This window comes from Rhodococcus sp. NPDC003322, from assembly GCF_053589555.1.
Window position 1 is genome coordinate 170,425 of sequence record NZ_JBSFSC010000007.1, and the last position, 50,972, is coordinate 221,396.

At 70.9% G+C, this 50,972-nt stretch carries 37 protein-coding genes and 3 pseudogenes (1 of these 40 running past the window's edge); 24 read left to right on the forward strand and 16 right to left on the reverse strand.

The window, feature by feature from the left end; all coding sequences use genetic code 11:
- Nucleotides 1-419 carry the 3' end of an alkane 1-monooxygenase gene (locus tag ACWDUM_RS25685; RefSeq protein ID WP_450136167.1) on the forward strand. It extends 724 nt beyond the left edge of the window, so 419 of the gene's 1,143 nt are visible here — the last part of the coding sequence; its start codon lies beyond the left edge, outside the window; it ends in the stop codon at nucleotides 417-419.
- 102 nt (nucleotides 420-521) lie between these two features.
- Here ACWDUM_RS25685 and ACWDUM_RS25690 read toward each other — a convergent pair whose 3' ends face one another.
- Together ACWDUM_RS25690 and ACWDUM_RS25695 are read right to left on the reverse strand one after the other, a co-directional pair.
- Nucleotides 522-1,472, reverse strand: coding sequence for a hypothetical protein (locus ACWDUM_RS25690; RefSeq protein ID WP_450136168.1), 951 nt, complete (start codon nucleotides 1,470-1,472; stop codon nucleotides 522-524).
- Between the two features lie 867 nt (nucleotides 1,473-2,339).
- Nucleotides 2,340-5,489 (reverse strand): (Fe-S)-binding protein, encoded by a 3,150-nt coding sequence (locus ACWDUM_RS25695; RefSeq protein WP_450136169.1) that lies wholly within the window; start codon nucleotides 5,487-5,489, stop codon nucleotides 2,340-2,342.
- A 361-nt stretch (nucleotides 5,490-5,850) separates the two neighbouring features.
- On the opposite strand from ACWDUM_RS25695, the gene ACWDUM_RS25700 reads away from it, so the two are divergent.
- Complete coding sequence (locus ACWDUM_RS25700) at nucleotides 5,851-6,510, forward strand: ammonium transporter (RefSeq protein WP_450136170.1); 660 nt, start codon at nucleotides 5,851-5,853, stop codon at nucleotides 6,508-6,510.
- A 135-nt stretch (nucleotides 6,511-6,645) separates the two neighbouring features.
- Here the strand turns inward: ACWDUM_RS25700 and ACWDUM_RS25705 are convergent, their stop codons facing one another.
- From ACWDUM_RS25705 to ACWDUM_RS25720, 4 genes are all read right to left on the reverse strand, one after another.
- Complete coding sequence (locus tag ACWDUM_RS25705) at nucleotides 6,646-6,786, reverse strand: hypothetical protein (protein WP_450136171.1); 141 nt, start codon at nucleotides 6,784-6,786, stop codon at nucleotides 6,646-6,648.
- A gap of 239 nt (nucleotides 6,787-7,025) precedes the next feature.
- Complete coding sequence (locus ACWDUM_RS25710; protein WP_450136172.1) at nucleotides 7,026-8,309, reverse strand: S1 family peptidase; 1,284 nt, start codon at nucleotides 8,307-8,309, stop codon at nucleotides 7,026-7,028.
- A 247-nt stretch (nucleotides 8,310-8,556) separates the two neighbouring features.
- Nucleotides 8,557-9,894, reverse strand: coding sequence for a S1 family peptidase (locus ACWDUM_RS25715; RefSeq protein ID WP_450117023.1), 1,338 nt, complete (start codon nucleotides 9,892-9,894; stop codon nucleotides 8,557-8,559).
- A gap of 97 nt (nucleotides 9,895-9,991) precedes the next feature.
- On the reverse strand, nucleotides 9,992-11,734 hold the full coding sequence (locus ACWDUM_RS25720) for an Hsp70 family protein (protein WP_450136173.1): 1,743 nt from the start codon (nucleotides 11,732-11,734) through the stop codon (nucleotides 9,992-9,994).
- 130 nt (nucleotides 11,735-11,864) lie between these two features.
- Here ACWDUM_RS25720 and ACWDUM_RS25725 point away from each other — a divergent pair.
- From ACWDUM_RS25725 to ACWDUM_RS25745, 5 genes and pseudogenes are all read left to right on the forward strand, one after another.
- Nucleotides 11,865-12,101, forward strand: a pseudogene (locus ACWDUM_RS25725) (nitroreductase/quinone reductase family protein); the annotation flags it as partial.
- Nucleotides 12,102-12,126: 25 nt separating this feature from the next.
- Nucleotides 12,127-12,348, forward strand: a pseudogene (locus ACWDUM_RS25730) (nitroreductase/quinone reductase family protein); the annotation flags it as partial.
- 153 nt (nucleotides 12,349-12,501) lie between these two features.
- A complete protein-coding gene (locus ACWDUM_RS25735; protein WP_450136174.1) occupies nucleotides 12,502-13,524 on the forward strand; it encodes a Dyp-type peroxidase in 1,023 nt (340 codons plus the stop codon).
- Complete coding sequence (locus tag ACWDUM_RS25740) at nucleotides 13,521-14,324, forward strand: family 1 encapsulin nanocompartment shell protein (protein WP_450117019.1); 804 nt, start codon at nucleotides 13,521-13,523, stop codon at nucleotides 14,322-14,324. The genes ACWDUM_RS25735 and ACWDUM_RS25740 overlap by 4 nt, the downstream gene beginning before the upstream one ends.
- Before the next feature lie 73 nt (nucleotides 14,325-14,397).
- Complete coding sequence (locus tag ACWDUM_RS25745; protein WP_450117018.1) at nucleotides 14,398-14,922, forward strand: nitroreductase/quinone reductase family protein; 525 nt, start codon at nucleotides 14,398-14,400, stop codon at nucleotides 14,920-14,922.
- On the opposite strand, the gene ACWDUM_RS25750 is transcribed toward ACWDUM_RS25745, so the two are convergent.
- From ACWDUM_RS25750 to ACWDUM_RS25760, 3 genes are all read right to left on the reverse strand, one after another.
- Nucleotides 14,909-15,475 carry an NADPH-dependent FMN reductase gene (locus ACWDUM_RS25750; protein ID WP_450136175.1) on the reverse strand — a complete coding sequence of 189 codons (567 nt, stop codon included), beginning with the start codon at nucleotides 15,473-15,475 and terminating at the stop codon, nucleotides 14,909-14,911. The genes ACWDUM_RS25745 and ACWDUM_RS25750 overlap by 14 nt on opposite strands.
- Nucleotides 15,476-15,539: 64 nt before the next feature.
- Nucleotides 15,540-18,002: a LuxR C-terminal-related transcriptional regulator gene (locus ACWDUM_RS25755; protein ID WP_450136176.1), complete on the reverse strand. Its 2,463-nt coding sequence runs from the start codon at nucleotides 18,000-18,002 to the stop codon at nucleotides 15,540-15,542.
- Nucleotides 18,003-18,041: 39 nt separating this feature from the next.
- On the reverse strand, nucleotides 18,042-19,862 hold the full coding sequence (locus ACWDUM_RS25760; protein ID WP_450136177.1) for an Hsp70 family protein: 1,821 nt from the start codon (nucleotides 19,860-19,862) through the stop codon (nucleotides 18,042-18,044).
- Nucleotides 19,863-20,185: 323 nt separating this feature from the next.
- Here ACWDUM_RS25760 and ACWDUM_RS25765 point away from each other — a divergent pair, with 323 nt between their 5' ends.
- The 4 genes from ACWDUM_RS25765 (at nucleotide 20,186) to ACWDUM_RS25780 (ending at nucleotide 27,236) form a co-directional block, all read left to right on the forward strand.
- Entirely contained in the window at nucleotides 20,186-23,140 is a 2,955-nt protein-coding gene (locus ACWDUM_RS25765) for an IniB N-terminal domain-containing protein (protein ID WP_450136178.1), read from the forward strand.
- A gap of 120 nt (nucleotides 23,141-23,260) precedes the next feature.
- Complete coding sequence (locus ACWDUM_RS25770) at nucleotides 23,261-25,072, forward strand: dynamin family protein (RefSeq protein WP_450136195.1); 1,812 nt, start codon at nucleotides 23,261-23,263, stop codon at nucleotides 25,070-25,072.
- Nucleotides 25,069-26,529: a dynamin family protein gene (locus ACWDUM_RS25775; protein WP_450117013.1), complete on the forward strand. Its 1,461-nt coding sequence runs from the start codon at nucleotides 25,069-25,071 to the stop codon at nucleotides 26,527-26,529. Before ACWDUM_RS25770 ends, ACWDUM_RS25775 begins: the two co-directional genes overlap by 4 nt.
- 257 nt (nucleotides 26,530-26,786) lie before the next feature.
- Nucleotides 26,787-27,236, forward strand: coding sequence for an MHYT domain-containing protein (locus tag ACWDUM_RS25780; RefSeq protein ID WP_450136179.1), 450 nt, complete (start codon nucleotides 26,787-26,789; stop codon nucleotides 27,234-27,236).
- Nucleotides 27,237-27,328: 92 nt separating this feature from the next.
- Here the strand turns inward: ACWDUM_RS25780 and ACWDUM_RS25785 are convergent, their stop codons facing one another.
- On the reverse strand, nucleotides 27,329-27,877 hold the full coding sequence (locus ACWDUM_RS25785; protein ID WP_450136180.1) for a TetR/AcrR family transcriptional regulator: 549 nt from the start codon (nucleotides 27,875-27,877) through the stop codon (nucleotides 27,329-27,331).
- Between the two features lie 225 nt (nucleotides 27,878-28,102).
- Between ACWDUM_RS25785 and ACWDUM_RS25790 the strand changes: the two genes are divergently transcribed.
- Nucleotides 28,103-29,314 (forward strand): cytochrome P450, encoded by a 1,212-nt coding sequence (locus ACWDUM_RS25790; RefSeq protein ID WP_450136181.1) that lies wholly within the window; start codon nucleotides 28,103-28,105, stop codon nucleotides 29,312-29,314.
- A 3-nt stretch (nucleotides 29,315-29,317) separates the two neighbouring features.
- Here ACWDUM_RS25790 and ACWDUM_RS25795 read toward each other — a convergent pair whose 3' ends face one another.
- The gene (locus ACWDUM_RS25795) at nucleotides 29,318-29,899 is read right to left on the reverse strand and encodes a hypothetical protein (protein WP_450136182.1); all 582 of its coding nucleotides are present in this window, start codon (nucleotides 29,897-29,899) and stop codon (nucleotides 29,318-29,320) included.
- Between the two features lie 335 nt (nucleotides 29,900-30,234).
- Here ACWDUM_RS25795 and dnaK point away from each other — a divergent pair, with 335 nt between their 5' ends.
- Genes dnaK through ACWDUM_RS25815 form a run of 4 tightly spaced genes read left to right on the forward strand, consistent with a single transcriptional unit; the run spans nucleotide 30,235 to nucleotide 34,310 of the window.
- Nucleotides 30,235-32,079, forward strand: coding sequence for a molecular chaperone DnaK (dnaK, locus tag ACWDUM_RS25800; protein WP_450117008.1), 1,845 nt, complete (start codon nucleotides 30,235-30,237; stop codon nucleotides 32,077-32,079).
- Nucleotides 32,076-32,639, forward strand: a complete 564-nt coding sequence (grpE, locus tag ACWDUM_RS25805; protein WP_450136183.1) for a nucleotide exchange factor GrpE — start codon at nucleotides 32,076-32,078, stop codon at nucleotides 32,637-32,639. Before dnaK ends, grpE begins: the two co-directional genes overlap by 4 nt.
- Nucleotides 32,640-32,673: 34 nt before the next feature.
- Nucleotides 32,674-33,858: a molecular chaperone DnaJ gene (gene dnaJ, locus ACWDUM_RS25810; protein WP_450136184.1), complete on the forward strand. Its 1,185-nt coding sequence runs from the start codon at nucleotides 32,674-32,676 to the stop codon at nucleotides 33,856-33,858.
- Nucleotides 33,859-33,908: 50 nt separating this feature from the next.
- Nucleotides 33,909-34,310, forward strand: coding sequence for a heat shock protein transcriptional repressor HspR (locus tag ACWDUM_RS25815; protein ID WP_450117129.1), 402 nt, complete (start codon nucleotides 33,909-33,911; stop codon nucleotides 34,308-34,310).
- Nucleotides 34,311-34,401: 91 nt separating this feature from the next.
- On the opposite strand, the gene ACWDUM_RS25820 is transcribed toward ACWDUM_RS25815, so the two are convergent.
- Both ACWDUM_RS25820 and ACWDUM_RS25825 read right to left on the reverse strand, forming a co-directional pair.
- Nucleotides 34,402-34,893 (reverse strand): hypothetical protein, encoded by a 492-nt coding sequence (locus tag ACWDUM_RS25820; protein WP_450136185.1) that lies wholly within the window; start codon nucleotides 34,891-34,893, stop codon nucleotides 34,402-34,404.
- A gap of 109 nt (nucleotides 34,894-35,002) precedes the next feature.
- The gene (locus tag ACWDUM_RS25825) at nucleotides 35,003-35,455 is read right to left on the reverse strand and encodes a hypothetical protein (RefSeq protein WP_450117131.1); all 453 of its coding nucleotides are present in this window, start codon (nucleotides 35,453-35,455) and stop codon (nucleotides 35,003-35,005) included.
- Between the two features lie 202 nt (nucleotides 35,456-35,657).
- On the opposite strand from ACWDUM_RS25825, the gene ACWDUM_RS25830 reads away from it, so the two are divergent.
- Complete coding sequence (locus tag ACWDUM_RS25830) at nucleotides 35,658-36,323, forward strand: response regulator (RefSeq protein WP_450136186.1); 666 nt, start codon at nucleotides 35,658-35,660, stop codon at nucleotides 36,321-36,323.
- Nucleotides 36,320-37,510: a sensor histidine kinase gene (locus ACWDUM_RS25835; protein WP_450136187.1), complete on the forward strand. Its 1,191-nt coding sequence runs from the start codon at nucleotides 36,320-36,322 to the stop codon at nucleotides 37,508-37,510. Before ACWDUM_RS25830 ends, ACWDUM_RS25835 begins: the two co-directional genes overlap by 4 nt.
- Nucleotides 37,511-37,544: 34 nt before the next feature.
- Here the strand turns inward: ACWDUM_RS25835 and ACWDUM_RS25840 are convergent, their stop codons facing one another.
- Nucleotides 37,545-38,684: a nitric oxide synthase oxygenase gene (locus tag ACWDUM_RS25840; protein ID WP_450136196.1), complete on the reverse strand. Its 1,140-nt coding sequence runs from the start codon at nucleotides 38,682-38,684 to the stop codon at nucleotides 37,545-37,547.
- 235 nt (nucleotides 38,685-38,919) lie between these two features.
- Between ACWDUM_RS25840 and ACWDUM_RS25845 the strand changes: the two genes are divergently transcribed.
- Complete coding sequence (locus ACWDUM_RS25845) at nucleotides 38,920-40,083, forward strand: FAD-binding oxidoreductase (RefSeq protein WP_450117134.1); 1,164 nt, start codon at nucleotides 38,920-38,922, stop codon at nucleotides 40,081-40,083.
- Between the two features lie 45 nt (nucleotides 40,084-40,128).
- Here the strand turns inward: ACWDUM_RS25845 and ACWDUM_RS25850 are convergent, their stop codons facing one another.
- Nucleotides 40,129-40,887: an FAD-binding oxidoreductase gene (locus ACWDUM_RS25850; protein ID WP_450136188.1), complete on the reverse strand. Its 759-nt coding sequence runs from the start codon at nucleotides 40,885-40,887 to the stop codon at nucleotides 40,129-40,131.
- Nucleotides 40,888-41,016: 129 nt separating this feature from the next.
- Between ACWDUM_RS25850 and ACWDUM_RS25855 the strand changes: the two genes are divergently transcribed.
- The 3 genes from ACWDUM_RS25855 to ACWDUM_RS25865 all read left to right on the forward strand — a co-directional run bounded on the left by ACWDUM_RS25855 (nucleotide 41,017) and on the right by ACWDUM_RS25865 (nucleotide 45,303).
- Nucleotides 41,017-42,600: an AMP-binding protein gene (locus tag ACWDUM_RS25855; protein ID WP_450136189.1), complete on the forward strand. Its 1,584-nt coding sequence runs from the start codon at nucleotides 41,017-41,019 to the stop codon at nucleotides 42,598-42,600.
- Nucleotides 42,601-42,682: 82 nt separating this feature from the next.
- The gene (locus ACWDUM_RS25860; RefSeq protein ID WP_450136190.1) at nucleotides 42,683-43,399 is read left to right on the forward strand and encodes an alpha/beta hydrolase; all 717 of its coding nucleotides are present in this window, start codon (nucleotides 42,683-42,685) and stop codon (nucleotides 43,397-43,399) included.
- Between the two features lie 23 nt (nucleotides 43,400-43,422).
- Nucleotides 43,423-45,303 carry a hypothetical protein gene (locus ACWDUM_RS25865; protein WP_450136191.1) on the forward strand — a complete coding sequence of 627 codons (1,881 nt, stop codon included), beginning with the start codon at nucleotides 43,423-43,425 and terminating at the stop codon, nucleotides 45,301-45,303.
- 170 nt (nucleotides 45,304-45,473) lie between these two features.
- Here ACWDUM_RS25865 and ACWDUM_RS25870 read toward each other — a convergent pair whose 3' ends face one another.
- On the reverse strand, nucleotides 45,474-47,711 hold the full coding sequence (locus tag ACWDUM_RS25870; protein WP_450136192.1) for an NADP-dependent isocitrate dehydrogenase: 2,238 nt from the start codon (nucleotides 47,709-47,711) through the stop codon (nucleotides 45,474-45,476).
- Between the two features lie 255 nt (nucleotides 47,712-47,966).
- On the opposite strand from ACWDUM_RS25870, the pseudogene ACWDUM_RS25875 reads away from it, so the two are divergent.
- Both ACWDUM_RS25875 and clpB read left to right on the forward strand, forming a co-directional pair.
- Nucleotides 47,967-48,048, forward strand: a pseudogene (locus tag ACWDUM_RS25875) (peptide-methionine (S)-S-oxide reductase MsrA); the annotation flags it as partial.
- A 270-nt stretch (nucleotides 48,049-48,318) separates the two neighbouring features.
- On the forward strand, nucleotides 48,319-50,871 hold the full coding sequence (gene clpB, locus ACWDUM_RS25880; protein ID WP_450117258.1) for an ATP-dependent chaperone ClpB: 2,553 nt from the start codon (nucleotides 48,319-48,321) through the stop codon (nucleotides 50,869-50,871).
- Nucleotides 50,872-50,972: the final 101 nt, after the last annotated feature.

Below are 50,972 nucleotides of genomic sequence, written 5' to 3' on the forward strand. Positions count from 1 at the left end.
TGATCGCCGCATTCGGGTGGAGCGTCGCACCGTGGCTCGTCGTGCAGGCCGTCCTCGGGGTGACGTTCCTCGAAGCCGCGAACTACCTCGAGCACTACGGTCTGCTGCGTCGCAAGCGGCCCGACGGGCGCTACGAGCGCGTCGCGCCGGAACACAGCTGGAACAGCGACCACGTGTGCAGCAACCTCTTCCTGTACCACCTGCAGAGGCACAGCGATCATCACGCAAACCCGTTGCGCCGCTACCAGACCCTGCGATCGATGCCCAACGCGCCACAGCTGCCCGCGGGGTACGCGGTACTGATCCTGCTGGCGTTCGTGCCACCGCTGTGGCGGCGGGTGATGGACCCACTGCTCCTCGAGCACTACGACGGCGACCTGTCGCGCATCAACGTCCACCCCTCGCTGGTCGCGAAGTAGCTGCTCCCCGGTCTGGGAAAAAGGCGGTGCACAGGGGTTTTCGAGGGTGCACACGTGCGTTGGGCGCGCAGTAGGGGTGTGGACGCGGGAACGGGTGTGTGCTCACCCGATCCGCGGCATCCGGACCACGTGACCGAGTGGCGGTTCGGATCTGCGGGCACGGGCGACGGCGCGCATGACCCGGTCAACGATCACCGCGGGTGTCGCGAGCTCGTCCCAGGTCCAGCGCACCACCTGCCAGCCGGCGTCGCGGATCGCGTCCTCCCGTTTCTTCTCCGCCCACAGCACTTCCTCGGAGAGTTCGCCGGCAGGGACGAGTCGGCCGTACTTGATGCGACCGTCGAACTCGCCGACGACGCCGTCGAGCAGAAAGTCGACGCGGCCGAGCCGGACACCCCTCTCGGAGTGCAACGTCGCCTGGAGGTCCGGCAGCGGCAACTGTTCACGGATGAACAGCGCACGGCTGCGGGACTCGCCGACGCTCTCGGCGCGGCCGTCCACAAGATCGAGCACCCGGCGTACCCGGCCCGCGTGTTTTCGGTCGGACGCCAGCGCGGCCGCGATCCCGGCGAGGCTGACGGACCTGCTGTGCACCGCGTGGTCCGCAGCGACGAGGGCCTGCTCGAAACCCAGCGTCGCCGCCAGGTCGACGACGGTGCGCGCCGGCGTCGTCACGCGCAGGTCGTCGATGGTGGTGGCATCCTCCGGTGGCAGCGGGAGTGAATGCACGTGACGCCGCGCTGTGCAGCTGCCGCCGGAGGTTCGGTTCCGCGTCAGGTGCACCCGCGACAGCGTGGTATTCCACAGGTCGAAACCGTGCACCACGGCGGCCGACTGGTGGCTGAGCACCGCCTCCTGCGACGCCACGTCGAGCACCGCTTCGACGAGGAGACGGTGCCGGGCCGCGGCGTCCAGGTCCAGGAAGGCCGATGCGTGGGTGAACCGGCCGGGGTGCAGCCGCTTCCACACGCCCGTCCGGCACTGTCGCTGAAGCTCGCGGTCCGTCGCGCCGCGTCGCAATGCCTCGGTACGTCGAATGATGTGTTCCCCCATGACCGCATCGTGCCCGACGCCCGCGCTCGGCCGAGCCGACGATTCCGCGCCCTGTGGATGAGGGGCGGTGCTGTGGACAACCGATTTCGCTCCGCACCTCGGGCACACGCCGTGCCGATTCACCCGGTCGGCAGATGTGGTGTGCACAGGGGTTTTCGGCGGTGCGCACGGGTGTTGGGCGTGTAGTTCGTGTGTGCATGCGGGAAGGGGTGTGTGCACACGGGTTTTGCGCTCGCGGGGGCGTCGACTGGCTGGCGCGTGGGGTGTGCACAAAGGTTCTCGGGGGTGCACACGGGTGTTCGGCGTGTAGCAGGGGTGTGGGCGCTGCATCGGGGGTGTGCACAGGGGTGTTGGAGGTGCGGCAGTGCAGGGGCGTCGGTTGCAAGGTCGAGACTGTGCAGCCGCCGTGTGCACTGGGGTTTCGCGACAGTGCGCGGGTGGGCCGGCGGGTGCGGGGGTGACCGGCGGGGAGTGCGCGATGCGGGGCGCGGCGGCGTCGGCCACTTGGCGGGCCAGGGGTGTGCACAGAGGTTTTCGGGGGTGCACACGGGTGTTGGGCGTGTAGTTCGTGTGTGGGTGCGGGAAGAGGGGTGTGCACAGGGGTTTTGCGAGGGGGCGCGTGGGTTGGCAGCGCCGGTGTGGGGTGACCGGCGGGGAGTGAGGGGTGCGGGGCGCGGCGGTGTCGGCCTCGCGTCTGGCGGTGGGTGCACAAGGGTTTTCGGGGGTGCACAGGGGTATTCGGCGTGTAGTTCGTGTGTGGGTGGGGGAAGGGGTGTGTGCACAGGGGTTTTGCGCGGCGGGGGAGGGGACCGGAAGACGGAACGCGCCCCCACCGGATTCGGTGGGGGCGCGTTCGGTACTGCGCTGCTACTTGCGGCCGGGGGCCTTGGCGCCGGGCTTGAAGCCCAGCCCGCCGGCCTTGGGCTGCGGCGGTGCCGGAGCCTCGGCGGGCGGTGCCGCGGGAGCCTCCGCAGCGGGGGCCTCGTCGACCGGGGCCTCCTCGACCGGAGACTCCTCGACCGGCGCCGGGGCAGGCGCAGGAGCCGGGGCGGCGGCCTTGCGGGCGCCGGGGGCCTTCGCCCCACCCTTGAACCCGAGCCCACCGGCCTTCGGCTGCGGCGGCGCCGGAGCCTCGGCCACGGGGGCGGCCGGAGCCTCGACAACGGTCTCGGCGGGGGCGGCCGCCGGAGCGGAGGGGGCAGCCGGAGCGGCGGCCTTCTTCGCGCCGGGAGCCTTGAGGCCGCCCTTCATCTGCAGTCCGCCGGGCTTGGCGACCGGAGCGGCCGGAGCTTCGGCAGCCGGGGCCGCGGCCTCGGCTGCGGGCGCGGCAGGTGCCGCGGCCTTCGCACCCGGGGCCTTCGCACCGGGAGCCTTCAGACCACCCTTCATCTGCAGTCCGCCCGGCTTGGCGGTCGGAGCGGCAGGCGCGGCCGGAGCCTCGGCAGCGGGCGCGGCAGGCGCGGCGGCCTTCGCGCCGGGAGCCTTGAGGCCGCCCTTCATCTGCAAGCCGCCCGCCTTCGCGGCCGGAGCACCAGCCGGAGCCGGAGCCTCGGCGGCGGCAGCGCCACCGGGAGCCTTCAGGCCGCCCTTCATCTGCAGCCCACCGGCCTTCGGAGCGCCGCCGGGAGCCTTGAGCCCGCCCTTCATCTGCAGTCCGCCGGCCTTCGGGGCCGCCGGCGCGGCAGCGGCAGCGGCCGAAGCCTCGGCCTCGACCGGTGCTTCCTCGACGGCGGGTGCGGCCTGGGCAGCGACCTTCTCCTTCGGCCGCTGCACGACCTTCAGGTTCTCGGTCAGCGCCGCCGGCTCGAGTCGGGTGATCGACTCGAGCATCATCTGCGCGACGTCGACGACCTCGACGCCCTCGCCCTGGCCCGACTCCTGGCGCGCGGTGACGCCGTCGGTGAGCATGACGCGGCAGAACGGGCAGCCGGTCGCGATCTTCTTCGGATCGGTGGAGAGGGCCTCGTCGACGCGGTCGATGTTGATCCGCTTGCCGAGCTGCTCCTCCATCCACATGCGGGCACCACCGGCGCCACAGCACATGGACCGTTCGCCGTGCCGCGGCATCTCCTTGAGGGTGGAGCCGGTCGCGGCCATCAGCTCACGCGGCGCGTCGTACACCTTGTTGTGGCGGCCGAGGAAGCAGGGATCGTGGTAGGTGACGTCCTCCTGCACGGACGCGACCGGGATCAGCTTCTTGGCCCGCACGAGGCGGTTGAGCAGCTGGGTGTGGTGGACGACCTCGTACCGGCCACCGACCTCCGGGTACTCGTTGCCGAGCGCGTTGAAGCAGTGCGCACAGGTGACGACGATCTTGCGCTTGGATTCCTCGATGCCCTCGAAGAGGTTGTCGAGGACCTCGATGTTCTGCATGGCGAGCTGCTGGAAGAGGAACTCGTTGCCGGCGCGGCGAGCGGAGTCACCGGTGCAGGTCTCCTCGGCGCCCAGGACCATGAACTTCACGCCCGCGGTGGCGAGCAGTTCGGCGACGGCCTTGGTGGTCTTCTTGGCGCGGTCCTCGTAGGCGCCGGCGCAGCCGACCCAGAACAGGTACTCGTAGTCCTCGAAGGTCTCGGCGTCCTTGCCGAACACCGGGATCTCGAAGTCCATCTCGTTGATCCAGTTGAGACGGTCCTTGGAGTTCTGGCCCCAGGGGTTGCCCTTGTTCTCGAGGTTCTTGAACAGGCCGGCCAGCTCGGACGGGAACTCCGACTCGATCAACACCTGGTAGCGGCGCATGTCGATGATGTGGTCGACGTGCTCGATGTCGACGGGGCACTGCTCGACGCAGGCGCCGCAGTTGGTGCACGACCACAGGGTCTCGAGGTCGATGACCGGGGCCTGCTCGCCGGCGGCGACCAGTTCGGCGGTCTCGCCGACCAGCTTGCGCTCGGCCTCGAGTCGGGCGGCCTCGGGGATCTTCGCGAGGGCGGCCTCGTTGACGTTGCCCTCGGCGTCGACCAGACCGACCTCGTCGCCGCCCATGTCCTTGCGGCCACCGGCCAGCAGGTACGGCGCCTTGGTGTAGCCGTGGTCGCGCAGCGACATGATGAGCAGCTTCGGGCTCAGCGGCTTACCGGTGTTCCAGGCCGGGCACTGCGACTGGCAGCGACCGCACTCGGTGCACGTGGTGAAGTCCAGCCAGCCCTTCCAGGAGAAGTCCTCGATGCGTCCGGCGCCGAGGGTGTCGGTGTCGGGGTCGACGTTCTCCATGTTGAGCGCCTTGCCCTTGCTCATCATGGGCTTGGCCGCGCCGAGGGCGACGCCGCCGTCGTCCTCACGCTTGAAGTAGATGTTCGGGAACGCGGAGAAGCGGTGCCACGCGACGCCCCAGGTGATGTTGCGGCCGACGACGAACAGCCAGATCATGCCGGACATCAGCTTGATGAACGCGAAGACGGAGACCATGACGGCGCTGGCGGGCAGCAGCTTCGCGACGTTCATCGTGAAGAAGTCGGTCCACGGGTTCGAGTGACCGGTCATCGCGATGCGGCCGGCCTTCACGAAGATCATGCCGAGGCCCTCGACGAGCACGACGATCTCGACGAAGTAGGCCGGGCCGAACTTCGAGCCGCTGAAGCGGGAGAGCCGCTCGGGGACGCGCGGGTGGTTCAGCTGCCGCAGGACGATCAGCGTCACGATGCCGACGACGGTGCCGATGCCGAGGATCTCGTCCCACAGGTGCCAGACCCAGGTGTTGCCGAACAGCGGCCAGTGGAACTCGGGGTTGAACGTCTGGCCGTACGCCTCGAACCACAGCAGGAAGCCGCCGAGGAAGCCGATCATGACGAGCCAGTGCGCCCAGCCGACGGTGCGGAACTTCGCCATCCGGGTGTGCGCGATGAACTCGACGATCATCTGCTTGAACCGGGGGAAGAACGGGTGCCAGCGGTCGGGAGCAGATTGCCCGATCATGACTGTCTTGCCCATGGTCCAGGCCCCGCTCAAGAACGAGGCCCAACACACGAGACTGAGCAGTACGCCGATCGTGCCCAACGTGATCGTCAGGGCGTTCATGTCACGGCCTTTCCTTCTTCAACGGCAACGGCAACGGCAACAAGGGTAAGTCACCGTAAGTTACCCGCCGGTAGCGTCGCGTTTCAACGTGGCATCAGATGCTGCGTGCGCCGGTGTTGCTCCGGTCACGCAGTAGTTCTTCCGCTCACCGTAAATCCTGGCCTATCGGGCGTTCAGTGCAGGTGAGCCTAACTTAGGCAACTGACCAGTAACTTAGCCTGCGACTATGAGGGTGTCCTTACCTGTGCTCAGGGACATTGTTCTCAGTGGGTTCACAGACTAGGGTCTGCGTGATTATGTGTCTTGGCTCGCGCTGCGGGATTCACTCGTGCTGCGAGATTCACTGGAGGGGATTCATCGAATGAAGCTCAGGAAGTTTGCCGTCACCTCGATGCTGGCGGTTGCCGCACTCGGGATCGGCGCGGGCACCTCGCACGCCAACCCGGCGCCCGAGACCATCGACTGGAACTCGAAGGTCGAGGGCACGTCCGTGGTCACCACCATCGACGCCGGCGCCTTCAAGGTTTCCGGTGACGGCAAGAACATCGAGCTGCAGGACGGCAACGGCAACGCCGTGGTCAGCCTCCCGCTCGCCTTCCAGCTCAACACCCTCCAGTTCCCGATGGACCAGAAGATCAGCGAGGACGGCAAGACCGTCACCCTGACCCCGGTCTTCGACCTCGGCAAGGCCAAGCCGATTGCTGCCAGCGCGACCGCGCAGCCGATCAACGGCGGCGGCCTCGCTATCAAGGACATCGCCTCGCCCCAGGAGAACCTCCTCGCGCAGCAGACCTTCAACTCGCAGCTCGCCGTCGCCACTGCATCTGGCGGACTCATCGGCACGATCGTCGGCGCGATCGTCGGCACCTTCGTGATGCCGGCTGTCGGCACTGTCGCGGGTGCGGGTATCGGCGGCGTCGCCGGCACCGTGATCGTTGGTGGCCCGACCCTGATCGCCGCGGGTATCGGCCTGGGTCAGACCCTGATGGCCGAGCCCGGCACCACGGTCTACGCCAAGTAGTCACACAGGCAAATCGAGCGGCCCGTCACCTCATGGAGGTGACGGGCCGCTCGTCGTTCCAGGGCACGACAACGGCGCCCGGAACGCCGTCGGGGCCGGGACGCGACGTTCGCATCCCGGCCCCGACGGGGTGGATCAGGAGAGTCCGGCGCCGCCGGCGTTCGTCGCGATCGTGAAGATGTAGCCGACCGACTTCATCACGAGCCCCAGGACGGCTCCGGAATCGGATCCGGTTCCGGCGTCGGGGGTGGTGGCGTCGGCGATGTCTGCGAGCATGGCACTTCCTCGTCGTGTAGGCCGACCAGGAGGCCGGCGGCTTGCCCGACTGGATCCCCCCAGTCAGTTCGTCCCTCGTTTGTTGTCGGTGCGAAAAAGATTCCCCAGCAACAACTTCGAGCATCCTACCGTGCGTGATCCGGTGCCGGTGGCGCTACCCCGCAACCCTGCCGAAAACGACTGTGCGGGGCTGTCGTCCAATCGGACGACAGCCCCGCACAGGGGGAGCAGAGGTGCGTCTAGCTCGTACGGACCTTCAGACCGGGGTTGGCGCCGAGGATCGCGTTGACCGGCGTCGCGAACAGCTGCGGGCTGTCGCCGAGGACGGTGGTCACGACGGCGGCGAGCTCGCAGAACTTCAGGTCGCCCACGTTGGACGCGCTGGAGATGCCGAGGGCGCGGTCGCCGGTGACGATGGTGCCGCCGCTGTCGCCCTGCAGGGCGCAGATGTTCGCGGAGAAGCCGCCCCGCAGGGTGCGGGCGCCGACGTCCACGGTCTGGTTCACGGCGTTGATGGTGCCGCAGGTGAAGCCGGTGGTCAGGCCGGACTTGCAGACCGGGGCGCCGACGACCGGGTCGGCGGTGCCGGTGATGCGCAGCGGGGAGCGGCCGGGGACGCGGACCAGGTTGTTCTGGAATCGGGGGGCGGCGTCGTTGTCGATGCGGATGATCGAGTAGTCCAGGCCCTCGAGGTTGGTGCGGGCGAAGGTGCCGATGTGCGCGCCGAAGACGCCCTCGCTGGGCATCTGGAACACGCTGGTGCCGGGTGCGCCGCGGTTCGGGTCGCAGTGCCCGGCGGAGATGTTCACCGCATTGCCGGAGCCGTCGGTGCCGTTGAAGCCGAGGGAGCAGCGGAACGCGCCGGCCGAGTTCTCCGCGGCGTACGAGTCGCCACCGAACATCGCGTCCGCCGGGGCACCGCCGTTGTCCGCGGCCGCCGGGGCCACCGAGCCGAGCGCCGGCTGCAGCGCGAGGACCGCGCCCTGCAGGAAGTCGGGGATCTCGAAGCCCGCGACGTTGACGGTGTCCGACACCCGCAGCACGAGGTTGTTGTTCACGACGTCGACGGCGGCACCACTGACCAGTCCGGACAGCGGCTGCGGCAGCGTGGAGATCCAGTCCTGCGCCTTCGTCAGCTGATCCTGCAGGGCGCGTTCGCTGCGGGGCAGGTCCTTGACCGTGTACCCGGCCTCCTCGACGGCCTTGCGGGCGGCGTCGGCGTCGGGGCCGGACGCCAGACCGATGAGCGGGGTGCCCTTCGGATCCAGCCAGGCACCGGCGAAGGTGTCCGGGAACTTGGCGCGCAGTTCGTTCGCGAACGTGACCAGCTTCTGGCCGGCCTCCGCCTTCGCCAGGTACTCCTGCGGGCTGAGCCCCAGATCGCGCTGCACCGCCGTGACCAGATCCTCGGGGAGGGCGGTGACCGGCTCGGGAGCCGGGTCGGCGTGAGCGAAAGCGGGAGCGAGCAGGAGCAGGGCGGCCGAGCCGATCATCGCGGCGCGGCGCGCGCGGATGCTGCGCATGGGGACCTTCCGGGTCGGGGCACGCGGGCATGCCGTTGGGCATGAGGACACGACTCGATCACGCTCGGCGGCCGAGTCGAATGTCATGACTATATGGCCTGCGACGGGGTCGCCGCACCGTCTCACCCAATTCGGCCGGGATGTCCGGATCAGATGTCCGAAATGCCGTGGACAGGGGCGAAACCACGAGCGGCCGCACCGGAATCGATCCGGTGCGGCCGCTCGTGCCGTGCGTGGGTGTCGCGGGTCAGGCCGCCTCCACCCGCACCCGCAGGTCGTGGCCGAGGGTGGCGTTGGCGCGGTCGACGATGCTCTCGATCGGGATGCCGATGCTCGCGGTACCGCCGTCGAGAGCCAGCACCAGGTTCGCCTCCGTGCAGTTCGGGGCGCCGCTCGCGTTCGAGCCGGACGTGATGCCCAGCGCGCGGGTGCCGGTCAGGATCGCGCCGCCGCTGTCGCCGCTGAGCGTGCAGGTCGACCCTGCGAAGCCGCGGACCAGGCGGGTGGACCCGTCCATCATCTCCAGCGGCGCGTCCACCGAGTCGGCGAGCACGATCCCGCAGGTGAACGTCGACGACTGACCCGACTTGCAGATCGGGGCGCCCACCACCGGGCGGGCGGTGCCGGTGACCTTGACGGTGGTCCCGTTCGCGCCGCGGACGGTCGGCTGGTCGAGGCCCGCCTCGACCCCGGCGCGGTTCAGCTTGATCACCGAGTAGTCGAGGCCGTCGGCGTCGATGCCCATCTCGGAGTGCTCGAACGTGCCGACCTGCGGGCTGCGGCCCACCTCCGTCGCGTTCGGCACGTACACCGGGGACCCGGCGCCCACGCCGGCCTGCTCCTGGCTGGGGTCGCAGTGCCCGGCGCTGAGGTTGTAGGAGGCGCCGTCGCCGCCGACGGCGTTGAAGCCGAACGAGCAGACCCCGATCTCCTCCGGCGGTGTGGTCGCCGTGAGCGGCCGTGCGGTCGTGACGTAGGTGTCGCCGCCCTGCGGGCGCGGATCGACCGGGCCGCCGCGGTCGGGGGAGAGGATCACCTTCAGACCGGCGAGCAGCGTCGGCAGGTTCAGCGCCTGTCCGACCGGGCTGTTCACCACGTCGATGACGACCTGATTGTTCAGCACGTCGATCGACGTGGAGTTGATCTGCGAGGACACGTCCTTCGGCAGTGCGGTGATCCACTGGTTCAGCTGCGCCCGCGCACCCTCGAGCTGCTGCTCGGACACCGCCGCGATGTGCGTGTCGTACCCGTCGAGGGCCACCTTCCGCGCCGCCTCGGTGGAGGTGACGGCGACCACCGGACGCCCGTCGGCCGCGATCCACGTCCCGGCGAAGGTGTGCGGCGTGGATGCCCTCAGCTCGTCTGCGTAGGTGCCCAGCCGCTGCGCGAGTTCGGCGCGCTCGAGGTACTGCTGCGGCGTCAGCTTCAGGTCCCGGCCGATGGCCTCGACGAGTTCGGGGGGCAGCTGTTGCACCTGCTTCTCGGTCACCAGGGGTTCACGCGGCGCGGCGTGCGCGAGCGCGCTGACCGGGAGCAGTGAGACAGAGGCCAGGATGGCGGCGCGCAGCGCCAGCGGCAGACGCATGAAAACCCTTCTGGAGGCGGTTCGGTCGGGGGAGCGCGCCCCACCATAGGGGAAACCGTCGGGTCGTGTCCTCAGTCGCAGGTGGCAGAGTTCCTGGTCAGGGATTCTCGGTGCCTTCGGTCTCCGGTTCCGGCTCCGGCTCCGGTTCGGGCTCGGTGGTCGTGGTGGTGGTCGTCGTCGTGTCGTCCGTCGTGGTGGTCTCCTCCGGCGGTGTGGTGTCCTCCGGCTCGGTGGTGGTCTTCGTGGTCGTCACCGGACGCGTCGTGGTCGCCACCGGCGGCGGGAGAGCCACGGTCGTCGTCACCGGCGCGGCGGTCCGGGTCGGCGGCGCCGTGGTCGGCGCGACGGTGTCGACCTCGATCTCGGTGGTGGTCGCGACCGGCGGCGGGGTCGTCGCCCGCGTCGTCGTGACGGCCCGCGCCGACGTGGTGAGCGGATCGAGATGCGGCAGCGGGGTGCCCGGGGTGTCACCCGAGCGCGACATCGTCACCGCACCGGCGATCGCCGCCACGACGAGCGCCGCGCCCACCCCGGCGGCAACCATGACCAGCCGATTGCGTGCGGGGGCCGGCGAGGCCGGTGTCACCGCCGCCGCCGGCTGCACCGTGCTGCCGGGTCCGGCCTCGGTGAACGCCGTCGGCGTCGCCGGGGCAGGTACCACCGGCAGCGAGTCGGTGTCCGCATCCCCGCTGACGTCGACACCGGGGCCCGCCGACGCGACCGCCGCAGCGGCCGCGCCGAGAGCGGCACCGCCGGCGGTACCCGACTGGCCGGCACCGCCGGCGGTGCCCGACCGGCCGGCACCGCCGGCGGCGAGAATCGCCGCGCCCTGCACCGTTGCCACATTCGGGTGCGGGGCGACCGTCGCCGGCGCCGGCAACGCGCCGGTCAACTCGGACAGCAGGGGCATCGCGGCGCCCCCGCCGGTCAGCAGCACGGTGTGCAGTGCCGACGGTGCGAGTTCGTGGGCACGCAGCGTCTCCTCGACCAGCGACAGCGCACCCTCGAGCGGCCCCCGCAACATCTCGTCCAGGTCGGCTCGTGTGAGCGTCACCGCGGCTGCCGCACCGCCGACGGTCACGTCGATCGTCGTCTCGTCGATCGTCGACAGCTGTTCCTTCGCGGTGCGACACTCCGCGTGCAGCCGTTCGACATCGGCACGGACGCCCGGATCGGTCGGGTCGAGCGGGCCGAGGTCCGCCGCGGCGGTGCCGAGGACGTGCTCGGCGATCGTGCGGTCGAAGCTGTCGCCGCCGAACAGAGAGGAGAACGTCGACGGCGGCAGCAGTCGCGGCTCGGCGCCCGTCCGGACGAGTGAGACGGTCAGCCCGGCGGCGGCGAAGTCGCACACCGCGACCACCGACTCTCCGGCCGCGCCGCGCGCTGCCTCGAACCAGCGCACCGCCGCGACCGCGTCCGGTGTCAGCGACACCGCAGCAAGCCCGGCCCGGTCGAACGCGGCACGCTGTGCGGCGACCGTCGTGTCGTCCCATCGGGCCGGGTGGGTGGCGACCACGGTCGGGTCGGCGGGCAGGCCCGGGAACTGCCGGACCGCCGTCGCGAGCAGGCTCGCGGTCGCGGTCGCCACCAGGTCCTCGGCCAGGTACACCGTGCCGTCGGCGGCGGTGACGCCGTCGGGGTCGCCCACGCGGGAGGCGAACCCGCTCAGCACGCCCGGCTCACCGGCCGGGGCGCCGAGCGTCGCCGCGGTCGCGGACACCCGCAGGGTCGCCGGCTCCACCAGCACCGGCGGATCGGTCAGCGGCGCGTCCGAGGACTGCACGACCGCGATCGCCTCGGTGTCGCCGACGCCGAGGCCGATACCGTGCCCGACCGCCATTTCTCGTGTCCCCTCTGTCCGTGTGCCCGACGGGTCAGAGTAGCGGCCGAGGGTTCCCCGGTGCAGGTCACCGCGTTGGCGTTGAATGATGACGCGTTCCCAGGGGGATGTGACCGCGTTCCAGCGCCTGATGCGCAGAACCTCCGAGACCCGGCTGGCGGCGTGGGCGAACACCAGGGTGCTGCGATGGCACCACATCGACCGCGCGGTCTTCCGGTTGACCAACGGCCGCAAGACGGTGTCCGGGGCGCTCAGCGGATCTCCGTTGCTGATGCTCACCACCACCGGCGCCAGGAGCGGGGTCCGCCGCACCGTGCCAGCGCTCGGGCTGCCGGACGGCGATCGGTGGGTGGTGATCGCATCGAACTACGCCTTGCCAGGCCAACCCGTCCTGGTACCACAATCTGCGCGCATGCCCCGACGCCACCATGACCCTCGCGGGCAGCGCGCCGCGGGCCGTGCGGGCCCACGAGGCGGTCGGCGCCGAACGCGATCGCCTGTGGGCACTCGGCGTGCGGACATTTCCGCCGTGGGCCCGCTACGAGCGGCAGGTCGCCGGGCGGCGGATACCCATCGTGGTGCTCGAGTCGGTCGGCGGTCGGGCGCCGGAGTGACGGTGCCGACCGTCCCGAATGCCGATCGATCTCTTCTGAATTCCGCTCCACCGCGCTCGCTTCGGGAAGCGGGGACCGGTCCGCGGGCCTAGGCTCTGATGCACCCGTCGTACGCGCGTGGGAGGAAGCGGGGCCCGCGACCTTGGAGCATCGATGAGTGTGCCTGTTCCCCAGCAGCTTCTGCGGCCGCTCGACGTGGCCGCGCTGTTCCTCGTGGTCACCGCGGGACCGGACCGGGCCGACGCGGACGCGGTCGCCGCGGTGGCCGCCGACGTGGGAGCGCTGGTGCGCGCGGTCGGATTTCGGGACCAGCAGGGTTCGCTGCACTGCGTGGTCGGCGTCGGCTCCGAGTTCTGGGACCGGCTCGGGCGCTCGTCCCGGCCCGCGGAACTGCACCCGTTCGTTCCGCTGCGCGGTCCCGTGCACCAGGCCCCCGCCACCGCGGGGGACGTGCTGTTCCACATCCAGGCGTCGCGGGCCGACCTGTGCTTCGAACTGGGGCGGCTCATCCGCTCCGCGCTCGCGAGCTCGGCCACGGTGGTCGACGCCGTCAGCGGATTCCGCTACTTCGACGCCCGCGACCTGCTCGGCTTCGTCGACGGCACCGAGAACCCCAGCGGCACGGGCGCGGTCGCCGCGGCCCTGATCGGGGACGAGGATCCCGAATTCTCCGGGGGCAGTTACGTCATCGTGCAGAAGTACCTGCACGACCTCGACGCATGGGGTGCCCTGTCCTCCGACGAGCAGGAGCGGGTGATCGGCCGGACCAAGCTCGACAACGTCGAACTGGACGACAAGCCGTCGAACTCGCACGTGGCACTGAACACGCTCGTCGACGCCGACGGCACCGAACGAGAGATCCTGCGCGCCAACATGCCGTTCGGCAGTCTCGACGACGGCGAATTCGGCACCTACTTCATCGGGTACGCCCGCTCGCCCGCGGTCACCGAGGAGATGCTGCGGCACATGTTCCTCGGCGACCCGCCCGGCAACCACGACCGCATCCTCGACTTCTCGGTGGCGACGACCGGGGCGCTGTTCTTCGTGCCGAGCGTCGATCTTCTCGAATCCCTGGCCACCTCCGAGCCCACGGCCGCGGAGGCGGCGCCGGCCGACACCCCGACCCGGTACGCACTCTCCCTCGACATCGGAGACCTCAAAGGAGTGACCCAATGACCGACTCGACCAACCTCCACCGCCAGCTCGCCCCCGTGACCGCGGCCGCGTGGCAGCAGATCGGGGAGGAGGCGTCCCGCACGTTCAAACGCCACGTCGCGGGCAGGCGCGTGGTGGACGTGACAGGGCCGCACGGCTACGCGTACTCGGCGCACAACCTCGGCAGGGTCAGGTCGATCAGTGTGTCCGACGAGCGGATTCGCGCGCAGTTGCGCGAGGTGCACCCGCTGGTCGAGTTGCGTTTCCCGTTCACACTCAGCCGCGCGGAGATCGACGACGTCGAGCGCGGCGCACTGGACTCGGACTGGCAGCCGGTCAAGGACGCGGCCAAGGCGATCGCGTTCGCCGAGGACCGCGCGGTTTTCGCCGGATACGAGGAGGCCGGGATCCGCGGACTCGGACCGTCGTCGTCCAACCCGGTGCTCGCCCTCCCCACAGACCCGCTGGCGGTACCCGACGCGGTGGTCTCGGCGCTGACGGCGCTGCGGCTGGCCGGCGTCGAGGGACCGTACGCGGTGGTGCTGGACGCCGACGCGTACACCGCCGTCAGCGAGACCCGCGACGAGGGACATCCCGTCTTCCACCACCTCAAGGACCTCGTCGACGACATCGTCTGGGCGCCGGCCGTCCAGGGCGGGTACGTCCTGTCCACCCGCGGCGGCGACAACCAGCTGACCCTCGGCGTCGACCTGTCCATCGGCTACGACAGTCACACCGCCACCGAGGTGACGTTGTATCTCGAGGAGTCGCTGACCTTTTCGTCGCTGACGGCGGAGGCGGCGGTGGTGCTCGCCCCGTGAGGCCACTGGCCGACACCGTGTGCGAGGGGGCTGCGGTCTTCAGATCGGGTCGGGACGGTGTTAGCGTCGGATGATGGCGCGCACCTATCGGGACGCGAACCTCTTCCAGCGGGCCGTGCGCGCGTCCGGCGCGACGGCACCGATGTCGTGGCTGTATGCCCGGACGCTCCACCGCATCGACGGCCCGGTGTTCCGAATGACCCACGGGCGAACGACATTGAGCAGCCTGCTCACCGGATTGCCGGTGGTGATGCTGACGGCCACGGGTGCCCGGACCGGCGCCCCGCGCACCGTGCCGCTCCTCGGAGTGCCGGACGGGGACCGGTTGGTGGTGATCGCATCGAACTACGGCCGGCCCGGGAACCCGGCCTGGTACCGCAACCTCCGCAAGCAGCCTGCCGCAACGGTCACGGTCGTGGGCGGGTCGCCGCGGCCGGTGCGCGCCCACCAGGTCGAGGGAGCCGAGCGCGAGCGGCTCTGGGCGCGCGACCTCGAGGTCTATCCGGGCCGGGCCCACTACGCCGAACGGGCCGCAGGCCGCCGGATCCCCGTGATGGTGCTCGAGTTCGTGGGCGACGGTGACCCTACTTCGGGTTGACGCTCACGACCTTGCAGACGAAGTCCTCGAACTTCTTCAGCCAGTCGGTGACGAACGCCGCGGTGGACTGGTCGGTGATCTCCCCGTCCTCGTTGATCAGGCCCTCGGTGAACTGGATGTACGCCTCGGGCTGGGCGAGTTCCGGGGAGTTCACGAACGACAGAACGCTGCGCAGGTGCTGCTGGGCGACGGCGGTGCCGATCTTGCCGGGAGAGGTACCGATCACCGCGGACGGCTTGTGCGCGAACGAGTTCTGGCCCCACGGCCGCGACCCCCAGTCGATCGCGTTCTTGAGCGACCCGGGGATGGACCGGTTGTACTCGGGGGTGACGAAGATCAGCGCGTCGACCGCGGCGATCGACTTCTTGAACGCGACACCCTCCGCCGGGTAGTCGGCATCGTAATCGTGGTTGTAGAGGGGTAGATTCCCGATCTGGATCTCCTGCAGCTCGAGGTTGGTGTCAGTGCTGAGCCGGTGCAGGGCCTTGGCGAGCCTGCGGTTGATCGACACCCTGGACAGACTGCCGATGAACACGCCAACCTGGTACGACATCGGGGCCGCCTTTCGCCGATCACGTCGGGAACTTCGGATACCACCTTCAGTACGGTGTCCGAGCCTACGCGCCGTGCCCCATCGCCCGCAGCATGGAGAGCATCTCCGCCCGCGACTGCGCACCGAGACGGCGCCGGATCCGGGCCACGTGGTGCTCGACGGTCTTCGCGGAGATGAACAGCCGTGCCCCGATGTCCCGGTAGGTCAACCCCGTCACCAGCAGGCGCGCGACGTCGGATTCGCGCTCGGTGAGCGTGGCACCCATCTCCCGCGTGGCCGCCGGGGCGCCCACCGGTGCGGGAACGGGTCGCAGTGACCGCGCCACCTGAAGCAGCGCCGTCGCGGTCGCGGTGTCCGTCACCCGCAACGCGGCCTCGCTGGCGAGTCGCGCGCCGTCCCACGGCAGCCCGATCGTCCCGAGTGCCACGGCAGCCTTCTCCACCTCCTCGGCGTCGGTCTCGCCCTGCAGCACCCGGAGCCAGGCGCGGCCCGCGCGAGCGAGTCCCGCGGCATGGGAACTGGTTTCGGCGGCGACACCGAGTGCGTGCGCGTGCGGCACGAGGTCGGCAGGAGACTCGGTGAGGATCGCGGCCTGCACGCCGTACCAGTGCAGCGGGGCGCCCCACAGGGTCGGCTCGCCGAGTCGGGTCAGCAGGTCCCGCGCCTGATCCACCAGGTGCGCCACCCGGTCGGTCTCCGCGAGTCGTGCTGCCCCGAGCCACAGTTCGCCCAGCGGAAGCAGGCTCAGCAGGTCCACCGAGTGCTCCGCGACCACGGTCTGGGCGCCGTCCCAGGACTGGCGAAGCGACCCGATGTCGCCGGTCCGGCGGGCAATGCCGACCCGCAGCGCGGCTGCGAACAGCGCGTCGCGGGGGCGCAACCCGGTCGCGTCGAGGGCGTCGACGGTACGGGCGGCCGCATCCAGGTCGCTCCGCAGCATCGACACCCAGGCCGTCAGCAGCAGGTGGCGGTCGCGGACGAGGTCTCCGTCGACGTCGGTCTCCACCGCGCGTGCCAGCACGGACCGGGCGCGGCCCAGTTCGCCGCAGTGCAGCGCCGCGAGCGCGGTCAGCGCCACGCCGCTGTCGGGCAGGAGGCGGGCGCGGGACACGTTGGCGGACAGGGACACCCCGCGGGTGAGGGAGTTCAGCGCGATCGGAGCGGAACCGTCGAGCGACTGTCGCAGCCCCTGCGCGAGCAGGGCCTCCGCGGCCGTCGACGACGTCGGAGGGGCGTCCGTGACCCCGCGTGCGGCGGCGGCCGCCGATTCGGGGCGTCCGGCCGCGAGCAGCACGATCTCGGCGATCGGCCGGTCGGTGCCCATCCGGTCCGGGCCCAACCACTCGTACAGGTCGGCGCTGCGCACCAGCATGCCCTGGTGCGCGGCGACGCCGGCCGCGACGCGGACGGCGGCGGCGAGGTCCGCGGGCGGGGTGACCGCTGCCCGCTCGAGCAGGGTGTCCGCGAGGCGGGCGGCGGTGTCGAGGTCGCCCGCCAGGGCTGCGGCCTCGGCCCGGCGCAGTGCCAGCGCATCCGCGTCCGCGCCCGCCCACACCGCCTCCTCGTAGAGGGCGGTGGCCAACCGTGGCCGGGCGAGGTCGCCCTGGGCGCACAGGAATTCGGCCAGCACGGGGTCGCTGACGCCGGCAGCCGCGAAGGCGCGGGCCGCCGCCACGTCCAGGGTGCCGAGGTCGCACTTGGCGTGCAACGCCGCCACGTGCAGCGCGGTCACCCGCTGCGGTCCCAGTGCCGTCCGCAGTGGCTCGCACGCCGAGGCCAGCAGCGTGTCGGCCTGCTGCAGCAGGCCGCAGCCGCGGGCCCGGTCCACCAGGTCCCGCCCTGCGTCCGCGCTCAGGGTGAGCGTTCGGGACAACTCGGAGGCGTCCAGTCCGGCGCCGACGGTTGCAACGGTCAACGCGCACAGCAGGTCCGGGTCGAGCCCGGCGAGCACCTCGGCGTGGCAGGTGGCGACCGCGGACGCAATCGTCCGGTCCGCCCCGGTCGGGGCCGGCGCGCCGCACAGGGCCGTCAGGGTCGCGTCCACGTAGCGCGGCAGCCCCCCGGTCAGGCGATGGATCAGACCCACGAGCTGGTTCGGAAGAGACGCTCCGAGAACGGTGTCCGCGAGTGCCGCGATCTCCCGGGTGGTCAGGACTCCCAACGGCACGGTGCCGTCGAGTGCCGCAGTAAGGGTGCGCAGCGCGGGATTGGCGGTACGGGGCTCGGCGGCGACCACGACGGTCACGTCCGGGCGGGCGGCCAGCGCGGTCAGTGCATCCAGCGCTGCGGTGGGCAACAGGTGCGCGTCGTCGACGACCACCGCGCTGCCCGGATCCGGATCGACGGTCGTGGTCGTGAGGACCGGCCCCGGAACCCTTTCGCGCACCAGGGCAAGCAGGGCCGATTTCCCGGTGCCCGACACCCCGCGCACCAGCAGGTGCGGGTGTCCGGTTCGGATGCCGTCGAGCAGGGCCCGGACGGCGGGTGTCGCGACAGCGGGCGCGGGACGCGTCAACTGGGCCGGCATTCTCGTCTCCCTCACGTCTTCTCTCGTACTCGCCGTGTCCTAGTTGCCCAGCAGTCCGCCGACGACGCCGCCGACGGCGTTGCCGACACCCCCGACCACGCCCCCGACACCGTTCACGACGCCCCCGACCCCCTGGCCGACTCCGCCCACCACTTCTCCGACGCCCGCGCCGACGCCGCTGGCGGCTTCGCCCACGCCCTGGCCGACACCGGTCGCGACCTCACCGCCGCCACCCCCCGGGGCGGGTGCGGGAGCCGGAGCAGGTGCGGGCGCGGGGCTCTGCGCCTCGGGAGCCGCGGGGGCCGGTGCGGGCGACGCGCCCGCCGCGGACTGCTCACCGGGGAGGGGCGCGGGGGCCGGGGCCGGTGCGCCGGGTGTGCCGGCGACGGTCACCGCCTGCGCCGCGCGGGGGGCGGCGGTGGAGCCGTTCGCGGTCGCGGCGGTCGGGTCCGCCGCGACCGATCCGGGGGTGGCCCCGGAGGTGGTGCTGTTCGAAACCGATTCCGGAACACCGGTTCCGGCGGAGGTCCGTGGGGCGGTGACGCCGCTGGTGGGTTGCGAATCGGCGGTCGAGGAGAATGTGCCGGTGCCCAGCGACAAGCCGCCTGCGGTGAGGGCGACGATCGCTGCGGCGGCCGCGGAGACCAGTCCCGCCTTCTTCGCGGTGCTCAGCCCCCCGGCGCGGCGGGAGGCGGCGACGGGGACGGGCGTCGGTGCGGTCGGGGCGGCGACCTCGTCGCCCAGCGCCGCGCCGAGCACAGCGAACGCGGCCGTGTCGCGGGCCGCCGGCGTCGCGGCGGCCCGATCCGATGCCAGCATCGCCGCCCCGGCCGCGGAGGTCGACACCGGGTCCGTATCCGCAACCACGGGCAATCGCAGTGCCGCCGAGAGCAACTCGGTGACCAGGGGGATGGCAGAGCTGCCGCCGACGAGCAGGACCAACCCGATGTCGGACAGTTCGAGGCCGGCGCCGCGTACCGCCTCGTGCACCAGGTTCACCGAATCGGCGAGCGGTTCGCGGATCAGGTCCTCGAGCTCCTCGCGGACCAACCGGACGTCGCTGTGCATCCCGGGCAGGTCGACGTTGATGACGGTGGCGGTGTCCGACGACAGCGCCTCCTTCGCGGTCCGGCACCGGGCCCGCAGCTCGGTCAGCGCGGCCACCGACGCGGGGTCGAACGGGTCCAGACCGTCCGTGCCGCCCGCCATCCCATCGAGGACGTAACGCATTGTGGCGTGGTCGAACTCGGCTCCCGAATAGTCCTCGGACCGCAGCGGGGTGCCCAGGATCTCGGGGTGCTCGCCCGGCCCGAGCACCGTCACGTCGAGTGAGCCCGCCCCGAGGTCGTAGACCACGACCGGCGCGTCGGCCGATCCCGGGCGGGTGCGCTGCAGCCAGGCCAGCGCCGCCACAGGCTCGGGGACGAGGGTGACGTCCGGCAGGCCGGCGCGGTCCAGAGCGGCGGCGAGGACGTCGGCCTGGTAGCCGGACCACGCGGCCGGGTGCGCGGCGACGACGGTATCCGCGGCCGGGAGCGAATCGGCGAGGCAGCGCATGGTGGCGGCGACCAGGTCCTCGCCGGTGTGCGCGGTGCCGTCGTCGGAGATCAACGCCACCGGGTCACCGACGCGGTTCGCGTACCCCGTGACAACGGCCCCGTGCGGGTGGCCCGAAGCAGGCAGCAGGGTCGCACCGTCGTCGGCGAGCACCAGTGCGGTCGGCGCGACGACGGCGGTGCCGTCCGAGTGCACGACGGCGGTGCCGTCCGGGTGCGCGGCGGTGCCGTCCGAGTGTGCGGTGATGTCGGTGACGGCCACCGCATGCATCGAACCGACGGTCAGTCCGAGTCCTGTCGCCATGGTCTTCTCCCGTGTCGTTGGGGCGGTCGTCCGTGCGCCCCGAGGGGGCCGATTCCGGGGTCCCAGGGGGCGGCCACACGGGGTCGCCGATGTTTGCTCTGTCGTAAGAAAAGCCGGTTCCGTTACCGATTGCACGCCCATATCCGCAGTTGAGGGACCTTTCCCCTATACCGTCGAGATCCCCTATGTCCCCCGCCCCCAGGCGGCCCGCGCAAAGGGGGGAGTTGACCCCGTTGGGCAGGCGCAGGCCGCTGCCTAGCGTCGGAAGGGTCACTTTCCATGTGGATCGCGCTGTCGCTCCACCGACACGTCAGGAGTCCGACATGGCCACGAATGCGCTGCTCGATTTCATCCTCAGCCTGCTGCGCGACGACGAGGCGCGGGCCGCGTACTGCGCGAACCCCGACGCGGTGCTCGCGGCCGCCGGCCTCGGCGACGTCTGCCACGCCGACATCGCCGCGGTGGCGCCACTGGTGGCCGAGTCCGGCCTGTTCGCCGGCGCCGGCACCGAGTTGACGAGCATCCTCGCTGCCGGCGGTGACGCGGGCGGCGCGCTCGGCGGGGCCCTCGCCGGTGGATTGGGCGGCGGCCTGGGCGCCGGCCTCGGCGGCGGCCTCGGGCTGGGTGCCGGCGCGGGGCTCGGCCTCGGTGCGGCGGTCGGCGGCGACCTCGGTGGCGGTCTCGACCTCGGTGCCGATCTCGGTGCCGCGCTCAGCGCGGCGCTCGGCGCGGCCCTGCAGATCGGCGGCCAGATCGGGGCCGAACTCGGTGCCGCGCTCGGTGCGGCCCTGAACGTGTCCGGCGGGCTCGGTGGCGGTCTGGACGTGGGCGGCGCCCTCGACCTCGGAACCTCCGTCGCTGCCGCCCTCGGCGGCGCCCTCGGTGTCGGTGGCGACCTGACGGCCGACCTCGGCGCGGCCCTCGGTGGCGCGCTCGGTGCGGTCACCGACATCGACCTCGGTCTCGGTGGTGGTCTGGACCTGAGTTCGGTGCTCGGAGCCGCGTTCGGCGTGGGCGGCGACCTGGGCGCGAACCTCGGTGCCACGCTCGGTGGCGTCCTCGGCGGGGCCGTCGGCGTCGGCGGCGGGATCGGCGCCGAGTTGGCGTCCGCACTGACCGGTGGACTCGACCTCGGAGCCGGACTGGGGGCGGCTCTCGGGGGTGCGCTCGGCGTCGGCGGCGAGCTGTCCACGGTCCTCGGTGGTGCGCTCGACACCGCCCTCGGCCTGGGCGGCGGACTCGGTGCCGAACTGTCGGGCCTGCTCGGCGGCGGTGTCGGTGAGGTCCTCGACGTCGCGGGTGGCCTCGGTGGCGCGCTCGGCGGCGACCTGACCGCCGCACTGAGCACCGCCCTCGGTGGCGCGCTCGGTGCCGGCGGCGAGATCGGCGCGGACCTCGGCGGTGCGCTCGGCGGCGTGCTCGGCGCGCTGGTGAACGCGGGCGGTGGCCTCGATCTCGACAGCACCCTCGGGCTGGGCGGCGACCTGGCCGGTGCGCTCGGCGGTGCCCTCGGAATCGGTGGCGGCGTGACCGCGGAGCTGGGGACGGCACTCGACGCGGCGCTGGGCGCGGGCGGACTGCTGGACCTGGCCGGCGGCCTCGGTGGTGGGCTGGGCGCGACCCTGAGCACGGCGCTGAGCGGCGCGCTCGGTGCCGGTGGCGGGATCGGCGCGGACCTCGGTGGCGCGCTCGGCGGCGTCCTGGGTGGGGCGCTCGGTGCCGGCGGCGGACTCGGCGGCGCGCTGGACGCCGCGCTCGGGGGCGGCCTCGATCTGGGTGGCGCGCTGAGCACCGCTCTCGGCGGTGCGCTCGATCTCGACAGCACCCTCGTCGGCGACCTCGGTGGGGCCCTCGGCGGTGCGCTCGGCGCAGGCGGGCTGACCGAGCTCGACCTGTCGGGTCTGCTCGGCGGCGGCCTGGACGCCGGTGTGGGTGTCGACCTGAGCAGTGTTCTCGGCGCCGCGCTCGGCGCGGACGGCGCGCTCGGCGGCCAGCTCGGTGCGGCCCTCGGGACCGCACTGGACGGCGCACTCGGCGGCGAGGCGGGCCTCGGTGGCCTGCTCGGGGTCGAGGGCGGACTCGGCGGCGCCGTCAGCTCCGCGCTCGGTGGTGCGCTCGGCGTCGACAGCGCGCTGACCGGCGACCTGGGGGCGGCACTGAACGGTGCCCTCGACGTCGTCGACCTGGAAGCGGCCGCCGGTGGCGGTCTGGTCGGCGTGCTCGAGAGCGCGTTCGGCGTCGGTGGCGAGGCCGGATCCGATCTCGGCGCCGCGCTCGGAGGGGTGCTCGGTGCCGGCCTCGGTGGTGACCTCGCCACCGACCTTGATCTCGCAGGTGGTGCCGGGGTGAACCTCGGCGCCGCGCTGGGCGGCGCCCTCGGCGCGGGCGGGGAGGCCGGGGCCGGTCTCGGTGCCGCGCTCGAATCCGTGCTGGGCCTCGGTGGCGGCCTCACGACCGGACTGGACGGGCTGCTCGGTGCGACCGGGACCGTCGGCGGCGTCGTCGACGCGGGTACCGGTCTCGCCGGATCCCTCGGCACGGCGCTGGGAGGCGCGGTCGAGGCGGGCGGCACCGCAGGCGCCGACCTGAACACCGCGCTCACCGGCGCCGCGAACGGCGGAATCGACACCCTCGCCGGGCTCGGTGGGGGGCTCACCGCCGGCCTCGGCGGCGGCCTCGGGGGACTGATCGACGCGGGCACCGGGCTCGGCGCCGACCTCTCCGGGACGCTGCACACCGCGGCCGACGCGGGTGCGGGGCTCGGTGGCGCGGTGTCCGGTCTCGCCGGCGCGGGTGCGGGGCTCGACGGTGCGGTCTCCGGTCTCGCCGGCGCGGGTGCGGGGCTCGGTGGCGCGGTGTCCGGGCTCGCCGACGCGGGCGCGGGTCTCACCTCCGGACTCGACGTGGCGGCGGGCCTCGGTGGCGGGTTCGCCGGCGACGTGACGGGCGGTGCGTCCGGTGCGGGCGCGGTGTCCGGTTCGGGCGGTGTCGACGCCGGCGGATCGGGAACCGCTGCTGCATCCGGTGTTTCGACGGCCGGCGCGAGCGCCGATTCCGGGCTCGTCGGCGACCTCACCTCGGGCCTGCACGGTGCGGCCGCGGGGGCGTCCAACGCGTGGACGTCGCTCGACGCCTCGCACGCCTTCGGGGCCGAGACCTCCGCCACCGACAGCGGCCTGTTCTCGAACACCGGCGACAGCCTGTTCGGGGAGGACCACACCGTCGTCGACCCGCACGTCGACGAGGGCACCTCGCTGGTGGACCCGCTGCACCACTGAGTGCCCCCGCACCCGTCCCTGTAACGGAATCGGCCCCGCACACGGTAGACAGTTGTGCGGGGCCGGTCTTCGCGGAGAGAAGTGTGAGTCGGGTTCATGGACAACGCATCCGGTACGACGATGCCGCCCACCGAGGCCCCCGCTGCTGCGGGGCAGCTCGTCGGCCTGCTGGACGAGGTCGGGGCGATAGCCCGCGCCGCAGGCCGCGCAGACCTGGGCACCCGTCTCGCCGGTGCCCGCAGCCGCCTCGTCGACCCCCGGATGCGCGTCGTCGTGGTCGGACAGCTCAAGCAGGGCAAGAGTCAGCTCGTGAACGCGCTGCTCAACCTGAACATCTGCTCGGTCGGCGACGACGAGACGACCGCCGTCGCGACGGTGGTGCAGAACGCGCAGTCCCCGTCCGCCGAACTGGTACTCGCCGAACCCGGACTCGACCCGGTGCGCGTGCCGGTCCCGATCGACGAGCTCGCCGCGCTGACACCGACGACCCCCCTCGCCGGTGGCCGGGAGGTGCTGCGGGTCGAGGTGAAAGTGCCCAGTCCACTTCTCGCCGACGGCCTCGTCCTGGTCGACACGCCGGGCGTCGGCGGACACGGAAATCCGCACGCGGCAAGCACACTCGGCCTGCTCACCGCGGCCGACGCGGTGCTGGTGCTCTCCGACGCCAGCCAGGAGTTCACCGAACCCGAACTGGCGTTCCTCCGGCAGGTCCGTGCACTGTGCCCGGCGGTCGCGTGTCTGGTCAGCAAGACCGACCTGTACCCGCACTGGCGGGAGATCGTCGACGCCGACCGCGGGCACCTGGACCGGGCTGGGTTGGAGGTGCCGCTGATCCCGGTCTCGTCCCTGCTGCGCACGCACGCGCTGCGGCTGCAGGACGCGGACCTGAATGCCGAGTCCGGGTTTGCCGCACTGTACGACTTCCTGCGTGAGCAGGTGCGCACTCGCACGGAGGCCGCCACCCGCCGGTCCGTCGCTCTCGACGTCCGGTCCGCGGCCGAGCATCTCACCCTCACCCTCGGCAGCGAGCTTGCGGCCCTGCGGGATCCGGCCAAGGGCGCCGCGGCCGTCGCGGAACTGCAGAAGGCGAAGGCGGTGGCCGAGGAGCTGCAGAAGAAGTCCTCGCTGTGGCAGCAGACGCTCGCCGACGGCATCGCGGACCTCGCGGCCGACATCGACCACGACCTGCGCGACCGGTTGCGGCGCGTCACGAGGGAGGCCGAGGAGACCGTCGACGACGGCGACCCCGGCAAGGACTGGCCGCAGTTGGGGGAGTGGCTGCAGCAGCAGGTCGCCACCTCGATCGGCGACAACTTCGTGTGGGCGCACGACCGTTCCGTGTGGCTGGCGGAGGTGGTCGCCGGGCACTTCGCCGACTCCGGCGCCGTCGCGCTGCCGCACCTCGACGTCGCCGACCTCGACGGTGTGCTCGAACCCGTTGCCGCACTGTCGGATCTGGAGTCCGGTCGGATCGGCATCACCCAGAAGGTGCTGGTCGGGATGCGCGGCTCGTACGGCGGTGTGCTGATGTTCGGCCTGATCACCACCATGATGGGCATGGCGTTGGTGAACCCGATCTCGGTCGGCGCCGGTCTGCTGCTCGGCACCAAGGCGTACCGGGAGGACCGCCAGGGCCGAGTCCTCAAGCGCCGCAGCGAGGCCAAGATGGCCATCCGCCGGTTCGTCGACGACGTCAGTTTCCAGGTGAGCAAGGAGTCGAAGGACCGCCTGCGGCTGATCCAACGGGCGCTGCGCGACCACTTCTCCGCGATCGCGGAACAGACGCTGCGCTCGCTCGGCGAGTCGCTGCGCGGGGCTCAGGAGGCCGCGAACCTGGCCAGTGCGCAGCGCACCCGCCGGATCGCCGAGATCGAGGAACAGATGCGCGTCCTCGCCCACGTCCGAGCGGCAGTCGCGGAGGTCGGTGCGTGAGCGCCACTGCGCTGGCCACTGCCCGCGACCTGATCGGCGCCGCCCGAGGGGTCTCGGGCACGGGTGCGCGCGCCCAACTCGACGACTGCGCCCGCCGACTGGAGGAGCCGCTGCGGGTCGCGCTGGCCGGCTCGCTGAAGGCCGGGAAGTCGACTCTGCTCAATTCGATTGTCGGACAGGACATCGCTCCCACCGACGCCACCGAGTGCACCCGGGTGGTGACGTGGTACCGCAGCGGCGCCACGCCCACCGTCACCGCCCGGTACGGCCACGACCACACCGTCAACGTGCCGGTGCAACGACGCGACGGCAGCCTCACCTTCGACCTCGGCGAGTTGACCGCGTCCGAGGTGGATCGGCTCGAGGTGGAATGGCCGGCGCGGGCGCTGCAGCACACCACCATCATCGACACCCCCGGCACCTCGTCGCTGTCGAAGGACGTTTCCGCCCGCACCCTGCGGATGCTGACCCCGGAGGGCGGGGCGTCCGGGGCGGACGCGGTGGTGTACCTGCTGCGCAACCTCGGTGCGTCCGACGTGCAGTTCCTCGGGCAGATCGGGGCGCACGTCGGCGGCGAGTCCGGCCCGCTCGGCGTCGTCGGCGTGGTGTCCCGGGCCGACGAGGTCGGCGCGGGCCGGATCGACGCGATGACGTCCGCGAAGGACGTCGCGGCCCGGTTCGCCGGTGAACTCGAACGCACCGGACTGTGCCAGGCCGTCGTCCCCGTCGCCGGACTGCTCGCGCTCGGTGCCCGCACCCTGAGGCAGAGCGAGTACGAGGCATTCCGTGCGCTCGCCTCCGTTCCGGCCGACGACCTCCAGGTCGCGATGCTGTCCGCGGACCGGTTCGCCCGCCCCGACAGCCCGCTTCCCGTCTCCGCCGAACTCCGCACCCAGCTCGCACATCGATTCGGGCTGTTCGGTATTCGGCTGGCGGTCGCGCTGATCAAGCTCGGCACCGCGGACTCGCCGTCACTCGCCGCCGAACTCGTCGAACGCAGCGGACTGAACGAACTGCGCCAGGTCATCGACGTCCAGTTCGGGCAGCGCGCCGACCAGTTGAAGGCGCACTCGGCGCTGCTCGCGGTCGAGCGGGTGCTCGCCGTCGAACCGGGCGTCGACGCGGGGCGGGTCCTGGACGCGGTCAAGCGCACCCTGTCGGATGCGCACGGGTTCCAGGAGATTCGCCTCCTCGGCCGGCTCCGGTCCACGCCGTTGACCCTGTCGGAGGACGACGCCGTGCACCTGCAACGGTTGATCGGCGGGTACGGCATCGCGGCCTCCGCGCGGCTCGGGCTCGAACCCGATGCCGCAGTCGCCCGACAACGCGACCTCGCGCTCGGCGCCGTCCGCTACTGGCGCACCCGGGCGGAGCACCCCCTCGTCGACCGGTTCACCGCACGTGCCTGCGCGGTCGCCGCACGCAGCGCCGAAGGGGTCCTCGCCGACCTGCGGTGACCGCGTCCTGTCCGAGGGCGCCGGACGGGTGTCGAGCAGCCGCCGCCGTGGGCGAACGTGGCACACCCTTTACCTCCCGATGGGTGTTACTCTGCAGCCGAATTCAGTTGCCACTCAGGTAAACAAGCGTTTCGCATGCCAATTCAGGGTTCGCTGTCGAGTGGCTGATCTTCGTGAACTCTGGCCTTTCGGTCGGAGCAACCTCCTTAGGGTTGGTGGTGGTCGGGTCCGCCGCGGGAGGCTGTGGCGGTCGGGGCGTGCGACTGGTGCTCGCAGGTGTCGTGATGGGCGCGGCGGTCAGCGCGATGCACTACACCGGGATGTGGGCGATCCGTATCCAGGGTTCGATCGACCACGATTCGGGCCTGGTGGTCGCGTCGATCGTGATAGGTGTGGTCGCCGCGACCGCGGCGTTGTGGTTCTCGCAGGTGGCGAATCGATGGTTCCTGCAGGTGCCTGCGGCGCTGGTGATGGGTCTGGCGGTGGTGTCGCTGCACTACACCGGGATGGCCGGTGTGCGGGTGCACGTGGATCCGAGCGCGCCCGAACCGACCGGAATGTCGGTGACGACGTTGCTGTTTCCCGCTTTCGGCGTCGGCATGGTGGTCCTCGCGGCGGTGACCGTTGCGCTGATGGTTGCCAGTACGCAGGAGGAGCGCGACCTCGAGACGCAGATCGCCGAGTGGGAGACGCCCGCGCGGACGTAGACGGTCCGCGGCGACTGCACCGGCAGTCGTCGTCGCGCCGTTCGACGTCGTTTCGTCGCCCGGCGAGGAACACGGCCTTTCCGGTCAGGACCTCACGCGAATGCCGGTGCCACGAAACGCCGCACCAGCCGGCGTTCGGCGTCCGGATCGGGCACCGGCCAGGACAGCAGCATCAGCACCACCCGCACCGTCCACTGCACACCCTCGTCGGACGGTGAGAGTCCGCTGAGGGTCGCGGACAGGGACCCCAGTTGTGGTGAACCGGCGAGGTGGTCGTCGACATCGCGGGTGCGCGATCCGCTGAACCAGCCGTGCAGGGCCGCGTCGCCGCGGACCGCCCGCACCGACGTGAGGATCGCTTCCACCACCCGGTCCGCCCCGTCCAGTCCGGCAACCGCCGCGGACACCTGACGCGCGACATCGGTCGCCGCGCGGGCGAGGACCCCGTCGAGAATCGCCTGCCTGCCACCGACGTGCCGGTACAGCGTCGCGCGGGAGCAGCCGACCCGGTCCGCGACGGCGTCGACCGTGACCGCGTCGAATCCACGCTCGGCGAGCACCGCAGCCGCGGCGACGAGAATGCGCTCGGTGGCGGCGGTCCGCCGGGTCGATCCGGTGAGCCAGTCGGTGCGATCCGCCATCGAAATCTCCTGAAACCCGGGTGCCGAAACCGTCTCAGTGTGAGACGCCAGGCACCGATTCGTCCAGCCCGGTTCGCGCCCGGCCTGCGCGGACGCCGGCCGCGCTGAGACGCAGTGCGGCCCCTGCTGTCCCGCGGATTCTCACTTTCCGTCGAGGTATTGACGGTGCCGATCCGTGGCTGCCACGGTGGCCCGGAACCGCAGGACAACGGGAGGGCCGCAGACGTGACCGACGCACCGACGATCGACGTGTTCGCCCCGGACGCGCTCGACGACCCGTACCCGCTGTACGCGCGGCTGCGACGGGAGGCGCCGGTGTTCCGGATCCCCGGTACCCGCTTCCACCTGGTGTCCACCGCGGAGTTGGTCGCCGACGCCACCACTCGCACTGACGACTTCTCGTCGAACCTGACCGGCGCCCTCGCGCACGGGCCGATCGGGCCGGCGCCCTTCGACATGAGCGGGGACGGCCGCGCGGTTCACGTCCTCGCCACCGCCGACGACCCCGCCCACGCCGCGCATCGCAAACTCGTGCTGCCGACACTGGTGGCCAAGCGGATCCGCGCGCTGGAACCGGAGATGCGCGCTCTCGCGAACCGGTTGTGGAACGAGGGACTCCACGGCCGCCGCATCGACTGGGCCGCCGCGGTCGCCGACCGGTTGCCCATGACCATGGTCGCGCGGCTGATCGGTCTGCCCGAGGACGACGTGCCGCAGCTGCTGACCTGGTCCTACGACAGCACGGAGATGCTCAGCGGTGTGATCGGCGAGGCCGAACTGCCCCGGCTGACGGCCGCGGCGGCGCGGCTGACCGGCCACCTGTACACGACTTTCGAACGGGCGCAGCATGATCCGCACGGCAACCGGGATTGTCTGCTCGGCGACCTGGCCGGGGCGTGTGCGGCCGGCGCCCTGACCGTTGACGTGGCGGTCCTGATCCTGGTGCAACTGGTCGGCGCCGGAGGCGAGTCCACCGCCGGGCTGATCGGATCGTCGGCCCGCCTGCTCGCCGACCGTCCGCACCTGCAGGCGCGGCTTCGTGCGGACCCGGACCTGATCGCCCCGTTCCTCGACGAGGTGCTCCGGTTCGAGTCACCGTTCCGCGGGCACCACCGGCACGTCACCCGTGACACCACGCTCGGCGGCGTCCGGCTCGCCGCTGACGACCACCTGCTGCTGCTGTGGGGATCGGCCAACCGCGACCCCGCGGTGTTCGAGGATCCGGACGACATGCGGCTGCACCGGCCGAACCTCAAGGCGCATCTGGCATTCGGTAAGGGCGCCCACTTCTGCGTCGGGGCGGCGCTGGCCCGCGCGGAGGCACAGATCGCGCTCCGGATGCTGCTCGACCGCAGCGATCGCATCGAGCTGGTAGACGCGGCCTGGGCGCCGAGCCTGCTGGTGCGCAGGCACACCGAACTGCACCTGTCGGTGTGACCGTCAGCGCCGCCCGCGCAGCCAGTCCGTGACGGCGGGGGTGAAGAGCAATGCCACGCCGGCGATCACCAGCAGCACGTAGACCGTCGGCGCCCATTGCAGCACACCGCCCGTCGCGTCCGTCGCGTCGGCGAGCAGCGACCAGAACACGAACGCCGCCGCGACCGACGCCGCGCCGACGACCGCCAGCACGATCCGGCCGGCGGCCCGCCGTGCGCGCAACACCTGCAGCCCGATCAGGGCCGCCACGAACAGCACCGCGCCTGCCGCCGCGCAGCCGAGCAGCGTCAGCGAGACCGCGTCCGCGATGTCCGCGCTGGAGGTGTCCGGGCTCTCCCCGGCGAGCGACGACTCGAGGGCGTCGCGGACGTCGGCGAGGTCGAGGGCGGTGGCGGCGGCGATCCCGATCAGCACCGCGAGCGAGGCGATCCAGCAGCCGACCGCCGCCCGCAACGGTCGCGGTGTCGCGTCGCCGGTGGAGGGGCGGCGGGGTTCGACGTGGAACTCCGGTCGCGGGGGAGGCGGGCGGTGCGAGACCCCGGGGTGGCCGGTCGCGCCCGGGTCCTGCTCGCCTGTGTTGTCCATTCCGGGATCGTAGGCGTCCGCCCTGCGGGTCCCGGAGGATCCACGCCGGGGCGCCCGCCGATCCGGCCACGCGCCGCGCTCCCGCCTACCTCCCCCGGAGTGGTGGGGATCACATCGCGATGAAGCGCCCTGTCCGGGAACAAACCTGCGGGGGTGCCCGTTGACCCTCTCGACAGCCTTGAGTGTGGATGACTCAAGTTTGGCTTGACTCCCGAAACCGGGCATTGCAAACTTGAGCCTGTGCCACTCACTTAGGGTGAGGAAGCTGAGAAACACCAGCACGACAATCCGGCCGAACCCTGGCCGGAGTGCTGCAACACGTAGGAGGAATCACTATGGCTCGTGCGGTCGGTATCGACCTCGGGACCACCAACTCGGTCGTGGCAGTGCTCGAAGGCGGCGAGCCCGTAGTGGTCGCCAACTCCGAGGGCTCGCGCACCACCCCGTCGATCGTCGCCTTCGCCAAGAACGGCGAGGTGCTCGTCGGCCAGCCCGCGAAGAACCAGGCGGTCACCAACGTCGACCGCACGATCCGCTCGGTCAAGCGCCACATCGGCACCGACTGGACCGTCGCCATCGACGACAAGAAGTACACCTCGCAGGAGATCAGCGCGCGCACGCTGATGAAGCTCAAGCGCGACGCCGAGGCGTACCTCGGTGAGGAGATCACCGACGCCGTCATCACCGTCCCCGCCTACTTCGAGGACGCGCAGCGACAGGCCACCAAGGAAGCGGGCCAGATCGCCGGCCTGAACGTGCTCCGCATCGTCAACGAGCCCACCGCGGCCGCGCTGGCGTACGGCCTCGACAAGGGTGAGAAGGAGCAGACCATCCTGGTCTTCGACCTCGGTGGCGGCACCTTCGACGTGTCCCTGCTCGAGATCGGCGACGGTGTCGTCGAGGTCCGCGCGACCTCCGGTGACAACCACCTCGGCGGCGACGACTGGGACGAGCGAGTCGTCAACTGGCTCGTCGACAAGTTCAAGGCGTCCAGCGGCATCGACCTGACCAAGGACAAGATGGCCCTGCAGCGTCTGCGCGAGGCCGCGGAGAAGGCGAAGATCGAGCTGTCGTCCTCGCAGTCGACCTCCATCAACCTGCCCTACATCACCGTCGACGCGGACAAGAACCCGCTCTTCCTCGACGAGCAGCTCACCCGCGCCGAGTTCCAGAAGATCACCTCCGATCTGCTGGACCGCACCCGCGCACCGTTCCAGTCCGTCATCAAGGACGCGGGCATCTCCGTCGGCGACATCGACAACGTCGTGCTCGTCGGTGGCTCCACCCGCATGCCTGCCGTGTCCGACCTGGTGCGTGAGCTGACCGGTGGCCGTGAGCCCAACAAGGGCGTGAACCCGGACGAGGTCGTCGCCGTCGGCGCCGCCCTGCAGGCCGGCGTCCTCAAGGGCGAGGTCAAGGACGTGCTGCTCCTCGACGTCACCCCGCTGTCCCTCGGCATCGAGACCAAGGGTGGCGTGATGACCAAGCTCATCGAGCGCAACACCACCATCCCGACCAAGCGGTCCGAGACCTTCACCACTGCCGACGACAACCAGCCGTCCGTGCAGATCCAGGTCTTCCAGGGTGAGCGCGAGATCGCCTCGCACAACAAGCTCCTCGGCTCCTTCGAGCTCGCGGGCATCCCGCCGGCCCCGCGCGGCGTGCCGCAGATCGAGGTCACCTTCGACATCGACGCCAACGGCATCGTGCACGTCACCGCGAAGGACAAGGGCACCGGCAAGGAGAACACGATCAAGATCCAGGACGGCTCCGGCCTGTCCAAGGAGGAGATCGACCGGATGGTCAAGGACGCCGAGGCGCACGCCGAGGAGGACAAGGCCCGCCGCGAGGAGGCCGAGGTCCGCAACCAGGCCGAGTCGCTGGTGCACCAGACCGAGAAGTTCATCAAGGACAACGAGGACAAGGTCCCGGCCGACGTCAAGGAGAAGGTGCAGGCCGCGATCACCGAGGCCAACACCGCCCTGGCCGGCAGCGACATCGCCGCAGTCAAGTCCGCGGTCGAGAAGCTCGCCACCGAGTCCCAGGCACTGGGGCAGGCGATCTACGACGCGCAGGCCGCAGAGTCCGCCGCCGCCGGTGACGGTGCCGGCCCGGCCCAGGACGGCGACGTCGTCGACGCCGAGGTCGTGGACGAGCCGAGCGACCAGGACAAGAAGTGACGGCGGAGAACCCCGACCGCGAGTCGGCCGACGCGCCCGTCGTCGACGCCGACACCACCCCGGCCGCCGCTGACGCGGCGGCCGGGCCCGCGGCGGAGATCGAGGTCGACGAGCTGGCCAAGGCCATCGTGGAGCGGGACCAGGCTGTCAAGGACCTGGGCTACGCGAAGGCCGATCACGCCAACGACCTGCGCAAGTTCAAGATCCGTCAGGCCGAGGCGGTGGACAACGCCAAGGTCGCGATCGTCACCAAGTTCCTCGACGTGGCCGACGACCTCGACCGGGCCCGCGCCCACGGCGACCTCGACTCGGGTCCGCTGAAGGCACTGTCCGACAAGCTGTCCGGCGTGTTCGACGGCATCGGGCTGATCGCGTTCGGGCAGGAGGGCGACGTCTTCGCTCCGGATCTGCACGAGGCCGTGCAGATGGAGGGCGAGGGCCACAACCCGGTGCTCGGCACGGTGCTGCGCAAGGGATACAAGCTCGGCGATCGCGTGCTCCGGCACGCGATGGTGACGGTCACCGACGGCGAGCCCGCCGCGGACGAGTCCGCACAGTAATCACACAAGTAACAGTGAGAGGAGGAGGCACCCGGTGAGCCAACGGGAGTGGATCGAGAAGGACTTCTACAAGGACCTGGGTGTCTCCTCCGACGCCTCGGCCGACGAGATCAAGAAGGCCTACCGGAAACTGGCGCGGGACCTGCATCCCGACGCCAATCCCGGTGACACCGCCGCCGAGGAACGCTTCAAGGCGGTCAGCGAGGCCAACGCAGTGCTGTCGGACCCCGCCAAGCGCAAGGAGTACGACGAGACCCGCCGGCTGTTCGCAGGCGGTGGCGGCGGCTTCGGTCGCGGCGGTTTCGCGCCCGGCGGCGAATACACCACCGGCGGTACCGGCTTCAGCGGCGAATTCAACATCGGCGACCTGTTCGGCGGCGGCGCCGGCGGTGACGGCGGCCTCGGCGACCTGTTCGGTGGCCTGTTCGGTGGGCGCGGGGGCACCCGCACCACCGCGGCCCGGCCGCAACGCGGCTCCGACGTGGAGGCCGAGACCACCCTGCCCTTCCGCGAGGCGGCGACCGGCGTCACCGTGCCGCTGCGCCTGACCAGCCCCGCGTCGTGCACCACCTGCCACGGCAGCGGCGCCAAGCCGGGCACCAGCCCGCGAGTGTGCCCGCGCTGCAACGGTTCCGGCATCGTCAGCCGCAACCAGGGCGCCTTCGGATTCAGCGAGCCCTGCGACGACTGCCGCGGCACCGGCTCGATCATCGACGACCCGTGCTCCGACTGCCACGGCACCGGCGTGCAGAACCGCACCCGCTCCATCACCGTCCGCATCCCCGCCGGCGTCAGCGACGGGCAGAAGATCCGCCTCGCCGGCCAGGGCGAGGCCGGCATGCGGGGCGCACCGTCCGGCGACCTGTACGTCACCGTGCACGTCAACCCGGACAAGGTGTTCGGCCGCAGCGGCGACGACCTGACCGTCATCGTGCCGGTCAGCTACGGCGAACTGGTGCTCGGCACCACGCTGTCGGTCCCGACCCTGGAGGGACGCGTCGGAGTGAAGGTCCCCGCCGGCACCGTCGACGGTCGCATCCTGCGGGTCCGCGGGCGCGGCGTACCCAAGCGCTCAGGTGGCGCCGGCGACCTGCTGGTGACCGTCAAGGTCGCGGTGCCCACGCATCTCGACGAGAAGGCCACCGAGGCACTGGCCGCGTACCTCGAGGTCGAGAAGGCAAGCGGATTCGATCCGCGCGCAGGCTGGGCCGGTGCCTGATGGCCCGGTACCGTACCGACACCACACTCAGGACCGTGCGGAGGTGAGTCATGGCCAAGGATCAGAACCAGGACGGCGCGCTCGACCCCGATGCACAGGTCTTCGTCATCTCGGTGGCGGCCGAACTGGCGGGGATGCACGCGCAGACGCTGCGTAACTACGACCGACTCGGACTGGTCACCCCGCACCGCACCACCGGCGGCGGACGCCGGTACTCGCCGCGGGACGTCGCCCTGCTGCGGGAGGTGCAGCGGCTGTCCCAGGACGAGGGCGTCAACCTCGCGGGGATCAAGCGGATCATCGAACTGACCAACGAGGTGCAGGCCCTGCAGAGCCGCGTCACCGAGATGGCCGCGGAGATCGCCCGGCTCGCCACCGGTTACCGCCGCGACCTGGTGCCCGTGCCCCGCAACAACTCCATCGTCGTCTGGAAGCCGCGCCACGAGCGCTGACACCACCGCCCACCAATGACCGAATGTGGGATTCGATCAGTCCAACTGATCGAATCCCACATTCGGTCATTCGTGGATAGGGGGGTGGCGGCTAGCTGGAACCGAAGAGGGGACGCGGGCCGACGGTGTACCCGGCGTTGAGGTACGGGAAGCCGGTGTCCATCCGGCTGTCGAGGCGGTATCGGCCTGCGGCCTGTCCCTCGAGTCGGGTGCCGTTGAGGTCCCCGCCGTTGTACGAGTAGTTGTTGGCCATGAAGACCGCGTCACCACCCGGCACCGAGTACGTGACGTCGACCCCGATGCCGCCCGGATCGCTGTTGGCCGCGGTCACGATCGACTGCGAGTGCGCCGGAATGATCGCCTGCGGCCCGTTGATCCACCGCCCGTACGGGTTGTCCGACCCCTGCAGGATCATCGTGTCGTTCGTGTCGTTGGTGATGGTCATCGCGACGGTCGGGCCGGTGGCGGGGAGGGTGCCCGCGGTTGCGGTGCCGCCGACGGCGACGGCGGTGCCGACCGCGACGAGTGCGGCCAACGGCAGGACCGCATAGCGGGCGAGGTGGCGGGACGGGGTGCTGATCATGTCTTCTTCCTTTGCAGTGGTGAGGATTTCGGGATCGAGGGGTGAGGAAGCGGCCGCGCGCACCTGCGTCGCACGGCCGCCCCCTCCGGCCTGCTGGTCTGTCTCGTCGTCACGGCGTCCCGACGAGGGTGTAGGTGGCGGACATGTCGGGGTGACCGGCATGGACCGTGCGGCCCAGGCTCCAGCGGTCGCCGCCGGTGACCTCGGTGCCGTCGAGGTCGACGCCCGTCCCGAAGTTGTTGGCGGCGAACGTGGCCCGCGCATTCCCGGGCAGCTGGTAGGTCGCCGAGATCGCGCCGCCCGGATCCTGGGTGAGTGCCGTGACGACCACCGTGGTGTGGGGCGGGATCGTGTCGGGCGGGGCGGAGCGCCACCAGCCGAACCCCGGTGACCGGTCCACGAGGTGGATCGGGACCGCCGAGCGGTTGGTGATCGCCATCGCGATCGTCGGACGTGTGCTCGCGGTCGCGACCCCACCGAACGCGACCGCGGCGCCGGTGGCCGCGAGCGCGGCGGCGGGCTGGGTGAGAAATCGGGTGACCCGACCGGTGGTGGTTTTCATGACAGCTCCTGTGGTGCCGTGGTCTCTTGGTTGGTGCCGGACTGTCGTTCCCGGCGATGTGACCAACTGTGCGCCGGACCGCGCGCCCGGCGCGTCCGCCGTCCGGTCCACGTTCGGGACGACATCGGTGTCCCCCGATCGGGGGAGGACGAGCATCCGTCCAATCGGGTGCCTGTCCGACGGGACCGTGAGACAGTGAGCCATGGCCGGTTCCGGCTCCGCGGGAACGAACGTCGCGAAGGTGCGGGTGGTCGTCGGCGACGATCACCCGATGTTCCGTGAGGGCGTGGTGCGGGCACTGACCGGCAGCGGCCTGGTCGAGGTGGTCGGGGAGGCGGACGACGGCATCGCGGCGCTGGACCTGATCCGCGCCGAGCACCCGCAGGTGGCACTGCTCGACTACCGGATGCCGCACCTGGACGGCGCGCAGGTCGCGGCGGCGGTCCGACGCGACGAGCTCGGCACGCGGGTGCTGCTGCTGTCGGCGCACGACGAGTCGGCCATCGTCTATCACGCGCTGCAGTCGGGGGCTTCCGGGTTCCTGCCGAAGGAATCGACCCGTGCGGACATCGTCACCGCAGTCCTCGACTGCGCGAAGGGCCGCGACGTGCTGCCCGCGGATGTCGCCGCGGGCCTGGTCGGCGAGGTGCACCGTCGGGCCGAGCCGTCCGGGCCTGCGCTGAGTGCTCGCGAACGGGAGGTGCTCGCCGGCATCGCCCGTGGGCAGAGCCTTCCCGCGATCGCCGCCGACCTGTTCCTGGCCCCCTCGACCGTCAAGACCCATGCGCAGCGGCTGTACGAGAAGCTCGGCGTCTCGGATCGGGCCGCTGCGGTCGCCGAGGCGATGCGTCGAGGGTTGCTGGAGTGACCGAGTTCGCGGACCGGGTGATCGGACGGTACGAGGCGCAGACCGTCCGGGTCGCCGCGGTGCTGCGGCTGCCGCTGATCGTCCTGATCGCGACGCTGGGTCCCGTTGTCCCGGTGGAGCACTGGATGCCGGCGGTGTTCTGGACCGTGCTGGCCTGCTATGCCGTCGTGGCGGTGGTGTGGCTGGCGGTGGTGTGGCGTGGGCGGGTCGGATCGTGGGCGGGCTGGGTCTCGACGGCCGTCGACATCACCGCGCTGCTTGCGCTGTGCGTGGCGTCCGGCGCCGGGACCGCCCAGCTGCTGCCGGTGTTCTTCGTGCTGCCGGTGGCGGTGGCGTTCCAGTACCGCCCCGGACTCACCGCGGCGCTCGGGTTGTGCACGGCCGCCGGGTTCTACGTGGTGTGGCTGTTCTACGCGGTGCGCGACGACACCGTCGACCTGCCCGGCGTCGTCTACCTCTACGTGGGGTTCCTGCTGTGGCTGACCGCCGCGACGACCGCGCTCTGCACGGTGCTGGTGCACCGCTCCGGGACCGTGGTGGGGCTGCTCGACGTCCGTCGCCGACTGCTGGCGGAATCGATGGATGCCGAGGAACGCGAGCGTCGGCGGCTCGCCGAGCACCTGCACGACGGCCCGCTGCAAACGGTGCTCGCGGCCCGGATGGATCTGGAGGAGGCGCTGGAACGGACCGCGGACCCGGCGGTGGCCGCGGCGGAGTCGGCGTTGCGGGTGGCGGCCGGGCAGCTGCGCTCCACGGTCACCACGCTGCATCCCCAGGTGCTCGAGCAGTTGGGACTGGCGGCCGCGCTCCGGGAGCTGGGGGAGGCGTCCGCCCGTCGGTCGGGACACGCCGTGCGCCTGGACCTCGACGACGTGGGGCGCCACCCGGAAGGCGAGGCGCTGCTCTACCGCACCGCGCGGGAGGCGTTGGCGAACGTGGAGCGGCACGCTCGTGCCGGCACCGTCGAGATGCGCCTGACCCGGGATGCCGACTCGATCGGACTGGTCGTCGCCGACGACGGCGTCGGATTCGACCCCGCCGTCCTCCCGGAGCGGGTGGGCGAGGGACACATCGGCCTCGCGTCGGCGGCACTGCGCGTCGAGGCGGTCGGCGGCACTCTCGACGTGGTGTCGGCGCCCGGCGCGGGAACACGCGTCGAGGTGCGGGTGCCCGACGGCGGCGGGTGAACCGACGTGGGACCGGCGAGGCCCTCTCGCGCCGTCAGCCGCCGGTGACCGGGCAGCCCGAGGCGCCCGTCCGGGTCACGAAGTTCGGCCGCACGTCCAGGTCCGGCGCGTCGTAGAGCCGGTGGTAGGTCGGCGTCAGCGATGCCGACATCGGCGGATTGATCCAGGACCAGTCGGTCGGGCAGGTTCGACCGGCCGCCTCCTCCCGCCCGACGAAGTCGAGGAACTGCTCGGCGACGGTGTGGTGGTCGACCATGATCACGCCGGCCTCGCGGTAGCTGTGGATGACGGCCCGGTTCAGCTCGACCAGGGCGCGGTCGCGCCACAGCGTGCGGTGCGAACTCGTGTCCAGGCGGAGCTTGGCCGCGATCGTCGGCAGCATGTCGTACCGGTAGGTGTCGGAGAAGTTGCGCGCCCCGACCTCGGTGTTGACGTACCAGCCGCTGAACGGTGCACACGGGTAGGTGAGGCCGCCGACCTCGAGGTCCATGTTCGACACCGCCGGCACCGCGTGCCACTTGAGCCCGAGGTCGGCGAACCATTTGTAGTTCGGGTGGGTGAGCGGCACCTCCAGCACCAGCTCGCGGGGCACGTCGAACCAGCGCATCGGTTCGTCCGGTGTGGAGATCAGCAGCGGGAGGACGTCGAACCGGGTGCCCTCGCCCCGCCAGCCGAGCCGGGTGACCAGTTCGGTCAGCTCCACGTGCGCGGGATCGCCGGTCACGGAACCGTCGGCGTGGCGGTAGCCGGCGTAGCGGATCAGCTGAGGGCTGAGGATGCGGTATTCGCGGCCCTCGTCGAGGGGGCGCGGTCCGATCGTGATGACGGACTGCAGCGCACCTCCGTTCGTCGCGACGCGCAGGTGCTCCCAGCACGCTTCCGCCAGTTGCTCCGCCGTTGCCGCGTCGCGAGCATCGATCAGCTTCAGCGTGCGCCAGTGCTTGCGGCCGACGCAGCGGGCGTGGTTGCGCCAGGCGAGCTTGGCGCCGACCAGCAGCTCCTCGGCGGTGTGTTCGTAGCGTCCGGTCAGCGTGAACTCGTCGATCGCCTCCCGCGCCCGCGTAGCGGGCAGATGGGACAGTTCGGGCAGGGCGTAGAACTCCGCGCACTCACGCAGCCGGCGTTCCGACTCCTGTACGGCCTGCGTCCCGATCGCTGTTCGTTCGCTGCTCAGTGACTCGTCCCCAACGGCAATGACCACGACCTCGAAGCTCCTTTCTTACGCTGTCCGAAACAACGTCGGGCGCAGCCTAGTGGGATCGCTCACAACCGTCGATCCAGCGTGGGGGCCCCTTCGATTTTGTGAGATCCGCCGCATAGAATCACTCAAACCCAATCGGCGGCCGCCGAGTCTGCGCTCTGTCAGGACGCCGACGGTCGCCGTTCGCGCGCGGAACGGGGACAGTGCGGTGGACGCAACGAAGATTTCGCTAGTCCGGACGACTTTCAAGGCAGTCGCCGCGGTCGACGACGGACCCGAGCGGCTGGCCCGCTCGTTCTACGCGATCCTCTTCTCGCACTACCCGGGCACACGCGAGTTCTTTCCCGCAGCAATGGACGTCCAGCGCGACCGGCTGCTGCGGGCGATCGGCTACGTCGTCGGCAAGCTCGACGAGACCGACCAGATCGTGCCGTTCCTCGCCCAGCTCGGCCGCGACCACCGCAAGTACGGCGTCACCGACGAGCACTACATCGCCGTCGGCAACGCGCTGATCACCGCGCTCGAGGACTTCGCGGGCAACGAGCTGTGGACCGAGGAGGTCGACCAGGCCTGGCGCGAGGCGATCGCACTGATCGCGTCCGTGATGATCGAGGCCGCGCACTCGGAGTCGGGACCGCGGACCTGGGTGGGTCGGGTCGTCGAGCACAACCAGGTGCTTCGGGACGTCGCCGTGGTCCGGCTCCAACTCGACCAGCCGATGCACTACAGCGCCGGCCAGTACGTCAGCGTCAGCGTCCCGGGACGGCAGCGGATGTGGCGGTACCTGTCGCCGTCGATCCCGGCCAACGACGAGGGCCAGATCGAGTTCCACATCCGCCGCGTCTCCGGTGGCTGGGTCAGCCCCGCCATGGTGGGGCAGACCGCGCTCGGTGACGAGTGGCTGATCGCCTCGCCGCTGGGCGCGCTCGGCATCGACCGGGCGTCCGGGCGCGACCAGCTGATGATCGGTTCCGGCACCGGCATCGCGCCCCTGCGCGCGCAGGTGATGGAGATGGCGATGCGGGGCAGCAACCCCCGCGTGCACCTGTTCGTCGGCGGCACCTACCCCTGCGACCTGTACGACCTGGAAACCCTCTGGCAGCTGGCGCGGACCAACCCGTGGCTGACGGTGATCCCGGTGTCCGAGCAGGACACCGATCCGTGGTGGCACTTCGACCCGGTCCCGACGCCACCGCCGGGCATGCACCAGCGTCTGACCGGCAAGCTCGGCGAGGTCGTCGCGGAGTTCGGGGCCTGGGAGGACCGCGACATCCAGATCGTCGGATCGCCGTCGATGGTGAAGACCGTCAAGTACCGGCTGCAGGCCAAGGGAACGCCGATGGAGAACATCCGGCACGATCCGCTCTTCTGATCGGCCGCGGGCCGGTCTTCTGATCGTCCGCGGGGCGGGGCCGGGTCAGCCGACCTGGATGGCGCCGGCCGGGGTGCCGGTGTCGACGAGGGCACGGACGGTGGAGCGGACCATCGCGGGCGACCCGACGACGAGCACCTGGTGGTCGACGTACGCGCCGTACGAGCTCACCACCTCGGCGAGGGTGCCCTGGATGTAGTGGTCCTCGCCGTACCCGGCGGCGCCGCGGACCCGCTCGTACCACTGGTCGGACCAGGCGGGGTCGACGATCTCCTCGACCACCGGGATCACGGTCAGCCACTCGAGCTGCTCGTCGAGCAGCCACAGCATGTCCGAGGCGTACAGGTCACGCGGGTACCGGCCGCCGATGAACAGGAAGACCCGCGGCGGCTGCGGGCGCCGCGTGAGGTCGAGGATCAGGGCCCGCAGCGGGGCGAGGCCGGTGCCGCCCGCGACCATGATCACCTCGCGGGCATCGGGGTCGATCGACAGTCGTCCGCTCGGTGCGCCGACCTGCCACTCGTCCCCGACGGCGGTGTCCGCGACGATCGCGCCGCTGAGCCATCCGGCGGGCACGGTCCGGACGTGGAACTCGAGCTTGCCGTCCAGCGACGGCGGCAGGGCCGGGGAGTAGCGCCGGCCCAGGTTCGGGTTCTGCGGCACGATCACGCCGATCGACTGGCCCGCGGCGAACGGGACGAACTCGCCCTCGAGGCGGATGACGGCCAGGTCCTCACGCAGCCGGTGGTGCTGCACCACTGTCACCGTAGTCAGTTCCACCTGCTGCTCGTCCGCGGTCTGCATGAGGTCTCAGGGTAGTCGGATCGCGGCCCCGCTCAGCACAAACGAAACTGGCACTAGAACATGTGTCAGTTTTCGATCTACTGTGTGAGGCACACCACGCGCACCGGCGCCCACGAGAGCGGAGCATTCATGACCACCGACGTCCTGCATCGGCCGCAGTTCCTTGCGGATCTGCTGATCACGGCGCTCGAGCGCAACGCCGACCGTCCGGCTCTGTACCTCGGTGACGTCGTCCTGACGGGCGGACAGATGCGTGACCAGATCAGCAGCTTCGTCCAGGCGCTGGCCTCGCAGGGCGTCGGCAAGGGGTCGACGGTGGCGATGCTGTCGAAGAACCGGCCCGAGGTGCTCATCAGCGTCGGCTCGCAGATGATCCTCGGCTGCCGCAACACCGCCCTCGCCCCGATGGGGTCGATCGACGACCACGCCTACATCCTCGGCGACGCGGAGATCGAGACGCTGATCTTCGACCCCACCGCATTCGAGGAGCGGGCAGCCGAGCTCAAGGCCGCCGTCCCCACCCTGAAGAACTTCTTCTCCCTCGGCCCGTCCGAGGTCGGCACCGACATCCTCGCCCTCGCGGAGGGATTCCAGCCCACCCGTCTCGTCGCCGCGGACGTCGACGGCGACGACCCGTCGAGCATGGTCTACACCGGCGGCACCACCGGCAAGCCGAAGGGCGTGGTGAACACCTTCGCGTCCGGTGTGACGCTGCCGCAGATCCAGATGGCCGAATGGCAGTGGCCGGACGAGATGCGCTTCCTCGCCTGCACCCCGCTCTCGCACGCGGGCATGGCGTTCTTCGTGCCGACGCTGATGCGGGGCGGCTCGCTCGTCGTGCTGCCCGCCTTCGAGCCCGGCGCGGTGCTCGAGGCCATCGAGAAGCACAAGATCACCGCCACCATGCTGGTGCCGACGATGATCTACATGCTGCTCGACCACCCCGACCTGAAGACCCGCGACGTCTCCAGCCTGCAGACCCTCTACTACGGCGCCTCGGCGATGTCGCCTGCGCGACTGCGGGAGGGCATCGAGAAGCTCGGGCCGATCTTCTTCCAGTACTTCGGCCAGTCCGAGTGCGGCATGACGATCTCCGTGCTGCGCAAGGAGGAGCACGTCGTGGAATCGTCGAACAGCGGGGACCTCGATCGGCTCGCGTCGTGCGGTCGGCCGGTGCCGTGGCTGAACGTCAAGCTGCTCGACGACGACCTGAACGAGGTCCCGCAGGGCGAACTCGGCGAGATCTGCGTTCGCGGCCCGCTGGTGATGAAGGAGTACTGGAACAAGCCCGCCGAGACGGAGGAGGCGCTGCGCGGCGGCTGGCTGCACACCGGCGACATCGCCCGCGCCGACGCCGACGGCTTCCTGTTCATCGTCGACCGCAAGAAGGACATGATCGTCACCGGCGGCTTCAACGTCTTCCCCCGCGAGATCGAGGACGTCATCTCCGCGCACCCCGCGGTCGCGTCGGTCGCGGTTGTCGGTGTGCCGGACGAGAAGTGGGGCGAGGCGGTCAAGGCGTGCGTCGTGCTCCGCGACGGACAGACCGCGTCCGCGGAGGAACTCGCCGGGATGGTGAAGGAGGCGAAGGGCGCCGTGCACGCCCCGAAGTCGGTGGACTTCGTCGACAGCCTGCCGCTCACGCCGATCGGCAAGCTGGACAAGAAGGCCCTGCGCGCCCGGTACTGGGAGGGCTCGGCCCGGGCGGTGTAGGCGCTCCGCGCCCGTGAGTTCTCGTGGCCCCCGTACGGGCCAGAAGGACTCACGGGCGGCGCAGCCGCGGTAGCGTCGGCGCATGGCGACGTACCTGTTGCTTCCCGGCGCCGGATCGGATTCGTCGTACTGGCAGTTCGTGACGCCGCTCCTGCGTGCGCGTGGGCACGAGGTGATCGCACCCGACCTGCCCAGCGACGACGACTCGGCCGGGCTGGTCGAGTACGCCGACGTCGTGGTGGCCGCGGTCGGCGACCGCCCGGGGGTGATCCTGGTGGCGCAGTCGATGGCGGGTTTCCTCGTCCCGCTGGTGTGTTCGCGCATCGCGGTGGACCTCGTCGTGCTCGTTGCGGCGATGGTGCCGACCGCCGGCGAATCCGCGGGCGACTGGTGGGCGAACACCGAGCAGGCGGCCGCGCAGCGCGCCCTCGACGAGCGGGACGGCCGCGACCCGGACGCCGAGTTCGATCCGATGGTGACGTTCCTGCACGATCTCCCGCCCGAGACCCGGGCCCTCGCGATGACCGGTGCCCGTCGCCAGTCGAACACGCCGTTCGAGCAGACGCTGCCGATGCCGCCGTGGCCCGACGTGCCGACGCGGTTCCTGCTGTGCACCCGGGACCGGATGTTTCCCGCCGACTTCCTGCGTCGGCTGGTGCGGGACCGTCTGGGCATCGAACCCGACGAGATCGACTGCGGCCACCTGCCCGCGCTGGCCCGGCCGGACGAACTCGTCGAGCGATTCGAGGGGTACCGGGCCGCTCCCGTGTTCACGGAACCCGTCGACGATCAACGTTAGGCTCCCTCACGATCCGGCGGTGGATGCCGTCCGGTACGGAAGGTGGTGTGGACACGGTGGTGGCGGTGGGGACGGACCGCGCGAGCGCTGCCGCCGACCCGTCACCTCGTCCGACCTCCCGTCACGCGCGCCGGATCCTGGCGACCGCCGTGATCCTGGTGGCCGTCCAGACGGTGGTACGGGGCGTGCTCGCGCTCGGCGGCGACCTGTACTGGGACGACCTGATCCTGACCGGGCGGTCGGCGGCGCTGCCGCTGCTCTCGCCCGAGTTCCTCCTCTACAACCACGACGGCCACCTCATGCCGGCCGCATTCCTGACCGCCGGGGTGACGACGGCGCTCGCACCGCTGCAGTGGTGGGCGGCCGCGACGACCCTGATCGTCCTGCAGGTGGTGGCGGCGTTGGCCGTGCTGCGCGTGCTGTGGTTGCTGCTCGGACCGCGGCCCGCCGTGCTCGCCGTGCTGGCGCTGTACCTCTTCGCGCCGCTGACCGTGCCGTCGTTCGCGTGGTGGGCGGCCGGGCTGAACTCGCTGCCGATGCAGGCAGCGCTCGCCTGGGTGGCCGGCGACGCGCTGCTCCTCGCCCGGACCGGCCGGCGCCGGTACGCGCTGAGCGGCACGGTCGTCACCGCGGTCGCGTTGGCCTTCTTCGAGAAGTCGGTACTGGTGCCGCTGGTCGCCTTCGCGGTCGTGGCGCTCGTGTCGCGGGTCGACGGCGTCGCCGCGCCGCTGCGGACCGCGTGGCGGACCGGTCGTCGGCTGTGGCTCCCGGCGGCGGCCGTCGTCGCGTTGTGGGCGGGGGTGTACCTCTCCGTCGCCGAGACGGGCATGCGCGTCCCGTCCCGCGACGAGGCCGTGAGTTTCGTGCATCACGGGACGTCGCTGGGAGTGCTCCCGACCCTGCTCGGAGGTCCGTGGCGGTGGGAGCGGTGGCCGCCGGGACCGCCGTGGGCAACGCCACCGACCGGCCTGGTCGTGGCGAGTTGGATCGTCGTTCTGGTCGCGGTGGTCGTCGCGGTGCGGTGCAAGCAGCGCACCGGCTGGGTGTGGACGGCGATGGTGGCGTACGTGGCGGCCTCCGAAGTCGCGATGATGCTCGCCCGGTCCGGCCCGGACACGACCTACGAGATCGCGCAGACCCTGCGATACACCAGTGACAGTGCCGTCGTGCTGGCGCTCGGGCTCGCCCTGCTGGCCCGCGCGCCGAGCCGGCCGGACACCGGGCGCACCGGCGCCGCCGCCCGGTACCTGGCGACACCCGCAGTGGTGACCGCCGTCGTCGCGGGGCTGGTGGCGTCGAGCCTGTGGTCGACCGTCACCTTCATGCGCACCTGGCGGGACAATCCCGGCGCCGACTACCTGGACACCGCCCGCGCGTCGCTGGCCGCGCACCGGGACGTGCCGCTGCTCGACCAGCCGGTGTCACTGATGACGCTGCTGCCGGTCGCCGCGCCGTGGAACGGTGCCGCGCACGTCTTCGCCCCGTTGTCCGACCGCCCCGAGTTCGCCGACGCCACACCGGAACTGCGGGCACTCGACGAGTCCGGCAGGCTCGTGCACGCGACGGTGGAGGCGGTGCGGTGGACGGTCCAGGGGCCGGAACCGGGCTGCGGCACCCGGATCGGCCCGTCCGGTGGGGACGTGCCGCTGGGTGGGCCGCTGATGATCTGGCAGTGGACCGCCCAGCTGAACTACTGGGCGTCCGGGGACGGGACCGTCGCCGTCGGCCTCGGCGCAGGCGAGCCGGTCGTGGTGCCGGTGCGGGACGGCCTGAACCGGGTGTACGTGCGGCTGTACGGGACCGGCTCCCGGCTGTCGGTGCGGCCCCTGACGCCGGGCCTGGACCTGTGCCTCGGGGTGGGGCCGGTCGGGGTGGTGGTGCCGGGCACCGAGGTGATCCGGTGACCGCACCCGGGACCCGGGACGGAGCACCGACCGACCGGCGGGCGTTCGCCGCGCTGCTCGTCGTCGGCACCACACCGTGTGACCGGCAAGGCTCCGGGTCGTGAGCGTCCCCACGCGAAAGGCCCGCAACCCGGAGCGGGTGCGGGCCTATCGTGTGGGGGCGGTGCGACTCAGCCTCGCGCGGCCGCCAGGGCGTCGTTGAACGTGTGGCTCGGGCGCATCACGGCCGCGGTCTTCTCGGCGTCGGGCTGGTAGTAGCCCCCGATGTCCACCGGGTTGCCCTGCGCGTCGCCCAGCTCGCCGACGATGGTGTTCTCGTTCTTCGCGAGCGCCTCCGCCAGCGGCGCGAAGTGTGCGCGCAGTTCCTCGTCCTCGGTCTGAGCGGCGAGTTCCTGGGCCCAGTACATGGCGAGGTAGAACTGGCTGCCGCGGTTGTCGAGCTCACCGGTGCTGCGGGACGGGCTCTTGTCGTTCTCGAGCAGCTTGCCGGTCGCGGCGTCGAGGGTCTTGGAGAGCAACACCGCCTTCTTGCTGCCGGTCTTGATGCCGAGATCCTCGAGGCTGACGGCGAGAGCGAGGAACTCGCCGAGCGAATCCCAGCGCAGGTGGTTCTCTTCCGTCAACTGCTTGACGTGCTTGGGGGCCGAGCCACCCGCACCCGTCTCGTACAGGCCGCCACCGGCCATCAGCGGCACGACGGACAGCATCTTCGCGCTCGTGCCCAGTTCCAGGATCGGGAACAGGTCGGTGAGGTAGTCACGCAGGATGTTGCCGGTGGCCGAGATGGTGTCGAGCCCGCGGATGAGCCGTTCCATCGTGTACCGGATCGCGCGGACCTGCGACATGATCTGGATGTCGAGGCCCTCGGTGTCGTGGTCGGGCAGGTACTTCCGCACCTTCGCGATCAGCTCGTTCTCGTGGGGGCGGTACGGGTCCAGCCAGAACACGACCGGCATCCCGGAGTTGCGGGCGCGGGTGACGGCGAGCTTGACCCAGTCCTGGATCGGCTCGTCCTTGACGATGCACAGGCGCCAGATGTCGCCCTCTTCGACGTTCTGGGTAAGCAGGACCTCACCCGTCGCGAGGTCCGTGATGTTCGCGACGCCCGCCTCGGGGACCTCGAACGTCTTGTCGTGAGAGCCGTACTCCTCGGCCTTCTGCGCCATCAGACCGACGTTCGGCACGGTACCCATGGTGGTCGGGTCGAACGCGCCGTTGGTCTTGCAGAAGTTGATCATCTCCTGGTAGATCCGGAAGAAGGTGGACTCGGGGCTCACCGCCTTGGTGTCCTTCGGCCGGCCGTCGGCGCCGTACATCTTGCCGCCGGCCCGGATCATCGCGGGCATGGAGGCGTCGACGATGACGTCGCTGGGGGAGTGGAAGTTCGAGATGCCGCGCGCCGAGTCGACCATCGCCAGCTCGGGACGCTTCTCGTGGCACTTGTGGAGGTCGTCGATGATCTCCTCGCGCTGCGCGCTCGGGAGAGACTCGATCTTGCTGTACAGATCGGACAGGCCGTTGTTGACGTTCACACCCAGCGTGTCGAACAGCGCACCGTGCTTGGCGAAGGCGTCCTTGTAGAAGACCTTCACGGCGTGGCCGAAGACGATCGGATGGGACACGCGCATCATCGTCGCCTTGACGTGCAGGGAGAACATCATGCCCGTCTTGTAGGCGTCCTCCATCTGCTCCTCGTAGAACTCGATGAGCGCCTTCTTGCTCATGAACATGCTGTCGATCACGTCGCCGTCGGTGAGCGACACCTTCGGCTTGAGGACGATGGCCTCGCCGCTGGTGGTCAGCAGCTCCATCTTCACCTCACGGTCGCCGTCGACGGTCATCGACTTCTCGCCGTGGTAGAAGTCGCCGTGCCGCATGTGCGCAACGTGCGTGCGCGACGCCGGGGACCACTCGCCCATGCTGTGGGGATGCTTGCGGGCGTACTCCTTGACGGCCTTCGGTGCGCGGCGGTCCGAGTTGCCTTCGCGGAGAACGGGGTTCACCGCGCTTCCCAGGCACCGGGTGTACCGGTCCCTGATCTCGCTTTCCTCGGCGGTCTTCGGGTTCTCGGGGTAGTCGGGCAGCGCGTAGCCGTGCGCCTGGAGCTCCTTGATCGCAGCGAGAAGCTGCGGGACGGAGGCGCTGATGTTCGGCAGCTTGATGATGTTCGTCTCGGGCAGCTGCGTCAGCCGGCCCAGCTCGGCCAGGTTGTCCGGCACCCGCTGCTCTTCGGTCAGGTGGTCGCCGAACTCCGCGAGGATGCGGGCGGCCACGGAGATGTCGCTGGTTTCGACATTGATCCCGGCTGCCTCGGCGAAGGTGCGAATCACCGGCAGGAAGGCGTGGGTGGCGAGCATCGGCGCTTCGTCTGTCAGCGTGTAGATGATGGTTGGTTGTTCCACGCTCATGTTCTGTTCTGCTCCCGTCTCGGCCGGACACGTGTCGGTGTCCACGGCTCAGGTCAGGCCACGGGGTGATGGCCGTTGCCAGTATCGAGCATCGGGGTCTCGGTGGTGTCGGCGCCGTCCGGGTTTGCCCGGTTTCCAGGTCGACGGGCCTGCTCGAGCGGCTACGTCTCGGGGCCGGATCGCGGGGTGCCGTCGTTGCAGCCCGTGGTGACGCAGCCGGCGGAGCCGACAGGGGGAGGTCGTCACCGAACACGTGAGCACCAGGACTGCCTGGCCCGATACCCCAGCGGATACACCTGCCATTATCCGCGGGAGGGATTGGGTGCTGCCGAGGAGGCACCTGCTCGCGGCCGGGGACGCCGTCGCGGTCCCGGACTTCACCACGGAGGGCGAGATAACCCAACCGACGATGCGGCGTGCGACCAGGGGACCCGGGGCCTCGGTGTGGACTCGGACGAGGCGTCGGCCTCGGTCGGTCAGGGGCTCACCAGTCCTCGTCAGGTAAATTGAGCGGAACAGACTCAACCTTTCGTGCGTTGGTCTCTGTGACAGCGCCTCGACGGCCTAGGCTCGAGGCACGACCTACGTTTTCCCGAAGGGGTGACCAGTGGACTCGTTCTCTCCGACCACCAAGACTCAGGCTGCCCTGACAGCAGCGCTCCAGTCGGCATCCGCCGCCGGGAACCCGGACATCCGTCCGGCGCACCTGCTGGTGGCACTGCTCGACCAGACCGACGGCATCGCCGCGCCGCTGCTCAAGGCCGTCGGCGTCGACCCGACCGTCGTGCACCGCGAGGCGCAGACGCTCGTCGACCGGATGCCGCGCGCCACCGGCGCAACCACGCAGCCCCAGCTCGGTCGGGAGGCCATCGCGGCGATCACCGCCGCCCAGCACCTCGCCACCGAGATGGACGACGAGTACGTCTCCACCGAGCACGTCCTGTTCGGACTCGCGTCCGGTGACTCCGACGTCGCGAAACTGCTCGTCGGTCACGGCGCCACCCCGCAGGCACTGCGGGAGGCGTTCACCGCGGTCCGCGGCAGCGCGCGGGTGACGAGTCCCGACCCGGAGGGCAGCTACCAGGCGCTGGAGAAGTACTCGACCGACCTGACCGCCGCCGCGCGGGCAGGCAAGCTCGACCCGGTCATCGGCCGCGACACCGAGATTCGCCGTGTCGTGCAGGTGCTGAGCCGTCGCACCAAGAACAACCCGGTGCTCATCGGTGAGCCCGGTGTCGGCAAGACCGCCATCGTCGAGGGCCTCGCGCAGCGCATCGTCGCCGGCGACGTCCCGGAGTCTTTGCGCGGTAAGTCCGTCATCTCCCTCGACCTCGGTTCGATGGTCGCGGGCGCCAAGTACCGCGGTGAGTTCGAGGAACGGCTCAAGGCCGTCCTCGACGACATCAAGAACTCGGCCGGCCAGGTGATCACGTTCATCGACGAGCTGCACACCATCGTCGGTGCCGGCGCGACCGGGGAGTCGGCGATGGACGCCGGCAACATGATCAAGCCGATGCTCGCCCGTGGTGAGCTGCGGCTGGTCGGCGCCACCACCCTGGACGAGTACCGCCAGTACATCGAGAAGGACGCCGCTCTCGAGCGCCGCTTCCAGCAGGTTCTCGTCGGCGAGCCGTCCGTCGAGGACACCGTCGGCATCCTGCGCGGCCTCAAGGAACGGTACGAGGTGCACCACGGTGTGCGCATCACCGACTCGGCTCTCGTTGCGGCGGCGACCCTTTCGGATCGCTACATCACCTCCCGGTTCCTGCCGGACAAGGCGATCGACCTGGTCGACGAGGCCGCGTCGCGGCTGCGGATGGAGATCGACTCCCGTCCGGTCGAGATCGACGAGGTCGAGCGGAAGGTGCGCCAACTCGAGATCGAGGAGATGGCGCTGACCAAGGAGACCGACGCCGCCTCCCAGGACCGTCTGGCCAAGCTCCGCGAGGAACTGGCCGACGACCGGGAGAAGCTCAGCCAGCTCAACGCGCGCTGGCAGAACGAGAAGCAGGCCATCGACTCCGTCCGCGAGATCAAGGAACAGCTCGAGGTGCTGCGCGGCGAGTCCGAGCGTGCCGAGCGCGACGGCGATCTCGGCAAGGCCGCCGAGCTGCGGTACGGCCGGATCCCGGCGCTGGAGAAGGAACTCGACGCCGCGGTCGAGGCATCCGGCGGCGCATCCGATGGCGACGTGATGCTCAAGGAGGAGGTCGGACCGGACGACGTCGCGGACGTGGTCGCGGCCTGGACCGGCATCCCGGCCGGCCGGATGATGGAGGGCGAGACCGCCAAGCTGCTCCGGATGGAGACCGAACTCGGCAAGCGGGTCGTCGGCCAGGCCGAGGCCGTGCAGGCCGTGTCCGACGCGGTGCGCCGGGCGCGGGCCGGGGTCGCCGACCCGAACCGGCCGACCGGCTCGTTCATGTTTCTCGGCCCCACCGGCGTCGGCAAGACCGAGCTCGCGAAGGCGTTGGCGGACTTCCTGTTCGACGACGAGCGCGCCATGGTCCGGATCGACATGTCCGAGTACAGCGAGAAGCACTCGGTTGCTCGCCTCGTCGGCGCGCCTCCCGGGTACGTCGGCTACGAGACCGGTGGCCAGCTGACCGAGGCGGTGCGGCGACGGCCGTACACGGTCGTGCTGTTCGACGAGGTCGAGAAGGCGCACCCGGATGTGTTCGACATCCTGCTGCAGGTGCTCGACGACGGCCGGTTGACCGACGGGCAGGGCCGTACCGTCGACTTCCGCAACACCATCCTGATCCTGACCTCGAATCTCGGGGCGGGCGGTGACCGGGACCAGGTGATGGCGGCGGTGCGGTCGAAGTTCAAGCCGGAGTTCATCAACCGACTCGACGACGTCGTGATCTTCGAGCCGCTGTCGGAGGAGCAGCTCGAGTCGATCGTCGACATCCAGCTGGCCCAGCTGTCCACGCGGCTGCAGGCACGCCGGCTCACGCTGGACGTGTCGCCTGCGGCGCGGATGTGGCTGGCGGTGCGTGGCTACGACCCGCTCTACGGGGCGCGGCCGCTGCGCCGGCTGATCCAGCAGGCGATCGGCGACCAGCTCGCGAAGAAGCTGCTCGCGGGGGAGGTGCACGACGGCGACACCGTCGCGGTCAACGCCTCGGAGGACGGTGAAGGGCTGGTGCTCGGCTGATCGATCGTGGTGCGCGACCATTCGGTCGCCCGCCGGTCTGCTCCTCGTGCTCGTCGCGGTCCTCGGAATCGGTGCGGTGGCGGCTCGGTACGCGCGCAGTC

What these genes read in the sequence shown, in the direction of transcription:
- ACWDUM_RS25690 (WP_450136168.1), bottom strand. Translation starts at nt 1,472, where the DNA reads ATGGGGGAACACATCATTCGACGTACCGAGGCATTGCGACGCGGCGCG.
- ACWDUM_RS25695 (WP_450136169.1), bottom strand. Translation starts at nt 5,489, where the DNA reads ATGAACGCCCTGACGATCACGTTGGGCACGATCGGCGTACTGCTCAGT.
- ACWDUM_RS25700 (WP_450136170.1), top strand. Translation starts at nt 5,851, where the DNA reads ATGAAGCTCAGGAAGTTTGCCGTCACCTCGATGCTGGCGGTTGCCGCA.
- ACWDUM_RS25705 (WP_450136171.1), bottom strand. Translation starts at nt 6,786, where the DNA reads ATGCTCGCAGACATCGCCGACGCCACCACCCCCGACGCCGGAACCGGA.
- ACWDUM_RS25710 (WP_450136172.1), bottom strand. Translation starts at nt 8,309, where the DNA reads ATGCGCAGCATCCGCGCGCGCCGCGCCGCGATGATCGGCTCGGCCGCC.
- ACWDUM_RS25715 (WP_450117023.1), bottom strand. Translation starts at nt 9,894, where the DNA reads ATGCGTCTGCCGCTGGCGCTGCGCGCCGCCATCCTGGCCTCTGTCTCA.
- ACWDUM_RS25720 (WP_450136173.1), bottom strand. Translation starts at nt 11,734, where the DNA reads ATGGCGGTCGGGCACGGTATCGGCCTCGGCGTCGGCGACACCGAGGCG.
- ACWDUM_RS25735 (WP_450136174.1), top strand. Translation starts at nt 12,502, where the DNA reads ATGAGTGTGCCTGTTCCCCAGCAGCTTCTGCGGCCGCTCGACGTGGCC.
- ACWDUM_RS25740 (WP_450117019.1), top strand. Translation starts at nt 13,521, where the DNA reads ATGACCGACTCGACCAACCTCCACCGCCAGCTCGCCCCCGTGACCGCG.
- ACWDUM_RS25745 (WP_450117018.1), top strand. Translation starts at nt 14,398, where the DNA reads ATGGCGCGCACCTATCGGGACGCGAACCTCTTCCAGCGGGCCGTGCGC.
- ACWDUM_RS25750 (WP_450136175.1), bottom strand. Translation starts at nt 15,475, where the DNA reads ATGTCGTACCAGGTTGGCGTGTTCATCGGCAGTCTGTCCAGGGTGTCG.
- ACWDUM_RS25755 (WP_450136176.1), bottom strand. Translation starts at nt 18,002, where the DNA reads ATGCCGGCCCAGTTGACGCGTCCCGCGCCCGCTGTCGCGACACCCGCC.
- ACWDUM_RS25760 (WP_450136177.1), bottom strand. Translation starts at nt 19,862, where the DNA reads ATGGCGACAGGACTCGGACTGACCGTCGGTTCGATGCATGCGGTGGCC.
- ACWDUM_RS25765 (WP_450136178.1), top strand. Translation starts at nt 20,186, where the DNA reads ATGGCCACGAATGCGCTGCTCGATTTCATCCTCAGCCTGCTGCGCGAC.
- ACWDUM_RS25770 (WP_450136195.1), top strand. Translation starts at nt 23,261, where the DNA reads ATGCCGCCCACCGAGGCCCCCGCTGCTGCGGGGCAGCTCGTCGGCCTG.
- ACWDUM_RS25785 (WP_450136180.1), bottom strand. Translation starts at nt 27,877, where the DNA reads ATGGCGGATCGCACCGACTGGCTCACCGGATCGACCCGGCGGACCGCC.
- ACWDUM_RS25795 (WP_450136182.1), bottom strand. Translation starts at nt 29,899, where the DNA reads ATGGACAACACAGGCGAGCAGGACCCGGGCGCGACCGGCCACCCCGGG.
- dnaK (WP_450117008.1), top strand. Translation starts at nt 30,235, where the DNA reads ATGGCTCGTGCGGTCGGTATCGACCTCGGGACCACCAACTCGGTCGTG.
- ACWDUM_RS25815 (WP_450117129.1), top strand. Translation starts at nt 33,909, where the DNA reads ATGGCCAAGGATCAGAACCAGGACGGCGCGCTCGACCCCGATGCACAG.
- ACWDUM_RS25820 (WP_450136185.1), bottom strand. Translation starts at nt 34,893, where the DNA reads ATGATCAGCACCCCGTCCCGCCACCTCGCCCGCTATGCGGTCCTGCCG.
- ACWDUM_RS25825 (WP_450117131.1), bottom strand. Translation starts at nt 35,455, where the DNA reads ATGAAAACCACCACCGGTCGGGTCACCCGATTTCTCACCCAGCCCGCC.
- ACWDUM_RS25830 (WP_450136186.1), top strand. Translation starts at nt 35,658, where the DNA reads ATGGCCGGTTCCGGCTCCGCGGGAACGAACGTCGCGAAGGTGCGGGTG.
- ACWDUM_RS25850 (WP_450136188.1), bottom strand. Translation starts at nt 40,887, where the DNA reads ATGCAGACCGCGGACGAGCAGCAGGTGGAACTGACTACGGTGACAGTG.
- ACWDUM_RS25855 (WP_450136189.1), top strand. Translation starts at nt 41,017, where the DNA reads ATGACCACCGACGTCCTGCATCGGCCGCAGTTCCTTGCGGATCTGCTG.
- ACWDUM_RS25860 (WP_450136190.1), top strand. Translation starts at nt 42,683, where the DNA reads ATGGCGACGTACCTGTTGCTTCCCGGCGCCGGATCGGATTCGTCGTAC.
- ACWDUM_RS25865 (WP_450136191.1), top strand. Translation starts at nt 43,423, where the DNA reads ATGCCGTCCGGTACGGAAGGTGGTGTGGACACGGTGGTGGCGGTGGGG.
- ACWDUM_RS25870 (WP_450136192.1), bottom strand. Translation starts at nt 47,711, where the DNA reads ATGAGCGTGGAACAACCAACCATCATCTACACGCTGACAGACGAAGCG.